Source organism: Pseudomonas sp. PWP3-1b2 (genome assembly GCF_049896045.1).
Taxonomy (GTDB): Bacteria; Pseudomonadota; Gammaproteobacteria; order Pseudomonadales; family Pseudomonadaceae; genus Aquipseudomonas; species Aquipseudomonas antarctica_B.
The window spans coordinates 42,119-99,789 of the sequence record NZ_JAFCTN010000008.1 but is presented as its reverse complement, the minus strand read 5'-3'; the positions used below and the strand labels follow the sequence as shown (position 1 = coordinate 99,789).

The 57,671-nt window shown below is 60.9% G+C and carries 48 protein-coding genes, 4 tRNA genes and 1 pseudogene (1 of these 53 cut by a window edge); 30 read left to right on the top strand and 23 right to left on the bottom strand.

Going from position 1 to position 57,671, the window contains the following annotated elements; all coding sequences use genetic code 11:
* From clpX to ACP7A2_RS07990, 7 genes are all read right to left on the bottom strand, one after another.
* Positions 1–797 carry the 5' portion of an ATP-dependent Clp protease ATP-binding subunit ClpX gene (gene clpX, locus ACP7A2_RS08020; RefSeq protein ID WP_017136464.1) on the bottom strand. It extends 487 nt beyond the left edge of the window, so only the first 797 of its 1,284 coding nucleotides appear in the window; the start codon lies at positions 795–797; its stop codon lies off the left edge, out of view.
* A gap of 111 nt (positions 798–908) precedes the next feature.
* A complete protein-coding gene (clpP, locus tag ACP7A2_RS08015) occupies positions 909–1,544 on the bottom strand; it encodes an ATP-dependent Clp endopeptidase proteolytic subunit ClpP (RefSeq protein WP_426133781.1) in 636 nt (211 codons plus the stop codon).
* Between the two features lie 91 nt (positions 1,545–1,635).
* Positions 1,636–2,946: a trigger factor gene (tig, locus tag ACP7A2_RS08010; RefSeq protein WP_375066636.1), complete on the bottom strand. Its 1,311-nt coding sequence runs from the start codon at positions 2,944–2,946 to the stop codon at positions 1,636–1,638.
* Positions 2,947–3,509: 563 nt separating this feature from the next.
* A tRNA-His gene (locus tag ACP7A2_RS08005) sits at positions 3,510–3,585 on the bottom strand.
* Positions 3,586–3,661: 76 nt separating this feature from the next.
* A tRNA-Leu gene (locus ACP7A2_RS08000) sits at positions 3,662–3,746 on the bottom strand.
* A 56-nt stretch (positions 3,747–3,802) separates the two neighbouring features.
* Positions 3,803–3,878, bottom strand: a tRNA-His gene (locus ACP7A2_RS07995).
* A gap of 32 nt (positions 3,879–3,910) precedes the next feature.
* Positions 3,911–3,987, bottom strand: a tRNA-Arg gene (locus ACP7A2_RS07990).
* A 279-nt stretch (positions 3,988–4,266) separates the two neighbouring features.
* Here ACP7A2_RS07990 and folD point away from each other — a divergent pair.
* Both folD and pbpG read left to right on the top strand, forming a co-directional pair.
* Positions 4,267–5,121, top strand: coding sequence for a bifunctional methylenetetrahydrofolate dehydrogenase/methenyltetrahydrofolate cyclohydrolase FolD (gene folD, locus ACP7A2_RS07985; RefSeq protein WP_375067671.1), 855 nt, complete (start codon positions 4,267–4,269; stop codon positions 5,119–5,121).
* 210 nt (positions 5,122–5,331) lie between these two features.
* A complete protein-coding gene (gene pbpG, locus ACP7A2_RS07980; protein ID WP_426133780.1) occupies positions 5,332–6,255 on the top strand; it encodes a D-alanyl-D-alanine endopeptidase in 924 nt (307 codons plus the stop codon).
* Between the two features lie 153 nt (positions 6,256–6,408).
* Here the strand turns inward: pbpG and ACP7A2_RS07975 are convergent, their stop codons facing one another.
* Complete coding sequence (locus tag ACP7A2_RS07975) at positions 6,409–7,071, bottom strand: peptidase C39 family protein (RefSeq protein WP_426133779.1); 663 nt, start codon at positions 7,069–7,071, stop codon at positions 6,409–6,411.
* A 211-nt stretch (positions 7,072–7,282) separates the two neighbouring features.
* Here ACP7A2_RS07975 and ACP7A2_RS07970 point away from each other — a divergent pair, with 211 nt between their 5' ends.
* Entirely contained in the window at positions 7,283–7,444 is a 162-nt protein-coding gene (locus tag ACP7A2_RS07970) for a hypothetical protein (protein WP_375067665.1), read from the top strand.
* Here the strand turns inward: ACP7A2_RS07970 and ACP7A2_RS07965 are convergent.
* Positions 7,441–7,851 (bottom strand): hypothetical protein, encoded by a 411-nt coding sequence (locus ACP7A2_RS07965; RefSeq protein WP_348062261.1) that lies wholly within the window; start codon positions 7,849–7,851, stop codon positions 7,441–7,443. The two genes, ACP7A2_RS07970 and ACP7A2_RS07965, sit on opposite strands and share 4 nt — an antisense overlap.
* Positions 7,852–8,092: 241 nt before the next feature.
* Between ACP7A2_RS07965 and ACP7A2_RS07960 the strand changes: the two genes are divergently transcribed.
* Genes ACP7A2_RS07960 through ACP7A2_RS07950 form a run of 3 tightly spaced genes read left to right on the top strand, consistent with a single transcriptional unit; the run spans position 8,093 to position 13,872 of the window.
* Positions 8,093–11,314, top strand: coding sequence for an efflux RND transporter permease subunit (locus ACP7A2_RS07960; RefSeq protein ID WP_426133778.1), 3,222 nt, complete (start codon positions 8,093–8,095; stop codon positions 11,312–11,314).
* On the top strand, positions 11,304–12,470 hold the full coding sequence (locus tag ACP7A2_RS07955; protein WP_426133777.1) for an efflux RND transporter periplasmic adaptor subunit: 1,167 nt from the start codon (positions 11,304–11,306) through the stop codon (positions 12,468–12,470). The genes ACP7A2_RS07960 and ACP7A2_RS07955 overlap by 11 nt, the downstream gene beginning before the upstream one ends.
* Complete coding sequence (locus ACP7A2_RS07950) at positions 12,454–13,872, top strand: efflux transporter outer membrane subunit (RefSeq protein ID WP_426133776.1); 1,419 nt, start codon at positions 12,454–12,456, stop codon at positions 13,870–13,872. The genes ACP7A2_RS07955 and ACP7A2_RS07950 overlap by 17 nt, the downstream gene beginning before the upstream one ends.
* A 90-nt stretch (positions 13,873–13,962) precedes the next feature.
* Here ACP7A2_RS07950 and ACP7A2_RS07945 read toward each other — a convergent pair whose 3' ends face one another.
* Both ACP7A2_RS07945 and ACP7A2_RS07940 read right to left on the bottom strand, forming a co-directional pair.
* On the bottom strand, positions 13,963–15,246 hold the full coding sequence (locus ACP7A2_RS07945) for a Zn-dependent hydrolase (RefSeq protein ID WP_426133775.1): 1,284 nt from the start codon (positions 15,244–15,246) through the stop codon (positions 13,963–13,965).
* 155 nt (positions 15,247–15,401) lie between these two features.
* Positions 15,402–16,889, bottom strand: coding sequence for an NCS1 family nucleobase:cation symporter-1 (locus tag ACP7A2_RS07940; protein ID WP_426133774.1), 1,488 nt, complete (start codon positions 16,887–16,889; stop codon positions 15,402–15,404).
* A gap of 591 nt (positions 16,890–17,480) precedes the next feature.
* Here ACP7A2_RS07940 and hydA point away from each other — a divergent pair.
* From hydA to preA, 3 genes are all read left to right on the top strand, one after another.
* Positions 17,481–18,920 carry a dihydropyrimidinase gene (gene hydA, locus ACP7A2_RS07935; RefSeq protein ID WP_426133773.1) on the top strand — a complete coding sequence of 480 codons (1,440 nt, stop codon included), beginning with the start codon at positions 17,481–17,483 and terminating at the stop codon, positions 18,918–18,920.
* A gap of 153 nt (positions 18,921–19,073) precedes the next feature.
* Positions 19,074–20,441, top strand: a complete 1,368-nt coding sequence (locus ACP7A2_RS07930; protein ID WP_348060451.1) for an NAD(P)-dependent oxidoreductase — start codon at positions 19,074–19,076, stop codon at positions 20,439–20,441.
* A complete protein-coding gene (gene preA, locus ACP7A2_RS07925; RefSeq protein ID WP_426133772.1) occupies positions 20,441–21,715 on the top strand; it encodes an NAD-dependent dihydropyrimidine dehydrogenase subunit PreA in 1,275 nt (424 codons plus the stop codon). Before ACP7A2_RS07930 ends, preA begins: the two co-directional genes overlap by 1 nt.
* Before the next feature lie 109 nt (positions 21,716–21,824).
* Here the strand turns inward: preA and ACP7A2_RS07920 are convergent, their stop codons facing one another.
* Positions 21,825–22,445 carry a TetR/AcrR family transcriptional regulator gene (locus tag ACP7A2_RS07920; protein WP_426133771.1) on the bottom strand — a complete coding sequence of 207 codons (621 nt, stop codon included), beginning with the start codon at positions 22,443–22,445 and terminating at the stop codon, positions 21,825–21,827.
* Positions 22,446–22,648: 203 nt separating this feature from the next.
* On the opposite strand from ACP7A2_RS07920, the gene copC reads away from it, so the two are divergent.
* The 9 genes from copC to ACP7A2_RS07875 all read left to right on the top strand — a co-directional run bounded on the left by copC (position 22,649) and on the right by ACP7A2_RS07875 (position 31,353).
* Entirely contained in the window at positions 22,649–23,014 is a 366-nt protein-coding gene (gene copC, locus ACP7A2_RS07915) for a copper homeostasis periplasmic binding protein CopC (RefSeq protein WP_375067649.1), read from the top strand.
* A gap of 3 nt (positions 23,015–23,017) precedes the next feature.
* Complete coding sequence (gene copD / locus ACP7A2_RS07910; protein WP_426133770.1) at positions 23,018–23,875, top strand: copper homeostasis membrane protein CopD; 858 nt, start codon at positions 23,018–23,020, stop codon at positions 23,873–23,875.
* A 261-nt stretch (positions 23,876–24,136) separates the two neighbouring features.
* Positions 24,137–25,399, top strand: a complete 1,263-nt coding sequence (locus tag ACP7A2_RS07905; protein WP_426133769.1) for an OprD family porin — start codon at positions 24,137–24,139, stop codon at positions 25,397–25,399.
* A gap of 269 nt (positions 25,400–25,668) precedes the next feature.
* Complete coding sequence (locus ACP7A2_RS07900; protein ID WP_426133768.1) at positions 25,669–26,493, top strand: NAD-dependent epimerase/dehydratase family protein; 825 nt, start codon at positions 25,669–25,671, stop codon at positions 26,491–26,493.
* A 30-nt stretch (positions 26,494–26,523) separates the two neighbouring features.
* The gene (locus tag ACP7A2_RS07895) at positions 26,524–27,399 is read left to right on the top strand and encodes an SMP-30/gluconolactonase/LRE family protein (RefSeq protein ID WP_426133767.1); all 876 of its coding nucleotides are present in this window, start codon (positions 26,524–26,526) and stop codon (positions 27,397–27,399) included.
* A 51-nt stretch (positions 27,400–27,450) separates the two neighbouring features.
* Positions 27,451–28,413 (top strand): TRAP transporter substrate-binding protein, encoded by a 963-nt coding sequence (locus ACP7A2_RS07890; protein WP_426133766.1) that lies wholly within the window; start codon positions 27,451–27,453, stop codon positions 28,411–28,413.
* Between the two features lie 64 nt (positions 28,414–28,477).
* Positions 28,478–29,005, top strand: coding sequence for a TRAP transporter small permease (locus ACP7A2_RS07885; RefSeq protein ID WP_426133765.1), 528 nt, complete (start codon positions 28,478–28,480; stop codon positions 29,003–29,005).
* A gap of 1 nt (position 29,006) precedes the next feature.
* Positions 29,007–30,287, top strand: a complete 1,281-nt coding sequence (locus ACP7A2_RS07880; protein ID WP_348058067.1) for a TRAP transporter large permease — start codon at positions 29,007–29,009, stop codon at positions 30,285–30,287.
* A gap of 160 nt (positions 30,288–30,447) precedes the next feature.
* On the top strand, positions 30,448–31,353 hold the full coding sequence (locus ACP7A2_RS07875) for an aldose 1-epimerase (RefSeq protein WP_426133764.1): 906 nt from the start codon (positions 30,448–30,450) through the stop codon (positions 31,351–31,353).
* A 63-nt stretch (positions 31,354–31,416) separates the two neighbouring features.
* Here the strand turns inward: ACP7A2_RS07875 and ACP7A2_RS07870 are convergent, their stop codons facing one another.
* The 5 genes from ACP7A2_RS07870 to ACP7A2_RS07850 form a co-directional block, all read right to left on the bottom strand.
* Positions 31,417–32,559 carry an HlyD family secretion protein gene (locus ACP7A2_RS07870; RefSeq protein WP_426133763.1) on the bottom strand — a complete coding sequence of 381 codons (1,143 nt, stop codon included), beginning with the start codon at positions 32,557–32,559 and terminating at the stop codon, positions 31,417–31,419.
* Complete coding sequence (locus tag ACP7A2_RS07865) at positions 32,556–34,202, bottom strand: MFS transporter (RefSeq protein WP_426133762.1); 1,647 nt, start codon at positions 34,200–34,202, stop codon at positions 32,556–32,558. The genes ACP7A2_RS07870 and ACP7A2_RS07865 overlap by 4 nt, the downstream gene beginning before the upstream one ends.
* A gap of 151 nt (positions 34,203–34,353) precedes the next feature.
* A complete protein-coding gene (locus ACP7A2_RS07860; protein WP_426133761.1) occupies positions 34,354–35,166 on the bottom strand; it encodes a sulfite exporter TauE/SafE family protein in 813 nt (270 codons plus the stop codon).
* Positions 35,167–36,411 (bottom strand): FAD/NAD(P)-binding oxidoreductase, encoded by a 1,245-nt coding sequence (locus ACP7A2_RS07855; protein ID WP_426133760.1) that lies wholly within the window; start codon positions 36,409–36,411, stop codon positions 35,167–35,169.
* A 49-nt stretch (positions 36,412–36,460) separates the two neighbouring features.
* A complete protein-coding gene (locus ACP7A2_RS07850) occupies positions 36,461–36,796 on the bottom strand; it encodes an ArsR/SmtB family transcription factor (protein ID WP_005789341.1) in 336 nt (111 codons plus the stop codon).
* 94 nt (positions 36,797–36,890) lie between these two features.
* Between ACP7A2_RS07850 and ACP7A2_RS07845 the strand changes: the two genes are divergently transcribed.
* Positions 36,891–37,754, top strand: a complete 864-nt coding sequence (locus tag ACP7A2_RS07845) for an MBL fold metallo-hydrolase (RefSeq protein ID WP_426133759.1) — start codon at positions 36,891–36,893, stop codon at positions 37,752–37,754.
* Between the two features lie 148 nt (positions 37,755–37,902).
* Here ACP7A2_RS07845 and bkdR read toward each other — a convergent pair whose 3' ends face one another.
* Positions 37,903–38,391, bottom strand: a complete 489-nt coding sequence (gene bkdR, locus ACP7A2_RS07840) for a Bkd operon transcriptional regulator BkdR (RefSeq protein WP_078743488.1) — start codon at positions 38,389–38,391, stop codon at positions 37,903–37,905.
* A 195-nt stretch (positions 38,392–38,586) separates the two neighbouring features.
* Between bkdR and ACP7A2_RS07835 the strand changes: the two genes are divergently transcribed.
* The 5 genes from ACP7A2_RS07835 to ACP7A2_RS07815 all read left to right on the top strand — a co-directional run bounded on the left by ACP7A2_RS07835 (position 38,587) and on the right by ACP7A2_RS07815 (position 44,767).
* Positions 38,587–39,822, top strand: coding sequence for a 3-methyl-2-oxobutanoate dehydrogenase (2-methylpropanoyl-transferring) subunit alpha (locus tag ACP7A2_RS07835; RefSeq protein ID WP_426133758.1), 1,236 nt, complete (start codon positions 38,587–38,589; stop codon positions 39,820–39,822).
* A gap of 1 nt (position 39,823) precedes the next feature.
* Positions 39,824–40,882 (top strand): alpha-ketoacid dehydrogenase subunit beta, encoded by a 1,059-nt coding sequence (locus tag ACP7A2_RS07830; protein ID WP_426133757.1) that lies wholly within the window; start codon positions 39,824–39,826, stop codon positions 40,880–40,882.
* Positions 40,883–42,142: a dihydrolipoamide acetyltransferase family protein gene (locus tag ACP7A2_RS07825; protein WP_426133756.1), complete on the top strand. Its 1,260-nt coding sequence runs from the start codon at positions 40,883–40,885 to the stop codon at positions 42,140–42,142. It begins immediately after the preceding gene.
* 3 nt (positions 42,143–42,145) lie between these two features.
* The gene (lpdA, locus tag ACP7A2_RS07820) at positions 42,146–43,522 is read left to right on the top strand and encodes a dihydrolipoyl dehydrogenase (RefSeq protein WP_426133755.1); all 1,377 of its coding nucleotides are present in this window, start codon (positions 42,146–42,148) and stop codon (positions 43,520–43,522) included.
* Positions 43,523–43,747: 225 nt separating this feature from the next.
* Positions 43,748–44,767, top strand: coding sequence for a branched-chain amino acid aminotransferase (locus tag ACP7A2_RS07815; protein WP_426133754.1), 1,020 nt, complete (start codon positions 43,748–43,750; stop codon positions 44,765–44,767).
* 151 nt (positions 44,768–44,918) lie between these two features.
* Here ACP7A2_RS07815 and ACP7A2_RS07810 read toward each other — a convergent pair whose 3' ends face one another.
* From ACP7A2_RS07810 to ACP7A2_RS07790, 5 genes are all read right to left on the bottom strand, one after another.
* Positions 44,919–45,812 carry a GNAT family acetyltransferase gene (locus tag ACP7A2_RS07810; protein WP_426133753.1) on the bottom strand — a complete coding sequence of 298 codons (894 nt, stop codon included), beginning with the start codon at positions 45,810–45,812 and terminating at the stop codon, positions 44,919–44,921.
* Between the two features lie 90 nt (positions 45,813–45,902).
* Positions 45,903–46,778, bottom strand: coding sequence for a TIGR03915 family putative DNA repair protein (locus tag ACP7A2_RS07805; protein WP_426133752.1), 876 nt, complete (start codon positions 46,776–46,778; stop codon positions 45,903–45,905).
* Positions 46,775–47,995, bottom strand: a complete 1,221-nt coding sequence (locus ACP7A2_RS07800) for a putative DNA modification/repair radical SAM protein (RefSeq protein WP_426133751.1) — start codon at positions 47,993–47,995, stop codon at positions 46,775–46,777. The genes ACP7A2_RS07805 and ACP7A2_RS07800 overlap by 4 nt, the downstream gene beginning before the upstream one ends.
* Before the next feature lie 66 nt (positions 47,996–48,061).
* Complete coding sequence (locus ACP7A2_RS07795; protein ID WP_426133750.1) at positions 48,062–49,399, bottom strand: lysine N(6)-hydroxylase/L-ornithine N(5)-oxygenase family protein; 1,338 nt, start codon at positions 49,397–49,399, stop codon at positions 48,062–48,064.
* A 327-nt stretch (positions 49,400–49,726) separates the two neighbouring features.
* Positions 49,727–50,209, bottom strand: coding sequence for a sigma-70 family RNA polymerase sigma factor (locus ACP7A2_RS07790; RefSeq protein WP_426133749.1), 483 nt, complete (start codon positions 50,207–50,209; stop codon positions 49,727–49,729).
* A gap of 257 nt (positions 50,210–50,466) precedes the next feature.
* Between ACP7A2_RS07790 and ACP7A2_RS07785 the strand changes: the two genes are divergently transcribed.
* The 6 genes and pseudogenes from ACP7A2_RS07785 to ACP7A2_RS07760 form a co-directional block, all read left to right on the top strand.
* A complete protein-coding gene (locus ACP7A2_RS07785; protein ID WP_426133748.1) occupies positions 50,467–51,639 on the top strand; it encodes an efflux RND transporter periplasmic adaptor subunit in 1,173 nt (390 codons plus the stop codon).
* Positions 51,623–53,614 (top strand): MacB family efflux pump subunit, encoded by a 1,992-nt coding sequence (locus ACP7A2_RS07780; RefSeq protein WP_426133747.1) that lies wholly within the window; start codon positions 51,623–51,625, stop codon positions 53,612–53,614. The genes ACP7A2_RS07785 and ACP7A2_RS07780 overlap by 17 nt, the downstream gene beginning before the upstream one ends.
* A complete protein-coding gene (locus ACP7A2_RS07775) occupies positions 53,607–55,007 on the top strand; it encodes an efflux transporter outer membrane subunit (RefSeq protein WP_426133746.1) in 1,401 nt (466 codons plus the stop codon). Before ACP7A2_RS07780 ends, ACP7A2_RS07775 begins: the two co-directional genes overlap by 8 nt.
* Before the next feature lie 101 nt (positions 55,008–55,108).
* The gene (locus ACP7A2_RS07770; RefSeq protein ID WP_426133745.1) at positions 55,109–55,870 is read left to right on the top strand and encodes an alpha/beta hydrolase; all 762 of its coding nucleotides are present in this window, start codon (positions 55,109–55,111) and stop codon (positions 55,868–55,870) included.
* 202 nt (positions 55,871–56,072) lie between these two features.
* Complete coding sequence (locus tag ACP7A2_RS07765; RefSeq protein ID WP_426133744.1) at positions 56,073–56,936, top strand: LysR family transcriptional regulator; 864 nt, start codon at positions 56,073–56,075, stop codon at positions 56,934–56,936.
* Between the two features lie 4 nt (positions 56,937–56,940).
* Positions 56,941–57,306, top strand: a pseudogene (locus ACP7A2_RS07760) (LacI family transcriptional regulator); the annotation flags it as partial.
* Between the last annotated feature and the right edge of the window lie 365 nt (positions 57,307–57,671).

Genomic DNA, 57,671 nt, shown 5'->3' with positions numbered 1-57,671 from the left:
CGCGTGGAACGCTGCTGAATAACTTTTTCCAGCCCGGAGAACGCACCACCACAGATGAACAGGATGTTGCGCGTATCAACCTGAAGGAATTCCTGCTGCGGGTGCTTGCGGCCGCCTTGTGGCGGTACGGAAGCGACCGTGCCTTCGATCAGTTTCAACAGGGCCTGCTGTACGCCTTCACCGGAGACATCACGGGTGATCGACGGGTTGTCGGACTTGCGCGAAATCTTGTCGATTTCGTCGATGTAGACAATACCCATCTGGGCCTTTTCTACGTCGTAGTCGCACTTCTGCAGCAATTTCTGAATGATGTTCTCGACGTCCTCACCCACGTAACCAGCCTCGGTGAGGGTGGTGGCGTCGGCGATGGTGAACGGAACGTTGAGCAGGCGAGCGAGGGTTTCTGCCAGCAGGGTTTTACCCGAGCCGGTAGGACCGATCAGCAGGATGTTGCTCTTGCCGAGTTCAACTTCGTCGCCTTTCTTGTCACGCTGGTTCAAGCGCTTGTAGTGGTTGTACACCGCTACGGCCAAAACCTTTTTTGCACGCTCTTGACCAATGACGTACTGGTCAAGGATGCCGCTGATTTCTTTAGGCGAAGGCAATTTATGCGCGCTGCTTTCGGCCTGGGCTTCCTGCACCTCCTCGCGGATGATGTCATTGCACAGGTCGACGCACTCGTCGCAGATAAACACCGAGGGACCGGCGATCAATTTGCGTACTTCATGCTGGCTCTTGCCGCAGAAGGAGCAATAAAGCAGCTTGCCGTTGTCCTCGCCGTTGCGGGTGTCAGTCATTCGTTCGATCCAAATCCGATAGGCTTGCAACACAAGATGAAGGCTTATGCGGGCTTTTTCAAGCCCGCCGGTGGTCGGATACGCCGACCAGCCTTATTTTGAGCAGCTTAATTAAGCGGGGCGTCTTTCAATCACGGCGTCGATCAACCCGTAATCACGTGCTGCTTCTGCGCTCATGAAGTTGTCGCGGTTGGTGTCGCGCTCGATCTCTTCCAGGGTGTGCCCGCTGTGCTTGGCCATCAAGGTATTGAGGCGTTCGCGAATAAACAGTATTTCCTTGGCGTGAATCTCGATGTCCGACGCCTGGCCCTGGAAACCGCCCAGTGGCTGGTGAATCATCACACGCGAGTTAGGCAGGCAGAAACGCTTGCCTTCAGCACCGGCCGTCAACAGGAAAGCGCCCATACTGCACGCCTGACCGATACACGTGGTCGATACGTTCGGCTTGATGAACTGCATGGTGTCGTAGATCGACATACCTGCCGTCACCGAACCGCCCGGGGAGTTGATGTAGAGATGGATGTCCTTGTCCGGGTTTTCCGCTTCAAGGAACAGCAGCTGCGCGCAGATCAGGTTGGCCATGTAGTCTTCTACAGGGCCGACCAAAAAGATGACTCGTTCCTTGAGCAGGCGCGAGTAGATGTCATAGGCGCGTTCGCCACGAGCAGATTGCTCGACAACCATCGGGACCAGGCCGCCAGCGGCCTGGATATCAGAGTTCTGCTGAATATAGGAATTACGGAACATGCTCTGCAGTTACTCCCAAATAGTCATGTCTTGAAAACGCATAAGCCAGCGCGAGGCTGGCTTATGGTTGTATTTCCAACGAGTTGGACAATCAGTCGGCTTGTGCTGCTTCCGCCGGTTTGACTGCTTCTTCGTAAGAGACCGCTTTGTCGGTCACCTTAGCCTTCTGCAGAACAGTATCCACAACTTGTTCTTCCAGCACAACCGAACGTACTTCGTTCAGCTGCTGGTCGTTCTTGTAGTACCAGGACACAACCTGCTCAGGCTCCTGGTAGGCCGAAGCCATTTCCTGGATCATTTCACGAACGCGATCTTCGTCAGGCTTGAGGTCGAACTGGTTGACCACTTCGGCCACGACCAGACCCAGCACAACGCGGCGCTTGGCTTGTTCTTCGAACAGCTCGGCAGGCAGTTGATCAGGCTTGATGTTGCCACCGAACTGCTGAACCGCTTGAACGCGCAGGCGATCCACTTCGTTGGACAGCAGAGCCTTGGGCACTTCGATCGGGTTGGCGGCCAGCAGACCGTCCATTACCTGATTCTTGACCTTGGACTTGATGGCCTGGCGCAGCTCGCGCTCCATGTTCTTGCGAACTTCGGTGCGGAAGCCTTCGATGCCGGTTTCCTTGATGCCGAACTGGTTGAAGAACTCTTCGTTCAGCTCTGGCAGTTTAGGCTCGGAAACGCTGTTGACGGTCACGGTGAACTCGGCGGCTTTGCCAGCCAGGTCCAGGTTCTGGTAGTCAGCAGGGAACGTCAGGCTCAGCACGCGCTCTTCGCCGGCTTTGGCGCCAACCAGGCCGTCTTCGAAACCCGGGATCATGCGGTTGGAACCCAGTACCAGCTGAGTGCCCTTGGCGGAGCCGCCAGCGAAGACTTCGCCGTCAACCTTGCCAACGAAATCGATGTTCAGCTGGTCTTCGTTCTGGGCAGCACGGTCGGCCACTTCGAAACGAGTGTTCTGCTTGCGCAGGATTTCCAGCATGTTGTCCAGGTCGCTGTCAGCCACGTCAGCGCTCAGGCGCTCAACGGCGATCGAATCGAAACCGGCAACTTCGAACTCTGGGAACACTTCGAATACGGCAACGTATTCCAGGTCTTTGCCAGCTTCCAGGGACTTTGGCTCGATCGAAGGCTGACCGGCAGGCTTCAGGTTTTGTGCTTCAACGGCTTCGTAGAAGGAAGCCTGGATCACGTCGCCAACTGCGTCCTGACGCGCATCGGCGCCAAAACGACGCTTGATTTCGCTCATTGGCACTTTGCCTGGACGGAAGCCAGCAATCTTGGCCTTTTGGGCAGTCTGCTGCAGACGCTTGTTGACCGCAGTCTCAATACGCTCTGCCGGCACGGTGATGCTCAGGCGGCGCTCGATAGCAGTAGTATTTTCAACAGAAACTTGCATGGATATTCCTCGTTGCACAGACGTTAGCCGGCCGTTTCCGACCCCAGAATCAAGGGCATGCATTCTAGTGGGTCAAACTCAAGAAGTCACCCTACTGAAAACGGGTAGAAAAACAGCAGGTCATTTATGGGTTCAAGTGCACGCATGCACCTCATCCCGTTAGCAAATACAGCTCATCACGCCAAGGCTCTGAATCAACCCTTCTATATATAGAAGAGCCTGACACGCGCTCCTGGCTACCGCCCCAGAAAACAGGACCGGAGGTCACGGCAGCAGCATCGAGAAACACAAATACGATGAAACGCCCTGCCCTGAAAATTCAAAACGCTTAAACAAAAACGGCACAGCCCTTGTTCAGGTACTGCGCCGCAATTCGCTAATAAATAGCTGCACTGAACCGGATATCGCTTCGGATCAGTTCCACACGCTCAAAACCGGCAACGATTCTAACGCCAAGGCATTGAGAATGCTTGTTTTTTCTTGGCGTCAACCAGCCACATCCCCCATGCATTTTTCGGGTGCAAAAAAAAGCGCCAGATCAATGATCTGGCGCTTTTTGAATATGGGGTGGACGAAGGGGATCGAACCCTCGACAACGGGAGTCACAATCCCGTGCTCTACCAACTGAGCTACGCCCACCATTTTGCGTCGACAAAGAACTCAACCATCTTCCTTGCCTGGCCTCAATCCGCCCGAAGGCCGAATGATGCTTGATTGGTGCGGATGAAGAGACTCGAACTCTTACGCCTCGCGGCGCTGGAACCTAAATCCAGTGTGTCTACCAATTCCACCACATCCGCGCGTAAAGCTTTTAAAACAAAGGCGCCAGACAATTAATCTGGCGCCTTTTAAAATATGGGGTGGACGAAGGGGATCGAACCCTCGACAACGGGAGTCACAATCCCGTGCTCTACCAACTGAGCTACGCCCACCATCTAACGCTACTTGTGCCAAAGCTGCCTAATGGCGCACCCGGCAGGACTCGAACCTGCGACCATCCGCTTAGAAGGCGGATGCTCTATCCAGCTGAGCTACGGGCGCCTTATTAATCTGTACTCTTGGAGGATTACAAACTAAGTGCTTCCAGCCTTGCAGAACAACCATCAATTCTGCTCGACCTTCTTAACCAGTGCTAGGCTGTGCCCGACAAGTGCGACGAATAGTATAGAGGCCCCCGAAACCCGTCAAATCTTTTTTGAAAAAAATTCATTTTATTTAAGGGGTTAGGGCAATTTGCGGACAGAGCGCCTTTGCCCTCACGCCTTGGCGTGCGAGAATGCGCGCACTTTTCTTCCCCCTCTCGATGGTTAATCACGCGTAATGACTGCACAACTTATCGACGGCAAATCAATCGCCGCCAGCCTGCGCCAGCAGATCGCCAAACGCGTCACCGAGCGTCGCCTGCAAGGCCTGCGCACGCCGGGCCTCGCGGTGATCCTGGTCGGCAGCGATCCTGCCTCTCAGGTTTATGTCTCGCACAAGCGTAAAGACTGTGAAGAGGTCGGCTTTGTTTCCAAGGCCTACGACTTGCCTTCCGAGACCACCCAACAGGCCCTGACCGACCTGATCGACGGCCTTAACGACGACCCGAACATCGATGGCATCCTGCTGCAATTGCCGCTGCCTGAACACTTGGACGCATCCTTGTTGCTGGAGCGCATCCGCCCGGACAAAGACGTCGACGGTTTCCACCCTTATAACGTCGGTCGCCTGGCCCAGCGTATTCCGCTGCTGCGCCCGTGCACGCCGAAAGGCATCATGACCCTGCTGGAAAGCACCGGTGTCGACCTGTACGGCCTCGACGCCGTGGTCGTTGGCGCCTCCAACATCGTGGGCCGTCCGATGGCCATGGAACTGCTGCTGGCTGGCTGCACCGTGACCGTCACCCATCGTTTCACCAAGGACCTCGCCGGCCACGTCGGCCGCGCTGACCTGGTCGTCGTCGCCGCCGGCAAGCCGGGCCTGGTCAAAGGCGAGTGGATCAAGGAAGGCGCCATCGTTATCGATGTGGGCATCAACCGTCAGGATGACGGCAAACTGGTTGGCGACGTGGTGTACGAAACCGCCCTGCCCCGCGCCGGCTGGATTACGCCAGTGCCGGGTGGCGTTGGCCCGATGACCCGCGCGTGCCTGCTGGAAAACACGCTGTATGCAGCCGAGACGCTGCACAGCTAATAACCAGCTGTAATGAAAAAGCCCTGCCTTATCGCAGGGCTTTTTATTGCCCGAAGAAAAACCTGTTTTTTCTTAGTTTTTAATAACTTTCATCGGGTTCTAGAAGAACATTCGACAGTTTCTGATCCATACTTCTAGAATGTAACGTAATTTTTCAAATCACCCGTTTCCAGAACGGTATTTCCTTACTTTTTTAGCGAGTTCATCCGCGTGAAAATTCGTCTCTCTATTATCAGCCTGTTTTTTGCACTCACAGGCACCCTCGCGCACGCCGCCGACTCCATCCAGGCACCGCGTGACACTTCCAAACTGCAAATTGCCTCCGGCAGCGCCATCCTGGTAGACCTGCAGACCAACAAAGTCATTTATTCCAGTAACCCTGACGTGGTGGTACCCATCGCCTCGGTGAGCAAGTTGATGACCGGTTTGATTGTGCTCGAAGCCAAGCAGAACATGGACGAGTACATCGACATCAACATCAAGGACACGCCAGAGATGAAGGGCGTGTTCTCCCGCGTGAAGATCGGCAGCGAAATGCCGCGTAAGGAAATGCTGCTGATCGCGCTGATGTCGTCGGAAAACCGCGCCGCTGCCAGCCTGGCCCATCACTACCCGGGCGGTTACCCGGCCTTTATCGCGGCCATGAACGCCAAGGCCAGGGCGCTCGGCATGACCAGCACGCACTATGTGGAGCCCACCGGCCTGTCGATTCATAACGTGTCGACAGCCCGCGACCTGAGCAAGCTGCTGGCTGCGGCGCGCAAATACCCGATGCTGAGCCAACTGAGCACAACCAAGGAGAAGACTGTGGCGTTCCGCAAGCCCAACTACACCTTGGGTTTCTCCAACACCGACCACCTGATCAACCGCGCCAACTGGGATATCAAGCTGACCAAGACCGGCTTTACCAACCAGGCCGGTCACTGCCTGGTATTGGTGACGACCATGGGTAACCGTCCGGTGTCGCTGGTGATTCTTGATGCCTTCGGCAAATTCACCCACTTTGCCGATGCCACACGCATTCGTAACTGGGTCGAAACGGGCCGCAGCGGGTCGGTGCCGGACGTAGCGTTGCGCTACAAGGCTGACAAGAATTTGAAGAACCGCCCGAATGCAGCCGAAGTGCGTCGCTAACACAGTTCCAATGTGGGAGCTGGCTTGTGTGGGAGCTGGCTTGCCTGCGATAGCATCAACTCGGTCCCACTGAAAAACCGAGTTGCCTGCATCGCGGGCAAGCCCGGCTCCCACACAAACCCGCCCCTCACAGATTCATGATATTCACTACTGCTACTTTCTTTCCGCCAACACCTTAAGCGCCTGCGCCGCCGCCTGCTCCTGCCCGGCCCGCGCCGTGGCATTCGCCGAATCACGCCAGCGCTGCGCATCCACCTTCGCCGGCAACTGGCTTGGGCGCTGGGTCAGAATCGCCCAGTTACCGGCACTCTTCCACGCCGACTCAAAGTCACTGAAGCTCATCAGCAACCGGCGGTCCAACCCCGAACGCAGCAGCACCGTACTCTTTTGCTGGTTAAACCCGACCACCACGACATAACGCGTCCCCGACCACAGGCTCGGGTTAATCCGCGCCATCACCGGGTAACCCGCGGCCACCTGCGCCAGCACCGCCGTCAGCTCAGCATCCAGCGGGTACACCATCAGCCCGTACTCACGCGCCAGCGCCTGCATGTTGCGCTCCAGGTCCGCCTCGCCACCCGGCAAGTGCAGCGGCTTATCGAGCAAGCCGGGTGTCATGACAATGCCTTGTTGCGACAGCATGCTGGCTAAAGCACTGGGACCACTCAGATAAGCCTCGCTGCGAAACGTCGGCACGCCAGTGAGTTCGACTCGCTCTGGCAGGCCGGCAAGCTTCGACGGGTGGCTGGAACAGGCCGCAAGCCCCAGGGCGCACGCCAACAGCAACGAGGTTTTAACGTTCGACCGTAACCGCAATTTTTTACTCTCTTGATCAACTGCCGGTAAGGGCCCTGATCATAGGGCGCCCGGCCACGCGGGTATAGCCTTGAACGTTAGTAAAAGGCCCGGGATAGAGCAAACGAGTTGGACGGACACGACCATTGGTCAATACCAGGCAACCGGCAGGTAGCTAGACTGTCCATTGAGAAGACTGTGTGTGCCCCGAGCGGGGCGAAAGGAGGCCCAGATGAGCCTTGCAACAACGATTTTCATGTTGGTCTGCGGTTGGCTGGCGGTTGCCGCCGCCATGTTGTGGGGGGTGATGCGCGTAACGCGTCGGCATCACCACCCCCACGTTAAACCCGTTGCACCCGCCAAGCCCCGCAGGGCGGCGGCGCATCACGCCTAGCCAGGCATGCAGCTGAAGTCCTGAGTCGCTGCGACTTCCTTGCCGTGACCATCCTTGAGGGATGCGCGCACGGTGGTGCCCAGGCTGGATTCCACCAGCGTGTAGTGCTCACCCGCCTTGAAGTTCTTGTACTCGACCCGGCCCTGGCAGTCCTGCTGGTTGTCATCGCCTGGCTCTTCCTCAAACAAGGTCACATCCAGTTGATGGTCGCCTGGGCTCACTTCAAAGAAGCGGCCGTCGTCCACGCGCTTGCCATCTACCCGCTCGGCCATCAAGTCATTCGGCGCTTCTTCCTTCAGGCCGATCCAGGCTTCACTGGGGTCGGCTTTCGGGATTGGCCCGGCACAGGCCGACAACAGCAGCACGGCGCCAAGTGCAGGAATCAACAAAAGTGGTTTAAGTGACAGGTTTTTCAGTGACATGGCAGGGCTCCAAAGGGCATCAGTAAAAGCGTTGGACTCGATGTAAATGTGTCGTGTCCGATGGGCTACAAGCTTGGAGAGCCACCCTGTGCAGAACAAATGAATACATATGAAACGATCTTCAGCCGTTACCTAAATGTTCCTTCACCTGGCTGAAAGGTGCGTGTTAGGTGGGTCGGGCAAGACTGCCGGGGTTTGCAATTTTGCTCCCCTCGGAGGTTCACGCATGCTCGGGCTGGTAAAGACCGCACTGCAAAAGCCGTACACGTTTATCGTGTTGGCCATATTTATCTGCATCATCGGGCCGATGGCGGCCCTGCGAACCCCCACGGATGTTTTTCCCGATATTGGCATCCCCGTCGTCGCGGTAGTGTGGCAATACAACGGCCTGTCGCCGGACGCCATGGCCGGTCGGGTGATCTACACCTATGAACGCTCCCTGAGCACCACCGTCAACGACATCGAACATATCGAATCGCAATCGCTGCCCGGCATGGGCATCGTGAAAATCTTCTTTCAACCCGGTGTGGACATCCGCACCGCCAACGCCCAAGTGACGGCGGTTTCACAAACCGTGCTCAAGCAGATGCCGCCGGGCATCACGCCACCGCTGATCCTCAACTACAGCGCCTCGACGGTGCCGATCCTGCAAATGGCGTTTTCCAGCCCGAGCCTCTCGGAAGCGAAAATCCGCGACCTGGTGCAAAACAACATCCGGCTGCCCCTGAGCGCCCTGCCCGGCCTGGCCATGCCCACGCCAATGGGCGGCAAGCAACGTCAGATCACCCTCGACCTCGACCCGCAGGCGCTGGCCGCCAAAGGTTTGTCAGCGCAAGACGTGGGCAATGCCCTGGCATTGCAGAACCAGATCATCCCGGTGGGCACCGCCAAACTCGGCCCCAACGAATACACGATTCTGCTCAACAACAGCCCCAAGGCGATTGATGAGCTGAACGACCTGCCGATCAAGACCGTCGACGGTGCAATTATCACCATCGGCCAGGTGGCCCACGTGCGTGACGGCTCACCACCGCAGACCAACATCGTGCGCGTCGACGGCCACCGCGCCGTGCTGATGCCGGCGCTGAAAAACGGCAGCATTTCTACCCTGTCGATCATCGACGGCATTCGCCAGATGCTGCCGCGCATCAACGAAACCCTGCCGCCGTCGCTGAAAACCTCGCTGCTGGGTGACGCGTCGGTGTTCGTGAAACAGTCGGTGGGCAGCGTGGCCCAGGAAGGCATCATCGCCGCCCTGCTGACCAGTGCGATGATCCTGCTGTTCCTCGGCAGCTGGCGTTCGACCCTGATCATTGCCGCCTCGATTCCCCTGGCCGTGCTCTCGGCCATCGCGCTGTTGGCCGCCACCGGGCAAACCCTCAACGTGATGACCCTCGGCGGGCTGGCGTTGGCGGTGGGGATTCTGGTGGACGACGCCACGGTGACCATCGAAAACATCAACTGGCACCTGGAACAAGGCAAGGCGGTGAAGACCGCGATCCTCGACGGCGCCGCGCAAATCGTCGGCCCGGCCTTCGTTTCGCTGCTGTGCATCTGCATCGTGTTCGTGCCGATGTTCCTGCTGCAAGGCATTGCCGGTTACCTGTTCCGGCCGATGGCCCTGGCGGTGATCTTTGCCATGGCCAGCTCGTTCATCCTCTCGCGCACCCTGGTGCCGACCCTGGCGATGTTCCTGCTCAAACCGCATACACCAGAGCAAGGCGCGGGGCATCACCCGGAAGATGAATTCATCAACCACCACGAAGGTGAGCAGCACAAGAAGCCACGCAACCGCGTGCTGCAATCGGTGCTGAATTTCCAGCAGGGTTTCGAGCGTCACTTCTCGAATATCCGCGACACCTACCACGGCCTGCTGGTGCTCGCGCTGGGCGCGCGCAAGCGTTTTATCGTCGGTTTCCTGGGTTGCGTGCTCTTGTCGTTCCTGCTGTTGCCAAGCCTGGGCCAGGACTTCTTCCCGGCCACCGACGCCGGCGCCCTCGCCCTTCACGTGCGCTTGCCACTGGGCACGCGCATTGAAGAAAGCGCCGCAGCGTTTGACCGCATTGAAGCGCGGATTCGCGAAGTGATTCCGGCGGCAGAGCTGGACACCATCGTCGATAACATCGGCATCCCGCTCAGCGGCATCGACATGGCCTACAGCAGCAGCGGCACCATTGGCCCGCAGGACGGCGACATTCAGGTCACCCTGAAAAAGCACCACGCGCCGACCGCCGATTACGTGAAAAAACTGCGTGAAGCCCTGCCGGAAAGCTTCCCCGGCAGCCACTTCGCCTTCCTGCCTGCCGACATCAGCAGCCAGATCCTCAACTTCGGCGCACCGGCCCCGCTGGACGTGAAAATCTCCGGGCGCAATGACGCAGAAAACCGCGCCTACGCCGTGGAGCTGGAACGTCGCCTGCAACACGTGCCGGGCATCGCCGACCTGCGTATCCAGCAGTCCACCGGGTACCCGTCGCTGCAAGTCAACGTTGACCGCATGCGCGCCAATGGCCTGGGCATTACCGAGCGCGACGTGACCAACAGCATGGTCGCCTCCCTCGCCGGCAGCTCCCAGGTGGCGCCGACCTTCTGGCTCAACCCGGCCAACGGCGTGTCGTATTCGATCGTTGCGGCCACTCCGCAATACCGCCTCGACAGTTTGCCGTCACTGGAAGCCTTGCCGGTCACCGGTGCCGACGGCCAGTCGCAGATCCTCGGCGGTTTGGCGACCATCTCGCGGGTGCAGAGCCCGGCGGTGGTGACCCACTACAACATCGAACCGACCCTGGACCTCTACGCCAACGTGCAAGGCCGCGACCTCGGCGGCGTAGCGCGCGACGTGCAGAAAGTGCTGGATGACACCGCCTCCATGCGCCCCAAAGGCGCGGTGATCAGCCTGCACGGGCAGATCGATGCGCTGCACGAAGCCTTCAGCGGTTTGAGCTTCGGCTTGCTCGGCGCCGTGGTGCTGATCTACCTGCTGATCGTGGTCAACTTTCAATCGTGGGCCGACCCGTTCGTGATCATCACCGCCTTGCCGGCAGCGCTCGCGGGCATCGTCTGGATGCTGTTCCTGAGTGGCACCTCGCTGTCGGTGCCGGCACTGACGGGGGCCATCCTCTGCATGGGCGTGGCCACTGCCAACTCGATCCTGGTGGTGAGCTTCTGCCGAGAGCGCCTCGCCGAACATGGCGACGCGTTGAAGGCGGCGATGGAAGCTGGCTACACACGCTTTCGCCCGGTGTGCATGACCGCCCTGGCGATGATCATCGGCATGTTGCCGCTGGCCATTTCCGAGGAGCAAAACGCCCCGCTGGGCCGCGCCGTCATCGGCGGTTTGATCTTCGCCACCGTCGCCACTTTGTTGTTTGTTCCCGTGGTCTTCAGCATGGTCCACGGTCGTCACCCTACTCGCGCAACTGCTGGAGAAACGCCACATGTCGTCTGATCACAAACCCTCGCGCAAGCGTCTGATGCTCATGGGTGTCGGCGGCCTGACACTGGCCGCCCTGTTGGTCGCCAACGGCCTGCACGCCCGCACGATGCACGAACAATCGGTCACCGCCTGGACGGAAACAGCCGCCATCCCGCAAGTGATGGTGTTCCAGCCCAAACAGAACGTGGCCGGCGACACCCTGCGCCTCCCTGCGCACCTGGAAGCCTGGAGCAAGGCACCGATTCACGCGCGGGTCAGCGGCTACCTGAAGGACTGGAAAGTCGACATCGGCACCCAGGTCAAAGCCGGGCAAGTGCTCGCCGAAATCGACAGCCCGGACCTCGACCAGCAAATGGCGCAAACCCACGCCCGCCTGATCCAGGAACAGGCCAACGCGCGCCTGGCGCAAACCACCGCCACGCGCTGGCAAAACCTGCTGGCAAGCCATTCGGTGTCGCGTCAGGAAGCCGATGAAAAAACCTCCAACGCCGCCGCAGCCAAGGCTAACGCCGAAGCTGCCGCTGCCGACTACGCGCGGCTGTCGGCGCTGGAAAGCTACAAGACCATCCGCGCGCCGTTCGCCGGCACCATCACCGCGCGCAACACCGACATCGGCCAGTTGATCAAGGCCGATACCGACAGCGACCCGGAGCTGTTCAACATCGCCGACACCCACCAGCTGCGCCTCTACGTACCGGTGCCGCAGAACTACGCGGCCGTTATCCACCCAGGCCTGGAGGCCGAGCTGACCGTGCCCGAGCACCCCGGCGAGCACTTCAAGGCGCGTTTGATTGGCGATTCCACCGCCATCGACCGGCGCTCCGGCACCTTGCTTGCGCAGTTCGTCGCCGACAACCCCAACGGCGAATTGCTGCCCGGCGATTACGCCGAAGCCACCCTGCCGATTCCGGCAGACACCCACGGCGTGAGCATCCCCGCCAGCGCGCTGATCTTCCGCGCCCAAGGCACTCAGGTTGCGGTGCTGGACGCGCAGAACCACGTGCACCTGCAAGACATTCACATCGGTCTCGACCTGGGCGAACGCCTGGTGATCGACCAAGGCCTGAAACCCGCCGACCGCGTGGTCGATAACCCGCCGGATGCGCTGCGCGAAGGTGACCCCGTGCAACTGGCTGAAGCCGGAGGTGCGCATGCGCCCAAGGCTTAAACCCCTCGCGGCGTTGATGCTGCTCGCGTTGCAAGGCTGCTCGATGGCGCCCACCTACAAGGTGCCGACGGTCAACCTGCCGGCGGGCTATCGCGAACAGACCCGCGATGGCCCGTGGCACAGCGCGCAACCGTCGGACCAGTTGGCGCCCGACTGGTGGAAGCTCTACAACGACTCGCGCCTGAATGACCTGCAACAGCAACTGCTCAAGGCCAACCCGGATTTGGCGGCGGCGCTGGCGCACTTCGATGCGTCCCAGGCGTATGCCAGCCAACTGCACGCCGGGTTGTTCCCGCAGATTACTGCCAGCGCACAGCCGTTACGCCAACGGCAATCGGATTCACGGCCGTTGCGCGGTGATACGCAGCCCTCCGTGTACAACAGCAACACGGCTGAGTTTTCGTTGAGTTACGACCTGGACCTGTGGGGCAAAATCCGCAATCAGGTGGCAGCTGGAGATGCCCAGGCGCAAGCGTCCGGGGATGATCTGGCGGTGGCGCGCTTGAGCCTACAGCACCAGTTGGCAACGTTGTATGTGCAGCTCAACGGGCTGGATGCGCAGAGCCGCATTCTCAACAGCTCGCTGGATGACTTCAGCCAGGCCCTGCAACTCACGCGCAGCCGGTATGAAGGCCAGATTGCTTCGGAACTGGACCTGACCCGCGCGCAAAATCAACTCGCCGAAGCCAAGGCGCAACTGGATGAAGTGCGCGCGCAACGCAACCTGACCGAGCACGCAATTGGCGAGTTGGTGGGTGTAGCGGCCAGCGATTTCTCCGTGCCGCCAAGCCAGCATTTGATCGCGCTGCCCGGCATTCCGTCGCAGTTGCCAAGTCACCTGCTGCAACGTCGACCCGACATCGCGGCGGCGGAACGGCGAGTGTTTGCCGCCAACGCAAACATCGGCGTGGCCAAGGCGGCGTGGTACCCGGACTTCAGTCTGACCGGCTTGATTGGCGGGCAAACGCAGGGCGTCGGCAATCTGCTGTCGGCCGGCAATCGGTATTGGGCGCTGGGGCCGTTAGTCAATCTGCCGATCTTCGATGGCGGCCGCTTGAGCGCCAATGAACGCCAGGCCAAAGCCGAGTTTGAAGAAGCGTCGGCGCAATACCGCAGCCATGTGCTCAAAGCCATCCGCGAAGTCGAAGACAACCTGGCGCAACTGCGCGACTTGCAGCAGGAAGCACAGGATGAACAAGCGGCGGCGGATGCGGCGCAACATACGCAGTCATTGGCGATGAACAGCTATCAGGCGGGGGCAGTGAGCTATCTGGATGTGGTGACCGCGCAGACAGCGGCGTTACAGGCGCAGAGGACACTGCAGGCGGTGCAGACGCGGCAGTTGCAGGCGAGTGTGGGGTTGGTCACGGCATTGGGTGGTGGTTGGGAACCGGGTGCCTGACCTGACGCCATCGCGGGCAAGCCCGCTCCCACATTTGATCGGGTTCACACCGTTCAATGTGGGAGCTGGCTTGCCTGCGATGGCGGCCTCTCAAGCGGCTAGTTTCCCACTGGCAATCGCCGCCGAAGCCGCCACCATCGCCCGCAACAACACCGCACACCCGGCAGCCAGGTCATCCGGCGCGGCATTCTCGATTTCGTTATGGCTGATGCCGCCTTCACAGGGTACGAAGATCATCCCCGCCGGGCCCAGCTCGGCGACGAAGATTGCGTCGTGCCCTGCCCCGCTGACGATGTCCATGTTCGACAGGCCCAACCCATTCGCCGCATCGCGCACGGCGTCCACGCAGCCTTTGTCGAAATACAGCGGCGGGAAGTCTGCCGTCGGTTCCATCTCAAAACTCAACCCGTGTTTGGCACAGGCGTTGTCGATGACGTTGCGCACCTCGGCAATCATCGAGTCCAGCCGCGCCGGTTCCAGATGGCGGAAATCCAGAGTCATGCGCACTTCGCCGGGAATGACATTGCGTGAGCCGGGATAGGCTTGCAGGCAACCAACTGTGCCACACGCATGGGGCTGATGACCGAGCGCCGCCGCATTCACGGCCGCCACAACCGCTGCCGCACCCACCAGGGCGTCCTTGCGCAGATGCATGGGCGTCGGCCCCGCATGCGCCTCGACACCGCGTAATTTCAAGTCAAACCACTTTTGCCCAAGGGCGCCCAACACCACACCGATGGTTTTTTTCTCGTCCTCAAGAATCGGGCCTTGTTCGATATGCGCTTCAAAGTAGGCGCCCACCTTGTGCCCACTCTCGGCCCGCGTGCCCGCGTAGCCAATGGCATTCAGCGCATCGCCCACCGAGACGCCGTCGGCGTCCACCTTGGCGAGTGTCTCCGCCAGTGTGAATTTCTCGGCAAACACCCCCGAGCCCATCATGCACGGCGGAAAGCGCGAGCCTTCTTCGTTGGTCCACACCACCACTTCCAGCGGCGCCTCGGTCTGGAGGTTGAGGTCATTGAGGGTGCGCAGCACTTCCACACCGGCCAACACGCCAAAGCAACCGTCAAATTTGCCGCCGGTGGGCTGGGTATCGATGTGGCTGCCGGTCATCACCGGTGGCAGGTCGGGATTGCGCCCAGGGCGGCGGGCGAAGATGTTGCCGATGCCGTCGATGGTGACGGTGCAACCGGCTTCTTCGCACCACTTCACAAACAGGTCACGCGCCTTGCGGTCGAGGTCGGTGAGGGCCAGGCGACACACGCCACCCTTGGGCGTGGCGCCGAGTTTGGCCAGGTCCATGAGTGACTGCCAGAGGCGGTCGCGGTTGATGTGCTGATCGGTGGATTGCAGAACGTCAAGGGCAGCGTTCATGGGGATCTCCTCAGGCTACATTTTTATAAAGTGCCCCAATCAAAGGGGGGCTGGCTTGTGTGGGAGCTGGCTTGCCTGCGATCCAGGCGACTCGGTGTTTCTGCCGAACCGAGGTGATGCTATCGCAGGCAAGCCAGCTCCCACATTGACCGGGTTTACAACGAAGTTTTAACGGCGATTGGGCGGGCGCCGCGCTTGGCATTCAGGCCGTAATACAACAACCCGCCCAACGCCGAACCGGTAAACCAGCCATAGCTGTAGAACCAGCTGAACGCATCACTGCCCAGGGACAGCAAGGTCAGCACCACCGGTACGCCGAAGGCGATAAACCCGCTCCAGTTCCACGCCGGGTACACGTCGTCGCGGTACAAACCGGCCAGGTCGAGTTGCTGTTTGCGGGTGACGAAGTAGTCCACCACCATGATCCCGGCGATCGGCCCCAGCAGGCTTGAGTAGCCCAGCAACCAATTGGAATAGACGGTTTCCAGGCTCACATCGGAAACGATCAGCCCGAGTTTTTTCAGCAGTTCATGGCCCATCAGCACCAACCCCACCACGCCGGTGAGAATCACCGCGGTGGTGCGGTTGATCAACTTGGGCGCGATGTTCTGGAAGTCGTTGGTCGGCGAAACAATGTTTGCTGCGGTGTTGGTGGACAAGGTGGCGATGATGATCAGCGCCATGGCGATGGCCACCCATACCGGGCTCTGGATATGCCCGATCAGGGTGACCGGGTCGGAGACGCTGACGCCCACCAGTTTCACCGACGCGGCGGTCATGATCACGCCGAGTGCAGCGAACAGGAACATGGTCAGCGGCAGGCCGAAAATCTGCCCGAGTATCTGGTCTTTCTGGCTTTTGGCGTAGCGACTGAAGTCCGGAATATTCAGCGACAAGGTGGCCCAGAAACCCACCATCGCGGTCAGGCCGGCCATGAAATAACCGGTCAGGCTCGCGCCTTCGGGGCGTTTGGGTGGGATCGCCATCAACTCGCTGATCGACACGTTGGGCATCGCCCACACCAGCAAGCCGATGCCGACGGCCACCAGCAATGGCGCCGAGAGGGTTTCCAGGCGCTTGATCGACTCGGCGCCACGCAGTACCACCCACAAGTTCAGGCACCAGAAAATCATGAAGCCGATCACTTCACCGGTGCCGCCGAGGGATTTCCACCCGTCGAAAATCGAGCCAAGGAACAGGTGAATCGCCAGCCCGCCAAACATCGTTTGGATACCGAACCAGCCGCAGGCCACCAGCGCCCGAATCAAACACGGCACATTGGAACCGAGGATGCCGAACGAGGAGCGCAGCAACACCGGAAACGGTATGCCGTACTTGGTGCCGGGGAACGCGTTGAGGGTCAGCGGAATCAGCACGACGATGTTGGCGAGCAGGATCGCCATCAGCGCCTCGCCCACCGACAGCCCGAAGTACGCGGTAAGCACGCCGCCCAAAGTGTAGGTGGGCACGCAGATCGACATGCCGATCCACAACGCGGTGATGTGCCATTTGTTCCAGGTTCGTTCGTGCACCCTGGTCGGTGCCATGTCGTGGTTGTAGCGAGGGCTGTCGAGGACGTCGGGGCCGGCGTCGAGTTCGTACAGGCCGTTGCGCTCAATGACTTGCGATCTGTTCTGTTGCATGGCCGCTCCACGGTTTTTTCGAATTATTGTTGCTCATCCAGCACGATGCGCTGGATGGCCGGAGTACCTCGTAAACAACATAACATCACGGGCCCGGCCAGCCGCCACTGCACTCAATAACCGTGCCGACAACCTGGCTTGAACCCTCACCGCTTAACTAAGGTGCTGATGTTAATCAGCTTTCCGATTACGCCTGCGGTACTTGCCACGTTAATCAGGCTAATTAACGTGGAAGTTATACGAACCGTCAGGACTCAATCTGGTGCAACACAATTATTTTTATTTCCCGCCCCCGTCAAGAGGCACGTCTCAAGCGTCTGATTTGCAATAAGAAATGTTGCTCAGTTTAGAAACCTGTCAAGTGCGTCAAAATGGTGAGGCGCCGCTACATTTTGGGGATTTACAATAATTATCTTTATTTATCAGTAACTTAATCACGCCATAAGCTTATAAAAAATCTGCTTGCTCAATCTAAAAACTCGGGCTAGTTTCTATTCCTGTCACCGATGACAGGTTTTAATCCATCATCGGCAAGAGGCATTACAACACTTAGAACTGGCACAAGCCGGTCAAGCCTGTGAGGAATTCGACATGTCGCTGTTGATCCGTGGCGCCACCGTTATTACCCATGATGAAAGTTACCGCGCCGATGTTTTATGCGCAGGCGGTCTAATTCGCGCTATTGGCACGAATCTGGATGTTCCCGCCGGCACACAACTACTCGACGGCAGTGACCAATACTTGATGCCCGGCGGCATCGACCCCCACACCCACATGCAACTGCCCTTCATGGGCACCGTGGCCAGTGATGACTTTTTCAGCGGCACGGCGGCAGGTTTGGCGGGGGGCACCACCTCGATCATCGACTTTGTGATTCCCAACCCGCAGCAGTCCTTGATGGAAGCGTTTCACCAGTGGCGCGGCTGGGCGGAAAAATCCGCATCCGACTACGGTTTTCACGTGGCGATCACCTGGTGGAGCGAGCAGGTACGCGAGGAAATGGCCGAGCTGGTCAGCCATCACGGCATCAACAGCTTCAAGCATTTCATGGCCTACAAGAACGCGATCATGGCAGCGGATGACACGCTGGTCGCCAGTTTTGAACGCTGCCTTGAGTTGGGCGCGGTGCCCACAGTGCACGCGGAGAACGGCGAGCTGGTGTATCACCTGCAACGCAAGTTGATGGCCCAGGGCATTACCGGGCCGGAGGCGCACCCGCTGTCGCGGCCTTCCCAGGTGGAAGGCGAAGCCGCCAGCCGCGCGATCCGGATCGCCGAGACCATTGGTACGCCGCTGTACCTGGTCCACGTGTCGACCAGGGAAGCCCTCGACGAAATTACCTACGCCCGGTCCAAGGGCCAGCCGGTATACGGCGAAGTGCTTGCCGGCCACCTGTTGCTGGATGACAGCGTATACCGACACCCCGACTGGCAAACCGCTGCCGGCTACGTCATGAGCCCGCCCTTCCGCCCGCGCGGGCACCAGGAAGCGCTGTGGCATGGCCTGCAATCGGGCAACCTGCACACCACCGCCACGGATCACTGCTGCTTCTGCGCCGAACAAAAAGCCGCTGGGCGTGACGACTTCAGCAAGATCCCCAACGGCACCGCCGGTATCGAGGACCGCATGGCGCTGCTGTGGGATGAAGGCGTGAATACCGGGCGCCTGTCGATGCAGGAATTCGTCGCGCTGACCTCCACCAACACCGCGAAGATCTTCAATATTTACCCACGCAAAGGCGCGATTCGCGTGGGCGCGGATGCCGACCTGGTGCTGTGGGACCCCGAGGGTACACGGACCATTTCCGCCAAGACCCACCATCAAAACGTCGACTTCAATATCTTCGAAGGCAAGACCGTACGCGGCGTGCCGAGCCACACCATCAGCCAGGGCAAAGTGGTTTGGGCGGACGGCGACCTGCGCGCCGAGCGCGGTGCCGGGCGGTACGTGGAGCGGCCGGCGTATCCAGCGGTGTTTGAGCAGTTGAGCAAGCGGGCGGAGCATTCCAGGCCTACTGCTGTGAAACGCTGATACCGCTATCGCGGGCAAGCCCGGCTCCCACACTTGATCGGATTCACACAGTTCAAATGTGGGAGCTGGCTAGCCTGCGATGAGGCCCGAACAGACCACACAAAAACCAGTGCCCATCAGAGGCAGCACCTCAACCACCGTGAGGCCAACACCGTGATCCAGACCCTGACCCACCTCCCCCATCCCACCGAGGACGGGGCCACGCTCGCCAGCCATTTCACCGACCTGGCGCCGCCCCTCAACGCTCGCCAGGCCCAACTGGAAGCCTCGCGCTGCCTGTATTGCTACGACGCGCCGTGCGTGAACGCGTGCCCCAGCGAAATCGACATCCCCTCGTTTATTCGCAACATTCACACCGACAACGTACAAGGCGCCGCGCAGAAAATCCTCTCGGCCAACATCCTCGGCGGCAGCTGTGCTCGGGTCTGCCCCACCGAGATCCTGTGCCAGCAAGCGTGCGTGCGCAATAACAGCGAAGAATGCGCCCCGGTGCTGATCGGCCTGTTGCAACGCTACGCCATCGACAACGCCCACTTCAGCGAACACCCTTTCCAGCGCGCCGCGCCTACCGGCAAGCGCATCGCCGTGGTCGGCGCTGGCCCAGCCGGGTTGGCCTGCGCGCACCGCAGCGCGCTGCATGGCCACGACGTGGTGATTTTTGAAGCGCGGGAAAAAGCCGGCGGCCTGAATGAATACGGGATCGCCAAGTACAAACTGGTCGACGACTTTGCCCAGAAGGAACTGGATTTCCTCCTGCAAATCGGCGGCATCGATATACGTCACGGCCAACGCCTGGGCGACAACCTGACCCTGAGCGAACTGCACCAGCAATTCGATGCCGTGTTCCTCGGCCTGGGCCTTGCCGCCAGCAAACAGCTCGGCCTGCCCCACGAAGACGCCCCCGGTTTGCTCGCCGCCACCGACTACATCCGCGAACTGCGCCAGGCCGATGACCTGACCCAACTGCCTCTGGCCGACCGCTGCATCGTGCTCGGCGCGGGCAATACCGCCATCGACATGGCCGTGCAAATGGCTCGCCTCGGCGCGCGCGACGTGAACCTCGTCTACCGCCGTGGCTTGGCGGACATGGGCGCCACTCACCATGAACAGGATATTGCCAAGGCCAATCAGGTGCGCCTGCTGACTTGGGCCCAGCCCGAAGAGGTCTTGCTCGACGACAAAGGCCACGTACGCGGCATGCGCTTCTTGCGCACGCGCATGGAAAACGGCCGTCTGCACCCCACCGGTGAAACCTTCGAACTCGCCGCCGATGCCATTTTCAAGGCCATCGGGCAAGGCTTCGATAACGAGGCGTTACACGACCCGTTGGCCCAGCAACTGCACCGCGTGGGCGAGCGGATTTTCGTCGATGAGCAACTGCGCACCAGCATTCCCGGCGTGTATGCCGGCGGCGATTGCGTCAGCCTCGGCCAGGACCTCACCGTGCAAGCGGTGCAACACGGCAAGCTCGCCGCTGAGGCCATGCACGCCCAACTCATGCTGAATGTGGAGGCCGCGTAATGGCCGATCTCTCGATTGTATTTGCCGGTATCAAAGCCCCCAACCCGTTCTGGCTGGCTTCCGCGCCGCCCACCGACAAGGCCTACAACGTGGTCCGCGCCTTTGAAGCAGGCTGGGGCGGTGTGGTGTGGAAAACCCTGGGAGAAGACCCGGCGGCGGTCAATGTGTCATCGCGCTACTCGGCCCATTACGGCGCCAACCGTGAAGTGCTGGGTATCAACAACATCGAGTTGATCACCGACCGTTCCCTGGAGATCAACCTGCGGGAAATCACCCAGGTGAAAAAGGACTGGCCGGACCGCGCACTGATCGTGTCGCTGATGGTGCCGTGCGTTGAAGAATCCTGGAAAAACATCCTGCCGCTGGTGGAAGCCACGGGCTGCGATGGCATCGAGCTGAACTTCGGCTGCCCCCACGGCATGCCCGAGCGTGGCATGGGCGCGGCGGTCGGTCAGGTGCCGGAATACGTGGAACAGGTGACGCGCTGGTGCAAGACGTACAGCTCGCTGCCGGTGATCGTCAAGCTCACGCCCAACATCACCGACATCCGCGTGGCCGCGCGTGCGGCCTATCGCGGTGGCGCAGACGCGGTGTCGCTGATCAACACCATCAACTCCATCACCAGCGTGGACCTGGAGCGCATGGTCGCCCTGCCGATGGTCGGCACGCAAAGCACCCACGGCGGCTATTGTGGCTCGGCGGTCAAACCGATTGCGCTGAACATGGTCGCCGAGATCGCCCGCGACCCACAGACTCAAGGGCTGCCGATCTGCGGGATTGGCGGCATCGGCAACTGGCGGGATGCGGCGGAATTCGTCGCGTTGGGCTGCGGCGCGGTGCAAGTGTGCACGGCGGCCATGTTGCACGGGTTTCGAATTGTGGAGGAGATGAAGGACGGCCTGTCGCGCTGGATGGACAGCCAGGGCTACACAAGCCTGCAGGAATTTTCCGGGCGGGCGGTGGGCAATACCACAGACTGGAAGTACCTGGACATCAACTATCAGGTAATCGCCAAGATCGATCAGCAAGCGTGCATTGGTTGTGGGCGTTGCCATATTGCCTGTGAGGACACGTCGCACCAGGCGATTGCGAGTGTGAAACAGCCAGACGGGACGCACGTTTACGAAGTGATTGATGATGAGTGTGTGGGGTGCAATTTATGCCAGATCACCTGCCCGGTGGCGGATTGCATTGAGATGGTGCCGGTGGACACGGGCAAGCCGTTTTTGAACTGGACACAGGATCCGAGGAATCCTTATCGGGAGGCTGTGTAGCCTTCCAGATTGCAATCGCTGGCAAGCCAGCTCCCACAGTTGATTTGTGAACACATTCAACTGTGGGAGCTGGCTTGCCTGCGATGAGGCCATAAGCCCCACCAAAAAATCAGGGCTCCAACCCAATCCCGCGCAAAATCACCCCCGTCACCGTTTGAATCGCCTTCTCGAACTGCATGTCCGACAACGGCTGGTGATCATTCAAAATCTTCACTTGGTGATCAAAGTCGGCGTAGTGCTGGGTCGACGCCCAAATCATGTACAGCAGGCTCGACGCTTCCACCGGCAGGATGCGTTTGTCCTCCACCCACTGGCGAATTTTCGCTTCCTTCATCTTGGCCCAGTCGTACAGGCTTGCATCCAGCGCCTCACCGAGCGTCGGCGCGCCGTGGATGATTTCATTCGCCCACACCTTGGACCCATACGGCCGCGTGCGCGAGCGCTGCATCTTGGCGCGGATGTAGCTGCTCAGCACCACACGCGGGTCATCGAAGGTTTCGAAGCTCAGGGCATCCTGCTTCCACACCTCCAGCAGGTCGAACAGCACCGCGCTGTACAGCTCGCTTTTGGTGGTGAAGTAGTAATGCAGGTTGGAGCGCGGCAGTTGCACTTCTTCAGCGATGTCGGCCATGGCGGTGCTGCCATAGCCCTTTTCAGCGAAGACTTTCTCCGCCGCCAGCAGGATTTTCTCGACGTTGGTGCGACGAATTCCGATCTTGTGATTGCCCATGAGGGCTCCCTGACAACAACTTGGGTAAGAGACTACCATCGGCTCCAGATCGCGGCGACAGGCCATAATGAAACTTCCTGCGCGAACCTTCCCCACGCAAATCGGATTGGTTAGGATCGCGCGATCACCGTTGGAGGGCGAAGGCCAAACCTTTGCCGTGCTGCACGAGACGCTACCACTCCCTAACCTGAAGGTATTGAACCATGCGGATCAAGAACACCCTGACCACCGTCGCCCTGCTCGCGTCCCTGTTCGGCGCTTCGGCGGCGTTTGCCCATGCTCATCTCAAAAGTTCGACGCCTGCGGCTGACAGCACCGTGGCTGCGCCCGCCGACTTGCGCCTGACCTTCAGCGAGGGCGTCGAGGCCACTTTCACCAAGGTCTCCCTGAGCAAGGACGGCACCGAAATCGCAATCAAGGGCCTGGAAACCCCGGACGCCGACAAAAAGGTGTTGGTCGTCACCCCCGCCGCGCCACTGGCCGCCGGTAACTATAAGGTGGTGTGGAACGCGGTGTCGGTCGACACTCACAAGAGCAACGGTGAATACAGCTTCAAGGTCGGCCAATAACCCATGGCGACCCTGCTGGTGCTGTGCCGCTTCCTGCATTTCATCGTCGTGCTGCTGATGTTCGGGGCCTGCGTGTTCAGGCCCCTGCTGCTCGGCGCTGAAGTGCAACCGGCGCTGGACCGGCTCCTGCTGCGCGTCACTCGCGGCCTGGCCTGGGTTGGGCTGGGTTCCGGCGTGGCGTGGTTGCTGTTGATCACCGCCAGCATGGCAGGCAGTTGGGATGCGGCGCTGCAACCGGCCACCGTGCAGTTGGTACTGGGCAAAACCTTTTTTGGGCACGTGTGGGTCTGGCACCTGGTGCTGAACCTGTTGTTGGTGATCGCACTGATCAAACCCTGGCCGGCCCTGCGTCTGCCATTGATCGCAATGTTGCTGGCCACACTCGCGCCGGTGGGGCATGGCGCCATGCTCAACGGGTTGAGCGGGCAACTGCTGATCCTCAATCAAGTGGTGCATCTGGTCTGCGTCGGCGCCTGGCTGGGCGGGTTGTTGTTGCTGGTGTTGATCCTGCGCGAGCCCGCAAGGTATGCGCTGGAGCCGGTGTTGCGGCGTTTCAGTGGCGTCGGTTATGGGCTGGTGGTTGGGTTATTGGTAACCGGGTTGATCAATGTGCGCGTACTCACCGGGCAGCTGTGGCCCACGCCGTTGTTTGACGGTTTTGCGTTGATCCTGCTGATCAAGGTGATGCTGGTGCTGGGCATGTTGGCGTTGGCACTGCTTAACCGGTTGCGGATTGATCACTGCGAAGAGCGCCGTGGCAGTTTGAAGGCCAGCGTGATGCTGGAATGGTTACTCGGTGTTTGCGCAGTGGCGGCTGTTTCCTTGCTTGGCACCCTGCCACCGATGCTCATGGCCAATTAAACCCCTCCGTTTAAACACGCTCAACTGTGGGAGCTGGCTTGCCTGCGATGACGGTGAATCAAGTACTGACAGGCTGACTGACCCACCGCCATCGCAGGCAAGCCAGCTCCCACATTGAGCGTGCCTGCTTTTGAATGATGACGAGCAAGTCATCGTATAACTTCTGCTTGACACCCCGCCAAAACCCCGCAAATATCCCCTCAATGTTGTACGACGACGTACGACAAATAATAAAAACAACAAACGAAAGGGAGCTTCACTGTGAGTCAATTCGCCCGCAATTCCTCCTCGCGTCTGGGTCTTATCGGCCTCGGCAGCCTGGCGTTCACCCTTCCCCTCAGCGCCCAGGCCGACGGTTTTGTCGAAGACGCCACCGCCACGCTCAACCTGCGCAACGCCTACTTCAACCGCAACTTCACCAACCCGACCTTTGCCCAGGGCAAGGCTGAAGAGTGGACGCAAAACTTCATCCTTGATGCCAAGTCCGGTTTCACTCAGGGCACCGTGGGTTTCGGGCTGGATGTGCTGGGGCTGTATTCGCAAAAGCTGGATGGCGGCAAAGGCACCGGTGGCACGCAGTTACTGCCTATCCACAGCGACGGCCGCCCTGCCGACAATTTCGGCCGTTTGGGCGTGGCGCTGAAAACCAGGCTGTCGAAGACCGAGTTGAAGGTCGGCGAGTGGATGCCGGTGCTGCCGATCCTGCGCTCCGACGACGGTCGCTCGCTGCCACAGACCTTCCGTGGCGGCCAGGTGACCTCGAAGGAACTCGACGGCTTAACCCTCTACGGCGGCCAGTTCCGTGGCAACAGCCCACGCAACGACGCGAGCATGGAAGACATGTTCATGAACGGCAAAGCCGCGTTCACCTCCAACCGTTTCAACTTCGGCGGCGGCGAATACACCTTCAATGACAAACGCACCCAAGTGGGCGTGTGGTACGCCGAGTTGAGCGACATCTACCAGCAACAGTATTTCAACCTGACCCACAGCCAACCCGTCGGTGACTGGACCCTGGGCGCCAACCTCGGCTACTTCACCGGCAAGGAAGACGGCAGCGCACTGGCCGGCGACCTCGACAACAAGACCGCCTTCGCCCTGCTCTCGGCCAAATACAAGGGCAACGCTTTCTACGTGGGCCTGCAAAAGCTGACCGGCGACAGCGTGTGGATGAGGGTCAACGGCACCAGCGGCGGCACCCTGGCCAACGACAGTTACAACGCCAGCTACGACAACGCCAGGGAAAAATCCTGGCAGGTGCGGCATGACTTCAACTTCGTGGTGCTGGGTATTCCGGGGCTGACCATGATGAACCGCTATATCAGCGGCAATAACGTGCACACCGGTGCGATTACCGACGGCAAGGAATGGGGCCGCGAGTCGGAATTGGCCTACACCGTGCAGAGCGGCGCGCTGAAGGATTTGAACGTGCGGTGGCGCAACGCGACCATCCGTCGAGATTTCAGCAATAACGAATTTGACGAGAACCGGATCTTTGTCAGCTACCCGATTTCGTTGTTGTAACCCGACCATTGTGGGAGCTGGCTGCCCGGGGTCCAGCTTATGGGGGAACTGGCTTGTGGGAGGCTTGTGTGGGAGCTGGCTTGCCTGCGATGCAAGCACCTCGGTATGCCAGTCACACTGCGGTGATGCCATCGCAGGCAAGCCAGCTCCCACACCAGCCAGCTCCCACAATTGATCTCATTCGTCTGAAGTAGCGTTGACAACCTGGGGAATCAATAACGATACTTCGAACAAGTCATACGACAACTTACAACAACAATGGAACCCTCATGACCACCACCACCGCCACGCCTGTTCCATTCACTCGCCTGCTGCTCACCGGTGCCGCCGGCGGCCTGGGCAAAGTCTTGCGTGAACGCCTGCGCCCTTACGCCCAGGTGTTGCGCCTGTCGGACATCGCCAACATGGCGCCAGCTGTCGATGAATCCGAAGAAGTGCAGGTCTGCGACCTCGCCGATAAGCAAGCCGTGCACCACCTGGTAGAAGGCGTCGACGCCATCCTGCATTTCGGCGGCGTGTCGGTTGAGCGCTCTTTCGAAGAAGTGCTCGGCGCCAATATCAGTGGCACCTTCCATATCTACGAAGCCGCGCGCCGTCATGGCGTGAAGCGCGTGATCTTCGCCAGTTCCAACCATGTCATCGGCTTCTACAAACAGGGCGAAATCATCGACGCCCACTCCCCGCGCCGCCCGGACAGCTACTACGGCCTGTCCAAATCCTACGGCGAAGACATGGCCAGTTTCTACTTCGACCGCTACGGCATCGAGACCGTGAGTATCCGCATCGGCTCCTCGTTCCCGGAACCGCAAAACCGCCGGATGATGCACACCTGGTTGAGCTTCGATGACCTGACCCAACTGCTCGAACGCGCGCTGTACACCCCGAACGTCGGCCACACCGTGGTCTACGGCATGTCGGATAACCTCGATACCTGGTGGGACAACCGCTACGCCGCGCACCTGGGTTTCGTGCCCAAAGACAGCTCCGAAGTGTTCCGCGCTCAAGTCGAAACCCAGCCACCTGTGGCCGCCGATGACCCGGCCAAGGTCTACCAGGGCGGCGCGTTCTGCGCAGCGGGCCCGTTCGGTGACTGAGCGCCCATCAACCCAAGGGAATGAGTTGCCATGACCGCAGAATTGATCGTTGACGCCCGCAATGCCGTGGGCGAGTGCCCGGTGTGGGTGCCCGAGGAAAACGCACTGTATTGGGTGGATATCCCTAACGGCGGCCTGCAACGCTGGAGCGCCGCCAGCGGGCATATCGCCGCCTGGAAAGCCCCGCAGATGCTCGCCTGCATTGCCCGCACCGACGCGGGCAACTGGGTCGCCGGCATGGAAAGCGGTTTTTTCCAGCTCACCCCGCACAACGACGGCAGCCTCGACACCACGCCGCTGGCCGGTGTCGAGCACCCCCGTGCGGACATGCGCTTGAACGATGGTCGCTGCGATCGCCGGGGCCGTTTCTGGGCTGGCAGCATGGTCTTGAACATGGGCTTGAACGCGGCCGAGGGCACGCTTTACCGCTACGCCTCAGGGTCGGCACCTCACGCAGCACTGGGTGGTTTTATCACCCTCAACGGCCTGGCCTTCAGCCCTGACGGCCGCACAATGTACGCCTCGGATTCGCACCCGCTGGTGCAGCAGATCTGGGCCTTCGATTACGACATCGACACCGGCACACCGACCCGTCGCCGCGTGTTTGTAGACATGCACAACTTCCTCGGCCGCCCCGACGGCGCGGCGGTGGACGCCGACGGCTGCTACTGGATCTGCGCCAACGACGCCGGCTTGATCCACCGCTTCACCCCCGACGGGCGCCTCGACCGCTCCCTCACCGTACCGGTAAAAAAACCCACCATGTGCGCCTTTGGCGGCAGTCGCCTGGACACCCTGTTTGTCACCTCGATTCGCGATGACAACAGCGCACAGTCGCTGTCCGGCGGCGTATTCGCCCTCAACCCCGGCGTACAAGGAATGGCCGAACCCCGCTTCACCCTTTAGCTGCATCGCTGTGCCTTGAATACAACAATAAAAATACAGGAGAGACACCCCATGGACTTCAAACGCACCTTGCTGGCCGCTGCATGCTTTACCCTCTGCGGCGCCGCTCACGCGCTGGAAATCAAATTTGCCGACATCCACCCCGCCGGCTACCCCACCGTCGTCGCTGAAGAAAACATGGGCAAGGCCCTGACCAAGGAAAGCAATGGTGAGCTGACCTTCAAGTATTTCCCGGGAGGTGTGCTCGGGTCAGAGAAAGAAGTCGTTGAGCAGGCTCAGGTCGGCGCGATCCAGATGACCCGCGTCAGCCTCGGCATCGTCGGCCCGGTGGTGCCGGACGTAAACGTGTTCAATTTGCCGTTCGTGTTCCGTGACCAGGCGCACATGCGCAAAGTCATCGACGGCGAGATTGGCGATGAGATCCTCGCCAAAATCACTAACTCCGAGTTCGGCCTGGTCGCGCTGGGCTGGATGGACGGCGGCACGCGCAACCTCTATACCAAAAAACCGGTACGCAAAATCGAAGACCTCAAGGGCATGAAGATTCGCGTGCAAGGCAACCCGCTGTTCATTGAAGCCTTCAATGAAATGGGCGCCAACGGCATCGCGATGGACACCGGCGAGATCTTCAGCGCCCTGCAAACCGGCGTGATCGACGGCGCGGAAAACAACCCGCCCACCCTGCTTGAACACAACCACTTCCAGAACGCCAAGTTCTACACCCTCACCGAACACCTGATTCTGCCCGAGCCCATCGTGATGTCGAAAATCACTTGGAACAAGCTCACCCCTGCGCAGCAAGTCATGGTGAAAAACGCCGCCAAGGCGGCCCAGGCTGACGAGCGCGTGCTGTGGGACGCCAAGTCCGCCAGCAGTGAAACCAAGCTGAAGGCGGCGGGCGTCGAGTTCATCACCGTCGACAAAAAACCCTTCTATGACGCGACGGCGCCCGTTCGCGCGAAATACGGTGCGGCCTACGCCGACATCATCAAGCGCATCGACGCCGTCGAGTAATCACCCTTCCCTCCAGTAAGGCCCGGCGCGGTCGGCATCGACGCGCCGGGTTACGGTGAACGCCATGAAGAATTTAGTGTTGCGCATCAACGACCGCATCTACATGACCTGCATCTGGGTCGCCGGCCTTTCAGTTTTGGGGGTCGCGCTGATCATCCCCTGGGGCATCTTCGCCCGCTACATCCTCGGCACCGGCTCCAGCTGGCCGGAGCCCACTGCCATCCTGTTGATGCTGGTGTTCACCTTTATCGGCGCAGCGGCCAGTTACCGTGCCGGGGCGCACATGTCGGTGGCGATGATCACCGACCGCCTGCCCGACCAACAGCGGCGTATCGTCGGGATTTTTTCCCAATTGCTGATGGCAACCATCTGCCTGTTCATGACGATTTGGGGCAGCAAGCTGTGCCTGTCGACCTGGAACCAGTTCATGAGCGCCATCCCCACCCTGCGCGTAGGCATCACCTATATGCCGATCCCGGTTGGCGGCTTGCTGACGCTGATCTTCGTGGTGGAAAAACTCTTGCTGGGAGACCAGAGCAACCGGCGCGTGGTGCGCTTCGATCTGGTAGAAGAAAGCGAAGGGGCTGCCTGATATGGACGCATTGATTCTGTTGGGCAGCTTTATCGCCTTGATCCTGATCGGCATGCCGGTGGCGTATGCACTCGGGTTATCGGCGCTGATTGGCGCGTGGTGGATCGACATTCCATTCCAGGCCTTGATGATTCAGGTCGCGGGCGGCGTGAACAAGTTTTCGTTGATGGCGATTCCGTTCTTCGTACTGGCCGGGGCGATCATGGCCGAGGGCGGCATGTCGCGGCGGTTGGTGGCGTTTGCCGGAGTGCTGGTGGGTTTTGTACGCGGCGGCTTGTCGTTGGTCAACATCATGGCCTCGACGTTTTTCGGGGCGATTTCCGGCTCATCGGTGGCCGACACCGCTTCGGTGGGCTCGGTGCTGATCCCGGAAATGGAACGCCGCGGCTATCCCCGCGAATTCGCCACGGCCGTGACGATCAGCGGCTCGGTGCAGGCACTGCTGACCCCGCCCAGCCATAACTCGGTGCTCTACTCACTGGCGGCCGGCGGCACGGTGTCCATCGCCTCGCTGTTCATGGCCGGCGTGGTGCCGGGCTTGCTGATGAGCGCGTGCCTGATGGTGCTGTGCCTGATCTTCGCCAAGAAGCGCGACTACCCCAAAGGCGAAGTCATCCCGCTCAAGCAAGCGCTGAAAATCTGCGCCGACGCGTTGTGGGGCCTGATGGCCATGGTGATCATCCTCGGCGGCATTCTCTCGGGTATTTTCACCGCCACCGAATCCGCCGCGATTGCCGTGCTGTGGGCGTTTTTCGTGACCATGTTCATCTACCGCGACTACAAATGGAGCGAGCTGCCCAAGCTGATGCACCGCACGGTGCGCACCATTTCCATCGTAATGATCCTGATCGCCTTCGCCGCCAGCTTCGGCTACATCATGACGCTGATGCAGATCCCGGCGAAGATCACCACGATGTTCCTGACCCTGTCGGACAACCGTTACGTGATCCTGATGTGCATCAACGCCATGCTGCTGTTGCTCGGCACGGTGATGGACATGGCGCCGCTGATTTTGATCCTCACGCCGATTCTGCTGCCCGTGGTGCTGGGCATCGGCGTGGACCCGGTGCATTTTGGCATGATCATGCTGGTGAACCTGGGGATTGGCCTGATTACCCCGCCGGTGGGCGCCGTGTTGTTTGTGGGCGCAGCGGTGGGCAAGGTCAGCATCGAGAAAACCGTGAAGGCATTGCTGCCGTTTTACGCGGTGTTGTTTCTGGTGCTGATGGCGGTGACCTACATTCCCGCACTGTCGCTGTGGCTGCCGGGCGTGGTGCTTTAAACACAATTATCAAGAACAAACGAGATCAACTGTGGGAGCTGGCTTGCCTGCGATGGCGGTGTATCAGTCACACGTGCATCAGCTGATAGATAGCCATCGCAGGCAAGCCAGCTCCCACATTAAACCTCTGTGTTTGCTCCACTTCACACGGCGGGACACCATGCCTTCTGAATTCATCGAACTCAATGATCAACTCACGCGCCTCACCCTGGCTCCAGCCGTGGGCGGCAGCATCGTCAACTGGACGGTCATCGCCACCGGCCAGCCGCTGTTACGCCACAGCGACGAGCACGCCGTGAACACCGGCTTGCCGGGCAAACTCGGCTGTTATCCGCTGGCGCCCTGGTCCAACCGGATTGCCGAAGGCGGTTTCGACAACCCTGACGGTTGGCTGGCACTGGCGCCGAACAGCCTTACAGACCCGCTGCCCATTCATGGTTCGGCGTGGCAACAGGCGTGGCAGGTGGTCAGCCAGGCGGCGGACGAGGTGGTACTGGCGGTGGAGTGTGAGACGCCGTTTGCCTATCGCGCCGAACAGCGGTTTCGGTTGAGCAATGGCCAGTTGAGTATTGCCTTGTGCGTGACTCATCTGGCTGAACACCCGGCGTGGCATGGAGTGGGATTGCATCCGTATTTGCCGCGTCGGCCAGGTACACGGCTGCAGGCGAAAGCCGCGCAGGTGTGGATGAGTGATGCGTCGAAGCTGCCGACGGGCCTGGCGCCGCTGCCGATGGAATGGGACTTCCAGCAACTCAAAGGCCTGCCGGAGGGGTTGGTGGACAACGGGTTTTGCCAGTGGGACGGGCATTGCCGAATTGAACAGCCGGAGCTGGGGTATGCGCTGGAGTGTCAGGCCAGCGGTGCCGATTACTTTCTGTTGTACTGCCCGCCAGGGTTGGGGTTCTTTTGTATTGAACCGGTGAGTCATCCGGTGAATGCCCACCACTTGCCGGGAAGACCCGGCCTGAAGCTGTTGAAGCAAGGCCAGTCGACTCAGCTGGAGTTCAGCCTGAAATACAGGCCAACTGTGGGAGCGGGCTTGCCTGCGATGGCGGTACATCCGTAAAAGATGCATCAACTGACAGCTTGCTATCGCAGGCAAGCCAGCTCCCACATTGACCGGGTCTATTCAGGGAGGGCTGTTTTTGAGGCGCCCGGCGGTGTCGATGCTTACCACCACCGACAACCCCGGACGCAGCCGCTCGCTCTCGGCCTGGTCCGGGTCCACCGTGATCCTCACCGGCACGCGCTGGGCAATCTTCACAAAGTTGCCCGTGGCGTTGTCCGCCTGCAACAGGCTGAACTCCGAGCCGGTCGCCGGGGATATATGCTGCACCGTGCCATGAAATTTTCGGTGGTTCAGTGCATCAACGGTAAAGGTCACCGGTTGGCCGACCTGCACATTGTCCATCTGGGTTTCTTTCATGTTCGCGATCACCCACAGCTGATGCGGCACCAGCGCCATCAACTGCGCGCCGGAATTGACGTAAGCGCCGAGGCGCACGCCAATCTGGCCCAGCTGCCCGTCACGCGGCGCGGTGATGCGGGTGTTGGAGAGGTCAATGCGCGCCAACTCAACGGCCGCATCGGCGCTTGCGACGGAAGCTTCCAGTGAACCGCGATTGACGATCACCGTTTGCAGGTCCTGCCGTGCGATGTCCAGATTGGCTTGAGCCTGGGCAACCGCCGCGATCGTCTGCGCGTTGGCGGCGCGGGTCACGTCCAGCTCGCGCCTGGACACCGAACCGTCGCTGATCAGTTCTTCATTGCGACGCAAATCTGCGGTGCTCTTGCGTGCCTGAGCCTCGCTGTCCGCCAACGCCGCCTGACGCAACTTGATGGTGGCTTCGGCACTGTTGCGCTGCTGCACCACATTGGCCAACCCGGCCTTCTGCACGGCCAATTGCGCCAGCGCCTGATCAAGGCGCTGCTTGTAAATGCGGTCATCCAGACGCACCAGCAAGTCGCCGGCCTTCACGTACTGGAAGTCCTGCACCGGCACCTCAAACACATAGCCGCTGAGTTGCGGGCCGATGATCGTCACCTGGCCGCGCACCAGGGCGTTTTCGGTGGTTTCAACCGCACTGCTGAACGGCGGCAATTGCCAGGCATACAGCACGATCAGCACGCCGACGATGGCAATCGCGGCAAAGCCCATCGAGGAAATAACGCGCACCCGCAGCGAGCGTGGCTCAGTCACGGTTGACCCTGCAGGTGTCGTGCCTTCAGGGGTGGAGGCGACGGCATTCGTGGTAGTGGTAGTTTCAGTCATTGAGTTACGCCGCTGGGTTGAACGGGAGTGGCTGCTGCTTTGGTGGTACTCATCAGCCACAGGCTGCGGATAAAGATCCAGATCATGGTGAGGATCGCGATGATCGCGATCAGCATGAAAACATCGTTGTAAGCCATCACATTCGCCTCTCGGGTTGCCGCCGTGGCAAGGCTGCGGATGCCCATCAGGTTGCGCAGTTCCGGGTCGGCGATGATGCTGCCATAAGCCGAACCGCCGCTTTGCACGCGCGCCGCCACCCGTGGGTCGAGCAAGGTCAGGTGTTCGACGATCATGCTCGAATGGTACTTCTCGCGCACGATCTGGAACGTGCCGAGCAAGGCCGCGCCGATCAGGCCGCCAAGGTTCTGGCAAATCCCGAACATCACCGAAAAACTCACCAGGTTGCGCGGGTTGGTCAGCACGTTTCGCGTGCCCAGCACCATGGTTGGCCCGAGGAAAAAGGTGCCGCCAAAGCCCAGCAGAAACTGGCTGATGTAGAGGTTTTGCGGCCGGGTCAGGTTGCTGGAGAAACTGTCCATCACCGAACCCGTCGCCATCAGCGCCAGGGAGATGATCAACGGCATCAGCAAGTGCGCCGGGTTGATCGTCAGCGCACTGACCACCAGCCCGGCAATCGCCCCGGCCAGCATCACCACGTACAGGGTGTGCATCTGCTGGTAACTCATGTTCAGCATTTGCATGAACCCCACGGCGCCAGTGGATTGCTCCGACAGCACCATGCGAATCAGCACCACCGCCAGCGCCAGGCGAATCATCACGCCGCTGCCGAGCCAGCGCGTCATCAACATCGGGTTGGCGCGGTTATGCTCGATCGCCAGGCCGGCCATGATCAGCACCAGCGAGAGCGCCGACGCCACGCCGATCCACGGAGCTTCCAGCCACCAGTCGATACGCCCCAGAGACAGCACCGCGCACAACAGCGCGACCCCGCTGGCGAGGATGGCGAAGGTCAGGAAGTCGAGCTTTTCGAAGGTTTTGAAGCGGTCGCCGGGCGGCAGCTTGAGCAGGAACACGCAGCCCAGACAGATCAGCGCCATGCCCAATTCGAACAGATAGAGGCCGCGCCATTCGGCGATTTGCAGCAAGTCCTCGGAGAACAGCCGCGCCAGCGGTAACGCGAGTTGCGCCGTGCCCAGGCCCAATACCAACGCCTTCAAGCGCCACTTGGCCGGAAATGCCTGGATCATGTAGTACAAGCCCAGCGAACTCAGCGCCGCGCCGACCATGCCGTGGGCCGCGCGTACCGCAATCGCTGAGCTGAGGTCGTTGACGAATAAATGGCCGAAGGTCACCAGTGCATACAGCACCAGAAACACCTCGGTAAACGCGCGCAGGCCGAACTGCTGACGAAACTTCACCAGCAGCAGGTTCATGCACACATTGGTCATTACGTAGGCGGCGGGCAGCCAGGCCATTTCGGCGGTGGTGGCACCGAGTGCGCCTTGCAGGTATTGCAGGTTGGCGATAACCAGCGCGTTGCCCAGGCCCCCGGTAATCGCCACCAACACGCCCACCAGCGCAAACAGCCAGCGCTTGGGCGTGGAATGCAGCGGCGTCGACGGCGAGCCGGGCAGGCTCGGTCGCTCGTGGGGCTGCCAGGTGTGGGGGGTGTATTTATCCATTTGGGAGTAGTAGACCTGAGCGGCGTTCAACTTGCCAAGCCTAAGGCGGGCACTTTCAACACTGTGGGAGCTGGCTTGCCTGCGATGGCGGTATGACTGATCCACCGCTATCGCAGGCAAGCCAGCTCCCACATTTGAACTGTATTTCAAGTCAGGATGAGAGGGCAGCCTTGAACAGCATGCCGGCGGCCACCAGTACGCACAGGCTGGCGAAACCCACTTGCAGGACCCGCGCCTTGATCACCGTACACAGGCGGCGCCCAAGCAACATGCCGAGGATGCTCGCGCCGATAAACACCCAGCCCATGGGCTCGATGCTGATACCGGCACGAAACGCGCCGACCACGCCCACCAACGAGATCAGACTGATCACCATCAGTGAGGTGGCGACGATGCCGCGCATCTGCACGTCGGTGAGTTGCTTGAACGCCGGTACGATCAAAAAGCCGCCGCCCACGCCAAGCAGGCCCGACACCGCGCCGGTCACCGCGCCCAACGCCGCGAGGGTGGCGCTGCATTTGGCGGTCCAGTCGAAGCGACCGGTCTGCTGGTCCAGCATGCAGTTCTTTTGGCCCCAGGACGCAGTGCCGTGATCACTCGGCCCGGCTTCAACCTTTTCGCGCTGCAACATGCGCCAGGCCACCAGCACCATCAGCGCGCTGAACAGGCCCATCAGCAGTTTTTCCGGCAACTGATGGGCGACATACACCCCCAGCGGTGAAAACAACGCGCCCAGCAGCGCGATCAACAACGCCGCGCGGTAACGCACCAGGCCATGGCGCAAGCCGTCGATCGCTCCGACCGCCGCCGCCGCGCCCACCGCGAGCAATGACACCGGCGCGGCCTGGGTCATGCTCAAGCCCAGCCCCAGCACCAGCGCCGGCACCCCGAGGATGCCACCGCCCGCACCGGTCAGGCCCATGACCAGCCCCATCAATAATCCCAACACACCTGCCAGCAGCATTTAATCCACCTTGCTCAGGCGCGTCAGCCACTCGCGGCCCTTGAGCATGCCGTTCCAGTAGAACCACGGCAGCAGCGTGGCCTTGAGGAACCACATCGAGCGTCGCGCTTTAGTCGGGTCAAGGGGAAAGGTCGGCAGCAGCTTGCCGCCGTAGCCGAACTCGGCCAGCACCACCTTGCCCTTCTCTACCGTCAGCGGGCAGGAACCGTAGCCGTCGTATTTGAGCGGCAGTGGCGCCTGTTTACGCAGGGCCAGCAGGTTTTCGGCAACCACCACAATTTGCTTGCGCACCGCCGCAGCGGTTTTCGCGTTGGTGGTGCCGCACACATCACCCAGGCCAAAGATGTGCGGGTAGCGCAGGTGTTGCAGGCTCTGCGGGTTCACTTCACACCAGCCGGCAGCATCGGCCAGCGGGCTCTGGCGGATGAAATCCGGGGAGACTTGCGGCGGGACCACGTGCAGCAGGTCGAAGGATTTTTCTTCGACGGCAACGTTGCCCTCGGCATCCTTCACCTCGAACCAGGCCTTGCGCGCCGGGCCGTCAACCTTGATCAGGTTGGAATTGAACGCCAGGTGCGCGTTGTATTTCTCGACGTATTTCATCAAGGGCGGCACAAAGGTCGGCACGCCGAACAGTGCCGCGCCGGCCAGGTTGAATTCCACATTGATGTCTTTCAGAACGCCCCTTTTGAGCCAGTGATCGCAGGAGAGGTACATCGCTTTTTGCGGTGCGCCCGCGCATTTGATCGGCATGGCTGGCTGGGTGAAAATCGCCTTGCCGCCCTTGAGTTGTTGCACCAACTGCCAGGTGTACGCCGCATGCTGGTAGCTGTAGTTGGACGTGACGCCGTTTTGGCCGAGGGTGTTTTCCAGGCCTTCGACCTTCTCCCAGGCCAGGCGAAGGCCGGGGCACACGATCAGGTTTTTCCAGCTGACCCGCTGGCCGCTGTCGAGTACCAGGCTCTGTTCGTCGGGCAATAACTCGCTGACAACGGCCTGCACCCAGGTCACGCCATTGGGCAACACATCCGCCAAGGCGCGTCGGGTCTTTTTCAGGTCGTAGGCGCCGCCACCCACCAGCGTCCAGGCCGGCTGGTAATAATGAAATTCGTTCGGTTCGATCAGGATGATGTTGAGGTGAGCGTCGCGCTTGAGCAGGCTGGCCAGCAGGCCGATGCCCGCCGAGCCGCCGCCGATGACTACGATATCGCCACTGATGGTCGGTCCACAGTGTTGCTCATTCATGGTCAGTCGCCTTTCTTATCGTGCACACAAGGGTCGCTGCCGGATGGCGTCACGCCCAACTTTTAATAACCGCGCCGCAGTACAGCCCGGACAGGGTTTTCATTACTTGAATTACTTCGTGGCTGGCCAGCCCGTAAAAAATGTATTTGCCTTCCCGACGGGTGGCGACCAACCCTTCATCCCGCAAGATGCCCAACTGTTGCGACAGCGTGGGCTGACGTACGCCGGTGAGGGCTTCGAGCTCGCCAACGTTGCGCTCGCCCTGCGTCAACTGGCAGAGGATCAGCAAACGGTCTTCATTGGCCAGCGCCTTGAGCAGGGAACAGGCCTTGGACGCCGACGCCCGCAACTGGGCGACTTCGCCTTCACTCAGAGTAGATTCCATTTGCTTCGGGTCCTTTGTGTCACTTAAGCTCAAAACATTATGTGTAAACGTAAACTGATTGTAACCACTTTTTTCGCTATCGGGGACAGCCGCCATGCCAGCGTTGATTCAAGCTTTTCTGGACGAGGCATCGTCGACCTATACCTACGTTATTTATGAACACGACAGCGGCCCGTGCGCCATTGTTGATTCAGTGCTCAATTACGACCCGGCCTCCGGGCGCACCGAGACGACCGGCGCAGATAAAGTCATCGCGTTTGTGCATGAGCACGGTTTGCAGGTGCAGTGGCTGCTGGAAACCCATGCCCACGCCGATCACCTGTCGGCGGCGCCGTACTTGCGCCGCGCGTTGGGCGGCAAGATTGCGATTGGTCAGTCGATCAGCAAGGTGCAGGGTGTGTTCAAGAGGTTGTTCAATCTGGAGCCGGAGTTTTGCGTGGACGGCTCGCAGTTTGATCACCTGTTTGCGCCGGATGAGGTCTTTCACATCGGCAATTTGAAAGCTCAGGCGCTGCATGTGCCGGGGCATACGCCGGCGGACATGGCCTATCTGATTGAGGATCGGTTGATTCTGGTGGGCGACACGCTGTTTATGCCCGATGTGGGAACGGCGCGTTGCGATTTCCCCGGCGGCGATGCGCGGCAGTTGTATGCGTCGATGCGCAAGCTGTTGGCGTTCCCGTTGGAAACCGAGCTGTACGTGTGCCACGACTATCCGCCGGAAGGCCGCGAGGCTAAATGCCTGACGACGGTGGCTGAGCAGCGGGCGGGGAATATTCATGTGCATGACGGTGTGGATGAGGCGGCGTTTGTCGAGATGCGCACCACCCGTGATGCCGGGCTGGGAATGCCGACATTGTTGTTGCCGGCGATTCAGGTGAATGTGCGGGCGGGGAATATGCCGCCGGCGGAAGACAACGGCGTTGTTTACCTGAAGATCCCTCTTAACCAACTGTGAAATGCCGAGACCAACTCTGAAAGACTGGACCCTGTGGGAGCTGGCTTGCCTTCGATGGCGGTGCATCAGTAACAAATGTGCCAGCTGACCCACCGCCATCGCAGGCAAGCCAGCTCCCACAGTTGAATTGGGTTGATTCTGGTGGATATCAGGTGCCCAGGTTGATGCCATTCGCCGGCAGTGGCAGCGCGGTTTTGTAGCGCACTTGCTTAAGCGCAAAGCTGGAGCGGATGTTGGCCACGCCGGGCACCTTGGTTAAAAAATCCATCATGAAGCGTTCCAGCGACTGGATCGTCGGCACCAGCACCCGGATCAAATAATCCGGGTCGCCCGCCATCAGGTAGCACTCCATCACTTCCGGCCGGTCCGAGATCGCGCCTTCGAATTGCTGCAACGCCAGTTCATTCTGCTTTTCCAGGCTCACATGGATGAACACGTTGACGTGCAACCCCAGCAAATCGGCGTCGAGCAGCGTGACCTGGTCGCGAATCAGGCCCAATTCCTCCATCGCCTTCACCCGGTTGAAACACGGCGTGGGCGACAGGTTGACCGAGCGGGCCAGGTCGGCGTTGGTGATGCGCGCGTTCTCCTGCAAGGCGTTGAGAATGCCGATATCGGTACGGTCCAGTTTGCGCATGAGACAAAATCACCTGTTTATTATGTTTATGCAGTTTTTTTATCCGCAAATGATCCACAGCGCAATGAAACAGAGATAAATATTCTTCTACGCCACGCCTATGATTGTTGTAGGACAAGATTTCTTCTACCCGAAGACGGACTGTCAGCTAGCGCGCCCACTACAAGAAATTCACAAGATAGAGCGTAGAAAGCCATGACTCAGCAGTACGAACCACTGCACCTGCACGTCCCCGAACCCTCGGGCCGCCCAGGCTGCAAAACCGACTTTACCTACCTGCGCCTGACTGACGCAGGTACGGTGCGCAAACCCGCCATCGACGTAGAACCCGCCGATACCGCCGACCTGGCCAAGGGCCTGATTCGCGTGCTCGACGACAAGGGCCAGGCCCTCGGCCCGTGGGCTGAAGGCGTCAGCGTCGACATCATGCGCCGTGGCATGCGCGCCATGCTCAAGACGCGGATCTTCGACAACCGCATGGTGGTCGCCCAGCGTCAGAAAAAAATGTCGTTCTACATGCAAAGCCTTGGCGAAGAAGCCATCGGCAGCGCCCAGGCCCTGGCCTTGAACATTGACGACATGTGCTTCCCGACCTACCGCCAGCAAAGCATCCTGATGGCACGCGAAGTGCCGTTGGTGGACCTGATCTGCCAACTGCTGTCCAACGAGCGCGACCCGCTCAAGGGCCGCCAGTTGCCGATCATGTACTCGGTCAAGGACGCTGGCTTCTTCACCATTTCCGGCAACCTTGCCACCCAATTCGTACAAGGTGTGGGCTGGGGCATGGCCTCGGCAATCAAGGGCGATACCAAAATTGCCTCGGCCTGGATCGGCGACGGTGCCACGGCTGAATCCGACTTCCACACCGCCCTCACCTTCGCCCACGTCTACCGCGCGCCAGTCATCCTCAACGTGGTGAACAACCAGTGGGCGATTTCGACGTTCCAGGCCATCGCCGGTGGTGAAGCCACCACCTTCGCCGGACGCGGCGTCGGGTGCGGCATTGCTTCCTTGCGGGTGGACGGCAACGACTTTATCGCGGTGTACGCCGCTTCCGCCTGGGCGGCCGAGCGTGCGCGCCGCAACCTGGGGCCGACCCTGATTGAGTGGGTCACCTACCGCGCCGGCCCGCACTCCACCTCGGATGATCCTTCCAAGTACCGCCCTGCCGATGACTGGAGCCACTTTCCCCTCGGCGACCCGATTGCCCGTCTCAAACAGCACCTGATCCAGATTGGCCAGTGGTCCGAAGAGGAACACGTGGCGGTCAGTGCCGAACTTGAAGCCGAAGTGGTCAAGGCGCAAAAAGAAGCCGAAACCTACGGCACCCTCGCCGGCGGGCAGATTCCAAGCGCCGCCACCATGTTCGAAGACGTCTATAAAGAGATGCCGGAGCACTTGAAGCGCCAGCGTCAAGAGTTGGGGATCTGACATGAACGATCACAACAACAGCATTGATGCGGAAACTGCCATGACCACCACGACCATGACCATGATTCAGGCCCTGCGCTCGGCCATGGATGTGATGCTCGACCGCGATGACAACGTGGTGGTGTTCGGCCAGGACGTGGGTTACTTCGGCGGCGTGTTCCGTTGCACCGAAGGCTTGCAGACCAAATACGGCAGCTCGCGGGTCTTCGATGCGCCGATCTCCGAAAGCGGCATCGTCGGCGTCGCGGTAGGCATGGGTGCCTACGGTTTGCGCCCGGTCGCCGAGATTCAATTCGCCGACTACGTGTACCCCGCCACCGACCAGATCATCTCCGAAGCAGCTCGCCTGCGTTACCGCTCGGCGGGCCAGTTCACGGCGCCCTTGACCATGCGCATGCCGTGCGGCGGCGGCATCTACGGTGGCCAGACCCACAGCCAGAGCATCGAAGCGGTGTTCACTCAGGTCTGCGGCCTGCGCACGGTGATGCCGTCCAACCCCTACGACGCCAAGGGTTTGCTGATTGCCTCCATCGAAAACGATGACCCGGTGATCTTCCTTGAGCCAAAACGCCTGTACAACGGCCCGTTCGACGGCCATCACGACCGCCCCGTTACGTCGTGGGCAAAACACCCGCAAGCGCAAGTGCCGGACGGCTATTACACCGTGCCGCTGGATGTGGCCGCCATCGTGCGTCCGGGCTCGGCCGTGACCGTGCTGACCTACGGCACCACCGTGTACGTGTCACAAGTCGCCGCTGAAGAAACCGGCATCGACGCCGAGGTCATCGACCTGCGCAGCCTGTGGCCGCTGGACCTGGAAACCATCGTCAAATCGGTGAAAAAGACCGGCCGTTGCGTGGTGGTGCACGAAGCCACGCGTACCTGCGGCTTCGGCGCCGAACTGGTAGCGCTGGTGCAAGAGCATTGCTTCCATCACCTGGAAGCGCCGATCGAACGCGTCACCGGTTGGGACACCCCCTACCCGCACGCGCAGGAGTGGGCGTATTTCCCAGGGCCGACCCGAGTGGGCGCGGCGTTGAAACGGGTTATGGAGGTCTGAATGGGCACGCACGTTATCAAGATGCCGGACATTGGCGAAGGCATCGCAGAAGTTGAGCTGTCGGTATGGCACGTAAAAGTCGGCGACCTGGTGGTTGAAGACCAGGTACTGGCGGATGTGATGACTGACAAGGCGATGGTCGACATTCCCTCGCCGGTGCACGGCAAAGTGATTTCCCTGGGCGGCGTGCCGGGCGAAGTCATGGCCGTGGGCAGTATTTTGATCAGCATTGAAGTGGAAGGCGCGGGCAACGCCAAGCAAGCGCCGGTGGTGGCTGAGCCCGTCGAGGCCGCGCCTGCACCGGTTGTTGAAGCCAAGCCAGCGCCCGTGGTTGAGGCTAAACCAGCGCCCAAACCTGCTGCTGCACCTGTCGCCCGTGAAGCTGACGAACGCCCACTGGCCTCGCCTGCCGTGCGTAAACACGCACTGGATGCTGGCATCCAACTGCGTCTGGTGCAGGGCTCCGGCCCGGCGGGCCGGATTTTGCACGAAGATTTGGAGGCGTTCCTGCTTCAGGGGCCGGCGAAACATTCCGCTACGGCCAACCCCTACGCTGAACGCAACACCGAAGAACAGATCCCGGTGATCGGCATGCGCCGCAAGATTGCCCAGCGCATGCAGGACGCCACCCGCCGAGCCGCGCATTTCAGCTACGTGGAAGAGATCGACGTCACCGCCCTCGACGAGCTGCGCGTGCACCTCAACGAGAAACACGGCGCCACACGCGGCAAGCTGACCCTGTTGCCATTTATCGTGCGCGCCATGGTTGTGGCGTTGCGCGACTTCCCGCAGATCAACGCGCGTTACGACGATGAAGCTCAGCTCATCACCCGCCTGGGCGCCGTGCATGTGGGCGTCGCCACCCAAAGCGATATCGGTTTGATGGTACCGGTGGTGCGTCACGCCGAAGCCCGCAGCCTGTGGGGCAATGCCGAGGAAATCGCGCGGTTGGCGACTGCCGCGCGCACGGGCAAGGCCAGCCGTGACGAGTTGTCGGGCTCCACGATTACCCTGACCAGCCTGGGCGCCTTGGGCGGTATCGTCAGTACGCCAGTGCTGAACCTGCCGGAAGTGGCCATCGTCGGGGTCAACCGCATTGTGGAACGGCCAATGGTGATCAAGGGCCAGATCGTGATCCGCAAGATGATGAACCTCTCCAGCTCCTTCGATCACCGCGTGGTCGATGGCATGGACGCGGCGCAATTCATCCAGGCCATTCGCGGCCTGCTCGAACAACCCGCCAGCCTGTTCCTGGAGTAAGTCATGCACACCTTGAATACCAAACTGCTGATTATCGGCGGCGGCCCTGGCGGCTATGTGGCAGCCATTCGTGCCGGCCAGCTGGGCATTCCGACCATTTTGGTCGAAGGTCAGGCACTGGGTGGTACCTGCCTGAATATCGGCTGCATTCCCTCCAAAGCCTTGATCCACGTGGCCGAGCAGTTCCAGCAAACCCTCCACCACAGCCAGAATTCTCAACTGGGCATTAAGGTGGATGTTCCGACGCTGGATATCGGCAAAAGCGTGGCATGGAAAGACGGTATCGTCGATCGCCTGACCACAGGCGTTGCCGCATTGCTGAAAAAACACAAAGTCCAGGTGATACACGGTTGGGCCAAGGTCGTGGACGGCAAGACTGTTGATGTCGGCGACCAGCGCATTCAGTGCGAACACCTGTTGCTCGCCACCGGCTCGAAAAGCGTCAACCTGCCGATGCTGCCGATTGGCGGGCCGATCATCTCCTCCACTGAGGCCTTGGCGCCAAAAAGCGTGCCCAAACGCCTGATTGTAGTGGGCGGCGGTTATATCGGCCTGGAACTGGGCATCGCCTACCGCAAGCTGGGCGCCGAGGTCAGTGTGGTCGAGGCGCAGGATCGCGTTCTGCCCGCCTACGACGCCGAGCTGACTCAGCCGGTCAACGAATCCCTCAAGCACTTGGGCGTGAAGCTGTACCTCAAGCACAGCGTGACTGGCTTCGAGAACAACTGCCTGCAGGTGCGTGACCCGAATGGCGACACCCTGACCCTGGAAACCGACCAGGTACTGGTAGCCGTCGGCCGCACACCCAACACCCAGGGCTGGAACCTCGAAGCCCTGAACCTGGACATGAACGGTTCGGCCATCAAGATCGACAGCCACTGCCAGACCAGCATGCGCAATGTGTACGCGATTGGTGACCTGAGCGGCGAACCGATGCTGGCGCACCGGGCCATGGCCCAGGGTGAAATGGTGGCCGAACTGATCAGCGGTGAAGCCCGTGAATTCAACCCGGCCGCCATCCCGGCGGTGTGTTTCACCGACCCGGAACTGGTGGTGGTCGGCAAGACGCCGGACGACGCCAAGGCGGCCGGCCTGGATTGCATCGTCTCCAGTTTTCCGTTTGCGGCAAATGGCCGGGCGATGACCCTGGAGTCGAAAACCGGCTTCGTGCGCGTTGTCGCGCGGCGTGACAACCACCTGATCGTCGGCTGGCAAGCCGTGGGCGCTGGCGTCTCGGAACTCTCCACCGCGTTCGGCCTGAGCCTGGAAATGGGCGCACGCCTGGAAGACGTGGCCGGCACCATACACGCCCACCCGACCCTCGGCGAAGCCGTGCAGGAAGCCGCCCTCAGGGCATTGGGCCACGCGTTGCATATGTAAAACCAGGGTGAGGCCATCGCAGGCAAGCCAGCTCCCACAGGGGAATGCATTCCAAATGTGGGAGCTGGCTTGCCTGCGATAGCGGTGGACCGACCAATACCAGTGGCTGAATGGTCCACCCTCGCGCTCCCACATAAAGCAAGAATGAAGTATTGTTGCGCCCATCCAGTAAAAAACCGACAAGCCTGCCTTCGACCAGGCGGTTGACCAGAGATAGAGGGTGTCATGGGTAACGAAAGCATCAATTGGGACAAGCTGGGTTTTGACTACATCAAGACCGACAAGCGGTTTCTCCAGGTTTGGAAAAACGGCGAGTGGCAAGAAGGCACCCTGACCGACGACAACGTGCTGCACATCAGCGAGGGCTCCACCGCCCTGCATTATGGTCAGCAATGCTTCGAAGGCCTCAAGGCCTACCGCTGCAAGGACGGCTCGATCAACCTGTTCCGCCCGGACCAGAACGCCGCCCGCATGCAACGCAGCTGCGCACGCCTGCTGATGCCGCATGTGCCGACCGACGTGTTCATCGACGCCTGCAAACAAGTGGTCGCGGCCAACGAGCGGTTCATTCCGCCCTACGGCAGCGGCGGCGCGCTGTACCTGCGCCCGTTCGTGATCGGCACCGGTGACAACATCGGCGTGCGCACTGCGCCGGAATTCATCTTCTCGGTATTCGCCATCCCGGTCGGCGCCTACTTCAAGGGCGGCCTGGTGCCCCACAACTTCCAGATCTCCACCTTCGACCGCGCCGCGCCACAAGGCACCGGTGCCGCCAAGGTCGGTGGCAACTACGCCGCCAGCCTGATGCCGGGTTCGGAAGCGAAGAAAGCCGGTTTCGCCGACGCGATCTACCTGGACCCGATGACCCATTCGAAAATCGAAGAAGTCGGCTCGGCCAACTTCTTCGGGATCACCCACGACAACCAGTTCATCACGCCGAAGTCGCCTTCGGTGCTGCCAGGCATCACTCGCCTGTCGCTGATCGAACTGGCTAAGTCCCGCCTGGGCCTGACCGTTGTCGAAGGCGAAGTGTTCATCGACAAACTGGACCAGTTCAAGGAAGCCGGTGCCTGCGGCACTGCTGCCGTGATTTCGCCAATCGGCGGCATCCAGTACAACGGCAAACTGCACGTGTTCCACAGCGAGACCGAAGTCGGCCCGATCACCCAGCAGCTCTACAAAGAGCTGACCGGCGTGCAGACCGGTGAAGTTGAAGCGCCGGAAGGCTGGATCGTTAAGGTCTAAACCACAGCGCAACACCGGCAACACCACAAAACCCCTGTGGGAGCTGGCTCGCCTGCGATGGCGGTGTATCAGTCACTGAATACGTTGACTGAGATACCGCCATCGCAGGCAAGCCAGCTCCCACAGTTGCTTGAGGTGTGCTCAAGTGTGTTCAGGGTTGTTCGGGGATATTCACCGCAACCTTCTTCCCCATACTGATCCTCGGCTCCACCCCATACCCCAACGCCTCATAAAACCCCACCACCGCATCATTGCCGCCGGTGATCTGCAGGTTGATCTTCATGCAGCCCAGCGCACTCAACGCTCCCTCCGCATGCCGCACCAATGACGCGCCCAAGCCCCTGCGGCGATAATCAGCCCGCACCGCCACCGAATACAGCCAGCCACGATGCCCGTCGTACCCCGCAAGGATGGTGCCGATTACGGCTTTCTTGTCCGTCGCCACAAAGAACAGCCCGTCGTTGACGGCCAACTTCTTGTCAATCGCCAGGGTCGGCACATTGTGCGCAGTCTCGTAGCCGAAAGCCTCCTGCCACAAGGCAACCACCTGCGCCCGGTGCTGCCGGTCGCGGTACGGCCCAATCGGGTGCCGGGATGACAAGGGTTTCTCCATCACCAACGTACGCTCGTTGCCGTGATACACATCGCGCACGGTGTTAAACCCCAGCTTCGTATAGAACGGCTCGGCGGTCAGCGAAGACGGCACACTCAACACCGTGACGCCCGCCTCACGGGCACGCAGCTCGATTTCGATCATCAACAGCCGCCCTATCCCCTGCCCTTGCAACGCCGGGTTGACGAACACCGAGCGCACCACATTGCCATCCAGCGCCGCCGTGGCAACCACCTGCTGATCCTGAACCGCCACCAGCACCACACGGCGCGTCAACAAGCCCAGCACCGCCTGCGGGGTGAAATTGCTCGCCACCCGGGCAATCACATCCGCCGGGTAATCCCGCGCATTGCTGCTGTACAACGCCGCGAGGATGACCTGACTGATGCCCTCGGCATCGGCGGTTTGAGCGAGACGAACGGCGGTAGACATGAATCCTCCTGAGCTGAAAACAGCTATCAAAACCACCCCCATACTAATGTGGGAGCTGGCTTGCCTGCGATAGCGGTGTATCAGTCAATTCTATTCAATCCGCCCCTGCGCCATCGCAGGCAAGCCAGCTCCCACATTGACCGGGTTCGCAATTTTCTTCCCAGGCCGGGCACCCACTAGCTTCGCCTGCCCATCCTTCTGCTTGCCCGTGCGCGCCTCGCTGATCAACCCAGGGATCAACTTGCCCTCGGGCAAATTCTTCCAGAATCGGCTCGGCAAGTGCCCTTCCATCACCTTGGGGTTCAACCGCGCCGGGTTGAAGATGTGGCTGTAGTAGGTCAACCACATGGCACTGTGCGGGTCTTCAACATTCTGCGCCAGTTGCCGCCACGCCTCGGGGCACTCACGCTGATGAATCAACTGCTCGCCGTCGTAATACACCCCGTCCAGCGGCGTGGCGATCATCCAGCGATGACGCCCCATGCGCCCTACAAAATGCTGGCTGGCCGACTTTAAAATATCGTGGGCCGGCTCATGCCAGGCCACGTACTCCGGCAACTCCGGGCCCGCCTCGGCCGGCAAGGCGATAAACCGCACGAACGCATGCAAATGGTGAGCTTCACGGCTCACCTGCTTGATCCGCCGCTGCAACTCGCTGCCCAACTTGTCGCCGGCCAGCATCGCGGTGCGGTCGCCGTGGCTGACGCGCCACAACACTTCATACAACAGGCTCCAGCGCTGATGGCCGTGATAACACGCGGCCGACTCCAGCAACTCCAGCAGCGCCTTGGGAATCCGTGCCTGGAACGGGCCAAGCCCCTCGGGAACAGACTCGTCGGTAGCGAACAGGTCGGCCACTTCGGCCTCGCCCCAGCTCACCTGGCTGGGGTCGACCTGATGGCTGAGCAGCCAGCGCGCTTGTTCGCGCCAGGTAGTGAACAGGTTGTCGCATTCAAGACTGATCATCCCCAAAGGCCCATTTGCTGCGGCGCCGGGCGATCGCGCAGTTGCTCACGCAGCAACACGCTGGTGCTTTCCGCCTGTTGCGGGTGGTAGTCGCTGGTGATGAAAAACGGTTTGGCCTTGGCCAGTACGCACCGCATGCGCGCCAGGTCTTCGAAGCGGATCTTGCGCTCACGGCGCAGGTCGACCAGGCGCTGGGTGGTGCGCAGGCCAATGCCGGGAATACGCGCGATCAGCGTGGGTTCGGCGCGGTTCAGGTCGAGCGGGAACACCTCGCGATTTTCCAGCGCCCAGGCAAGCTTGGGGTCGATATCCAGCGCCAGATGGCCTGGGCCTTCAAACAGCTCGTTGGCACTGAAGCCGTAGCTGCGCAGCAGGAAGTCCGCTTGATACAGGCGGTGTTCGCGCATCAGCGGCGGCGCGGCCAGGGGCACGCTTTTCGGGCTGTTGGGAATGGGGCTGAACGCGGAGTAATACACCCGACGCAGCTTGAAATTGCCATACAACGCTTCGGCACCATGGAGAATGGTGCTGTCATCGGTGTCGTCGGCGCCAACGATCAGTTGGGTGCTCTGCCCGGCCGGGGCAAAGCGCGGCGCGCGCGGTTCATTGAGCACCGTCTGCTCGCCGGTGTAGATGGTTTGCATGGCCTGCTTGATGGACACGATGGTTTTTTCCGGGGCAAGGGTTTGCAGGCTGGCCTCGGTTGGCAGTTCGATGTTCACGCTCAACCGGTCGGCATAACGCCCTGCCTCGGCGATCAGCGCCGGGTCGGCATCGGGAATGGTCTTGAGGTGGATATAACCGCGAAAGTCGTGCTCTTCGCGCAGCAGCCTGGCCACACGAACCAACTGCTCCATGGTGTAGTCGGACGAGCGAATGATGCCGGAACTGAGAAACAGCCCGCTGACGCAATTGCGCCGGTAGAAATCCAGGGTCAGGGTGACCACCTCCTCCGGGCTGAACCGTGCGCGGGGCACGTCGCTGGAGCGGCGGTTGACGCAGTATTGGCAGTCGTAAAGACAGAAATTGGTGAGCAACACCTTGAGCAACGACACGCAACGCCCGTCAGGCGTGTAGCTGTGGCAGATGCCCATGCCGTCGGTCGACCCCAGCCCGGCCTTGCCCTCGGAGCTGCGCTTGGGCGCACCACTGCTGGCGCAGGAAGCGTCGTACTTGGCGGCGTCGGCGAGGATGCTGAGTTTTTCGATCAACTGCATGGGGTTCTACCGATACTGGTTTTTTGTACAGTATCAGTCGAACCCTCTGGTCACAAGTGCAGCCTGTCAGCTGGCCGTGGCCAGCAGCAGGTCTTGCACCGAACGCGCCTGGCCACGGTGGCGGTCGTGTTCATAGAGTGACGCGGCGATCTCATCGGCGCGAATCGGCAGAATCGACAGCAAGGTATCGCTCAAACCATGGCTGGCCTGGCTGAAACCCTGAATGTAAATACCGGCCTTGCAGCGCTCGTCGGTGACGATGCGGTAGTCACGGCTGACCTCGAAGTCGCCCATGTACGCGTCCAGCGGCGCGAGCAGTTCGCGGTGCATCTGGCGCTCATAACCGGTGGCCAGCACCACGGCGTCGTAATGCCCCAGCGTGGTTTCGCCGGTTGCGTTGTTGCGCAGGGTGAGTTCGATGCCCAGCGAGCCGGCGACGGCTTTCTCGACCACGGTCATGGTGCGGAACCCGTGACGGGCGATGCCGGAAACTTTCTGGCGATAGAAAATCCCGTAGATGCGCTCGATGAGGTCCAGGTCCACCACCGAATAGTTGGTGTTCTGGTACTCGGCCACCAGGCGCTCACGCTCGGCACCGACTTGCTGGAAGACCAGGTCGGTAAACGCCGGCGAAAACACTTCATTGACGAACGGGCTGTCATCGGCGGGCTTTAGTGCCGAACCGCGCAGGATCATGTCGACCTGCACCGACGGGAAGCTGTCGTTCAGGTCGATAAAAGCTTCGGCCGCGCTCTGGCCACCGCCGATGATCGCGACGCGCATCGGCTTGCCCTCAACACAAGGCTGCTGGGCCATGCGCGCCAGGTACTGGGAATGGTGGAACACCCGGGCGTCATCCTTGAGGCCCTTGAACGCCAGCGGCACACGCGGCGTGCCGCCGGCGCTGACCACCACCGAGCGGGTGGTGCGCACATGCTGCTCGCCCTGCGCGTCACGGGAAATCACCCGCAGCGCCTCGACCTGTTGCTGATGCAGGATCGGCTCGATGGCCAGCACTTCCTCGCCATAGCGGCCCTGAGCCTGGAACTGGCCGGCCACCCAGCGCAGGTAGTCGTTGTACTCCATGCGGCACGGGTAGAAGGTGCCCAGGTTGATGAAATCCACCAAACGGTCGTGGGCTTTCAGGTAATTGACGAAGGAGTACGGGCTGGTGGGGTTGCGCAGGGTCACCAGGTCCTTGAGGAAGGAAATCTGCAGTTCGCTCTGGGTCACCAGGGTATTGCCGTGCCAGCGGTAGTCGGCCTGCTTGTCGAGAAACAGCACGTCCAGTTTGCCCTGGGCCTTCTCGCGCTCTTGCAGCGCGATGGCCAGCGCCAGGTTCGACGGGCCGAAACCGATGCCGATCAGGTCATGAACGGCGGGCGAAGCAATTGCCTGTGTCATTCCAGTGTCCTCTGGATAAGCCCCGTGGCGGTGGGGCGGGAATACCTTCGAGACCTGAAGGCTGATCAACAGGTCATGTGTTGATAGGAAACGAGGACAATGAAATAAAATTTAATCAATGAGCGCTCATCGTGGCGAGCGGGCTTGCCCCGCGTTGGGTTGCGGAGCAGCCCTAAACCATTCGCCACGGAATTTCTGACACCCCGCGCACATCTCTTTTGGGGCTGCTTCGCAGCCCAACGCGGGGCAAGCCCGCTCGCCACAGGCTGTGTGTTACCTGGGTCAGCTCTAGGGCTCGGCACAAAGACCTTGAAAAACGGCGCACGCTCAATGCGCATCCCACTCGCGCAGGCGTACCCGGCAATGCTTCATGGCGTTGACGATGTGTTTCTCCACCAGGCTGCGGGAAATGCTCAAGCGCTCGGCGATTTGCAGGTGGCTCAAGCCGTCGAGTTTGCGCAGCAGAAAACTGTCGCGGCACACCGCCGGCAATTCTGCCAACGCGCGCTCGAGCATTTCCAGGCGCTGACCCTGGTCGTGACTGGCGTGGGGCGAACCGTTGGAGAAACGCCCTTCGCTGTCGAGCACTTCCAGGGGCTCGAACTGGCGCAAGGCGTTGCGCCGATGGCCGTCGATCACCAGGTTCAGCGCAGTGCGGTACAAAAATGCGCGGGGTTGTTCGATCGGCGTTTCGCTGGAACGCTCCAGCACCCGCACATAGGCGTCATGCACCACATCCTCGGCAACCTGGCGGTTGCCCAGCTTGGCGTTGATGAAACACACCAGCTCGCGATAGTAGTTTTCCAACATGACTCCCGACCGTCTGGAGAAACGGTATCCAATCCCTGAGTGCTAAAAAAGACAGCCCATCGATGATGGCAGTTTGAGTGTGTGCAATTTATAGTAATTCTCATCTAGTTTTAAAGAAGTCTTGCATCAACCGTCGATTTTTTTATTCCACGCAGCTGTTACCGATTGTGTAATGGCCTAAATCCCCGGGCAATTTCCTCGTTTACCTGTCAGCTCTGCGCAACTGCGCTCCGAACTTTCCCCGCTGGAACCTAAGCATGAAACGCCCTCGACCTGCCCGACGCGCCCTGCTTGTGGTGGCGTGCCTGATGCCTGTGATAGCCATCGCCGCCTGGCAAGTGCTGCCTCAGGGCCGCGACACCCTGGCGACCGTCACTGTCACGCGCGGCAATATTGAAAGCAGCGTCACCGCCCTCGGCACCCTGCAACCACGGCGCTATGTCGACGTGGGTGCGCAAGCGTCGGGGCAAATCCAGAAGATTCACGTCGAGGCCGGCGACCAGGTCAAGGCAGGCCAATTACTGGTGGAGATCGACCCGTCCACGCAAAAGGCCAAGCTCGACGCCAGCCGCTACGCCATCGAAAACCTCCAGGCCCAGTTGCAGGAGCAAAAGGCCCAACACGAATTGGCCCGCCAGCAATACACACGCCAGCAACGCCTGGTGGCCGGCAATGCGACCCGCGAAGAAGACGTACAAACCGCCAAGGCGCAGTTGAGCGCCACCCAGGCGCGGGTTGATATGTTCCAGGCGCAGATCCGCCAGGCTCAGGCCAGCCTGCGCAGCGACGAAGCCGAATTGGGCTACACACGCATCTTCGCGCCGATGGACGGCACGGTGGTCGCGGTGGACGCACGCGTCGGCCAGACCCTCAACGCCCAGCAACAAACGCCCTTGATTCTGCGTATCGCCAAGTTGTCGCCGATGACCGTGTGGGCCGAAGTCTCTGAAGCCGACATCGGCCACGTCAAACCCGGCATGAGCGCGTATTTCACCACCCTCAGCGGCGGCAGCCGGCGCTGGACCAGCACTGTGCGGCAGATTCTGCCCATCCCGCCCAAGCCGCTGAACGAAACCGCCCAGGGTGGCGGCAGCCCCAACAGTTCCAGTAAAAGCGGCAGCGGCCGCGTGGTGCTGTACACCGTGCTGCTGGACGTGGACAACACCGACCACGCGCTGATGGCAGAAATGACCACTCAGGTATTTTTTGTCGCGAGCCAAGTCAAGGACGCCCTCACCGCCCCGGTCGCCGCGCTGTTGAACAGCCATGGCGCGGGTAAGCCAATCGCTCGCGTGGTGGCCAAAAACGGTGCCATTGAGGAACGCGAAGTGCGCCTGGGCATCAGCGACCGCCTGCGCGTCGAAGTGCTCGGCGGCCTCAACGAAGGCGATCACCTGCTGATCGGCCCGGTCGATGGCAGTGGAGGTTGAGTTGACCACGCCGCTGATCGAACTCAAGCACATCCGCAAATCCTACGGCGGCGGCGACAGCCCGCAGGTCGATGTATTGCGCGGCATCGACCTGTCGATACATGCCGGGGAATTCGTCGCCATCGTCGGTGCTTCCGGCTCCGGCAAGTCCACCCTGATGAACATTCTGGGTTGCCTGGACCGCCCCACCGAGGGCGACTATCTGTTCGCCGGTGAAAACGTCGCGCACCTGGGCAGCGACGAGCTGGCATGGCTGCGCCGTGAAGCCTTTGGGTTTGTGTTTCAGGGCTACCACCTGATCCCCTCCGGCTCGGCCCAGGAAAACGTCGAAATGCCGGCGATTTATGCCGGTATCAGCGCCGCCGAGCGCCACGCCCGCGCCAACGCCTTGTTGACCCGCCTGGGCCTGGCCGAGCGCACCGGCAACCGTCCGCACCAACTCTCCGGCGGCCAACAACAGCGCGTCTCGATTGCCCGGGCGCTGATGAACGGCGGCCATATCATTCTCGCCGATGAACCCACTGGCGCCCTCGATAGCAGCAGCGGCGCCGAAGTCATGACGTTGCTGGACGAGTTGGCAAGCCGGGGCCACGTGGTGATCCTGATCACCCACGACCGCGACGTGGCGGCGCGGGCCAACCGCATCATCGAAATTCGCGACGGTGCCATCGTCAGCGATTCGGCAGAGGGTGACGCCCATGTGCCGGCAGTTGCCGGCAGCACGGCCTTGCAAGCCGTCGACTTGCGCCAGCGCCTGGCCGACGGCGCCGAGCACAACGGTGCGTGGAAGGCCGAGCTGGTGGACGCCGTGCACGCCGCCTGGCGCGTAATGTGGATCAACCGCTTCCGCACGGCGCTGACGCTGCTGGGGATCATCATTGGCGTGGCGTCGGTGGTGGTGATGCTCGCAGTGGGCGAAGGCAGCAAGCGCCAGGTGATGGCGCAGATGGGCGCGTTCGGGTCCAACATCATCTACCTGAGCGGCTCCTCACCGAACCCGCGTACGCCGCTTGGCATCATCACGCTCAACGACGTCGCAGCGCTCGCGGGCCTGCCCCAGGTCAAGCGCATCATGCCGGTCAACGGTGCGGATGCCGGCGTGCGCTTCGGTAATGTCGACCACATGGCCTACGTCGGCGGCAATGACACTAACTTCCCGGCGATTTTCAACTGGCCGGTGGTCCAGGGCAGCTATTTCACCGAGGCGGACGAGCGCGCCGGGGCCACGGTGGCCGTGATCGGCCATCGCATCCGCGAGAAACTGTTCAAGGACGTGGCCAGCCCGATCGGCGAGTACATCCTGATCGAAAATGTGCCGTTTCAGGTCATTGGCGTGCTGGCGGAAAAAGGCTCCAGCTCCGGCAGTGAAGACAGCGACGACCGTGTCGCCATCCCCTACACCGCCGCCAGCGTGCGCCTGTTCGGCACCTACAACCCCGAATACGTGGTGATTGCTGCCGCAGATGCACGCAAGGTGCATGAAACCGAACAGGCAATTGATCAGCTCATGCTTAACCTGCACAACGGCAAGCGCGACTACAGGCTGACCAACAGCGCCGCCATGATCCAGGCCGAAGCGCGCACGCAGAACACGCTGTCGTTGATGCTCGGTTCGATTGCCGCGATTTCCCTGCTGGTGGGCGGCATCGGCGTGATGAACATCATGCTGATGACCGTGCGCGAACGCACCCGCGAAATCGGGATCCGCATGGCCACAGGCGCTCGCCAGCGCGACATCCTGCGCCAGTTTCTCACCGAGGCGGTGATGCTCTCGGTGGTCGGCGGCCTGTGTGGCATCGCCCTCGCCCTGCTGGTGGGCGGCGTGCTGGTGCTGGCAGACATCGCTGTGCAGTTCTCGCTGGTGGCAGTGCTTGGCGCATTTGGCTGTGCGTTGGTCACCGGTGTCGTATTCGGCTTTATGCCGGCCCGCAAAGCTGCCCGGCTCGATCCGGTTAAGGCCCTCACCAGTGAATAAACGACTCACTTTGCTCAGCCTGTGCCTGCTGCTCAACGCCTGCGCCGGTAACCCACCCGCCCTCGACAGCGGCGTTGCGCCGCCTGCGGCCTGGCAATACGCCGAGCGGGACGCCACCCAGGCCATCAACAAGCGTTGGTGGACGCACTTTGGCAGCCCGCAACTGAACCGCCTGATCGATCAGGCACGCCGTGACAGTCAAGACGTGGCCGCCGCCATGGCGCGGGTGCGCCAGGCCCAGGCAAGCGCCGTGATCGCCGGTGCGCGGTTAAGGCCCGAGGTCAATTTCAACCTCACCGCCAGCCGTGAAAAGCTGCTGCGCGGCAGCGGTAATTCGGACCTGGACGCCACCGACAGCAACAAGACTGTCGACAGTTTTGGCGCCACCCTCAGCGCCAGCTACGAGCTGGACTTTTGGGGCGGTCGGGCCGCCTCCCGGGACAGCGCCCTGCACAGCCTGCGCGCCAGTGAGTTCGACCAGGCCACCGTGGAGCTGACCCTGCTCGGCAACGTGGCGGATCGCTACGCACAAACCCTTGCCGCCCGCCAACGCCAGCAGATCGCCGAACTGAACCTTGCCAATGCGCAAGACGTGCTCAACCTGGTACAGACCCGCTACGACGCCGGCTCAGCCACGGCGTTGGAGCTGGCCCAACAGAAAAGCCTGGTGGCAGGCCAGCAACGGCAGTTACCGCTGATCCAGCAACTGGCCGAAGAATCCCAAATCACCCTCGCCGCCCTCCTCGGCCAGCCGGTGCAGGCACTCGACCTGGGCCACGAACCTTTCCAGACGCTGTCCTGGCCGACCATTGGCCCCGGTGTACCGAGCCAGCTGCTGAGCCGACGCCCCGACCTCGCCAAGGCTGAAGCGCAGCTCTCTGCGGCCAGTGCCGACGTTACCGTGGCCCGTGCGGCGATGCTGCCCACCGTCACCCTGGGCGCTACATTCGGCTCGGGCGCGTACAAAGCCGAAGATATTCTGCGCAGCCCGTTCTACACCCTGACCTCGGGGCTGGTGGCGCCCATCTTCAACAGTGGCCGTTTGAGCGCCGAACGCGACAAGGCGCGCGCCCGCCAGGACGAGTTGCTGCACACCTATCGCGGCGCGATCATCAACGGCTTTGCCGATGTGGAAAAATCTCTGAGCAGCATCGCGCGCCTGGACGAGCAACGTCACTGGCAAACCGAGGAACTGCAACAGGCCCAGAGCGCGTTCCAGATCGCCGAAAGCCGCTACAAGGCAGGCGCCGAAGACTTGCTGAGCGTGTTGGAAACCCAGCGCACGCTGTACGCCGCCCAGGACGCGAATGTGCAACTGCGGTTATTGCGCTTGCAAGCCAGTATTGCCCTGTACAAAGCCCTGGGTGGCGGCTGGGAAATCGATATCCGATAACAAAACTCCATTTCCTTACACGGGACGTTTATTCGTCCTACATTCCTTGACGCGGGTCCTTGGTAAAAAGCCGTCCTCATACGGCTGCCCGGACCCTCATGATGAAAACCAGCGCTTTCGTGCAACGCCTGGCGTGCGGTTGCCTTTGGCTGATCGCACAGCTGAGCGATGCCAAGCCCCTGATCGCGCCCACGGCGATTGACTGGCTGCTGGACTGTCCGTTTCCCGCGGCTGCCCGACAAGACCCCGAGGTAGTCGACCGCACCCAATGCGGCACCGTGAGCGTGCCCCGCGACTATGCTGCGCCGGCGCGCGGCAAGGTGCGCCTGGCCGTAACCCGCGTCGGTGCGCGGGATCCGCTGAGCCGCGAGGGCGTGGTGTTTGTGCAGTCCGGCGAGCAGTCCAAAACCCAGGTCGCCACGTTCGCCCTTCACTTGGTCAGCCGCTGGGAGTCCTACGCCACCCCGGCCTATCGCACGCTGGCCAACCGATATGACGTGATCGAGCTGAGCCCCCGCGACCTCGATCAGGAGAACGGCATAGAGCAGGCCGCGCAGGACATGGAATTTGTGCGCGGGCAGTTGGGCGAGGCGCAACTCCACTACCTCGGCAACGCCGACGCCACACGCCTCGGCGGCCGTTATGCCGCGCTGTTTCCCGAGCGCGTGGCCCGCATGGTGCTGGTCAACACCGAGCACGGTGAACCGCCCGCCTCCGGCGTCGAACTGTTACTGCTTAAAGAGTCGACCCGGCCCAACGCAGTCGCCACCGGATGCATCAACCAATGGGTGGGGGATTTTCTGATCTACGGCAAGCAGCCGCCCGTCTCCACCCGCTGTCTTGATGTGGGCAGTTGGGAATAATCACCGCGTTTACGACCTGTTTGTTCGATCACAACCACTGAGCGCCAGGTGAAAACCCGATCACGGTGGGAGCGGGCTTGCCCGCGAAGGCGGAATATCAGTCACCGGATGCATCGCTGACCCAGCGCATTCGCGAGCAAGCCCGCTCCCACAGTTTGAACCGCATTCCATTACACTGTCCCCATTCATCCCAGGGGGCTTCATGGACATCGAACTGGCACGCACCTTCCTCGAAATCACCCGCTGCGGCAGCCTGGCCGCCGCTGCCGAGAAACTGCACGTGACCCAGACTGCCATCACCGCGCGGGTCAAAAACCTTGAGAGCCAACTGGGCAGCACGCTGTTTATCCGCAACCGCGCCGGTGCGCGGCTGACCGCCGACGGCGAGGCGTTTGTGGTGTACGCCAACCAGTTGCTGCAAACCTGGGAGGCCGCCAAGCGCGACCTGCCGCTGCCCGATGGCTACCGCAACGTGTTGCACATCGGCGGCGAGGTGAGCTTGTGCAACCCGTTGATGCTCGGCTGGGCCCAGGCGCTGCGCGAACACATCCCCGGCCATGCACTGCGTACCGAAGTGCGCGAAGGCGACTACCTGCTGCGCCAGTTGGAACTGGGTGTGCTGGACGCCGCGCTGGTGTTCCAGCCGCAGTATTGGCCGGGGTTGCAGGTGGAGCAGGTGCTGGAAGAAAAGCTGATTCTGGTGCAGTTGGTCAGCACACCCGACCCCTACGTCTACATCGATTGGGGCCCGGGCTTTCGCCAGCAGCACGACGCCGCCCTGCCCGACAAGGCCCGCGCCGCGGTGAGTTTCAACCTCGGCCCGCTGGCCTTGCAGTACATCCTCGAAAATGGCGGCGCTGGCTACTTCCGTACCCGCGTGGTGCAAAGCTACCTGGACAGCGGCGTGATGCAGCGCGTGCCCAAGGCGCCGGAGTTCAGCTTCCCGACGTATCTGGTGTATTCACGGGCGCGGGATTCGGCGGTATTGCAACACGCACTGGAACTGCTGCGCGGCGTGGTCAAGGCTGAAAGCGACTGGTCGCAACGCTGGGACCCGCTGATTTGAAGCCCCCAACGCCTTCGCGCGGGGGCTCAAGCGCAGTGAAAGCCTGATCATCGGCGTGATCACCGCCTCGGTAGACAACCCGTTCTACAGCGAGATGATCAAGGCGATTTCCCGCGAGGCAAAAAAACACGGCTACACCATCATGCTGGTGGACACCGATGAGCTGGAAGAGCTGGAAATCAAAGCCGTCGACACCCTGCTCGGCTACCGCGTGGCGGGCATCATTTTGTCGCCGGTCGCCGACGAACCGAGCTATCAGCCCGACTACCTGGAACGCGTGGGCAACGGCAAGACCCCGGTGGTGCTGCTCGACCGTACGATCCACGACAGCCCGTTCAGCCGCGTGGTGCTCGACAACTACCACAGCGGCCCCAACACTCGGCACCTCGCCTAGGCTCGGTGTGCCCGTAATCCGACCTGAGTGGTGTGAAGCAAAAGCGGTCTGGTGTAGAAGCTGGCTTGTGTGGGAGCTGGCTTGTGTGGGAGCTGGCTTGTGTGGGAGCTGGCTTGTGTGGGAGCTGGCTTGCCTGCGATGGCATCAACTCGGTGTGTCTGATGTACCGAGGTGTCTGCATCGCAGGCAAGCCAGCTCCCACAGAGAAGCTCAACAGTGTGTGAAAGTATTGAAGTCTTACTCGGTCAAAACTGTGGGAGCGGGGGGGGGGGGGGGGGGGGGGGGGGGGGGGGGGGGGGGGGGGGGGGGGGGGGGGCAAAGGGGGGCGCCACCCCCCCCCC

Bases quoted from the DNA above. Each gene is read 5' to 3' on its own strand.
- clpP (WP_426133781.1), bottom strand. From the start codon at position 1,544: ATGTTCCGTAATTCCTATATTCAGCAGAACTCTGATATCCAGGCCGCT.
- tig (WP_375066636.1), bottom strand. From the start codon at position 2,946: ATGCAAGTTTCTGTTGAAAATACTACTGCTATCGAGCGCCGCCTGAGC.
- folD (WP_375067671.1), top strand. From the start codon at position 4,267: ATGACTGCACAACTTATCGACGGCAAATCAATCGCCGCCAGCCTGCGC.
- ACP7A2_RS07970 (WP_375067665.1), top strand. From the start codon at position 7,283: ATGAGCCTTGCAACAACGATTTTCATGTTGGTCTGCGGTTGGCTGGCG.
- ACP7A2_RS07960 (WP_426133778.1), top strand. From the start codon at position 8,093: ATGCTCGGGCTGGTAAAGACCGCACTGCAAAAGCCGTACACGTTTATC.
- ACP7A2_RS07955 (WP_426133777.1), top strand. From the start codon at position 11,304: ATGTCGTCTGATCACAAACCCTCGCGCAAGCGTCTGATGCTCATGGGT.
- ACP7A2_RS07950 (WP_426133776.1), top strand. From the start codon at position 12,454: ATGCGCCCAAGGCTTAAACCCCTCGCGGCGTTGATGCTGCTCGCGTTG.
- ACP7A2_RS07945 (WP_426133775.1), bottom strand. From the start codon at position 15,246: ATGAACGCTGCCCTTGACGTTCTGCAATCCACCGATCAGCACATCAAC.
- ACP7A2_RS07940 (WP_426133774.1), bottom strand. From the start codon at position 16,889: ATGCAACAGAACAGATCGCAAGTCATTGAGCGCAACGGCCTGTACGAA.
- hydA (WP_426133773.1), top strand. From the start codon at position 17,481: ATGTCGCTGTTGATCCGTGGCGCCACCGTTATTACCCATGATGAAAGT.
- preA (WP_426133772.1), top strand. From the start codon at position 20,441: ATGGCCGATCTCTCGATTGTATTTGCCGGTATCAAAGCCCCCAACCCG.
- ACP7A2_RS07920 (WP_426133771.1), bottom strand. From the start codon at position 22,445: ATGGGCAATCACAAGATCGGAATTCGTCGCACCAACGTCGAGAAAATC.
- copC (WP_375067649.1), top strand. From the start codon at position 22,649: ATGCGGATCAAGAACACCCTGACCACCGTCGCCCTGCTCGCGTCCCTG.
- copD (WP_426133770.1), top strand. From the start codon at position 23,018: ATGGCGACCCTGCTGGTGCTGTGCCGCTTCCTGCATTTCATCGTCGTG.
- ACP7A2_RS07900 (WP_426133768.1), top strand. From the start codon at position 25,669: ATGACCACCACCACCGCCACGCCTGTTCCATTCACTCGCCTGCTGCTC.
- ACP7A2_RS07895 (WP_426133767.1), top strand. From the start codon at position 26,524: ATGACCGCAGAATTGATCGTTGACGCCCGCAATGCCGTGGGCGAGTGC.
- ACP7A2_RS07890 (WP_426133766.1), top strand. From the start codon at position 27,451: ATGGACTTCAAACGCACCTTGCTGGCCGCTGCATGCTTTACCCTCTGC.
- ACP7A2_RS07885 (WP_426133765.1), top strand. From the start codon at position 28,478: ATGAAGAATTTAGTGTTGCGCATCAACGACCGCATCTACATGACCTGC.
- ACP7A2_RS07880 (WP_348058067.1), top strand. From the start codon at position 29,007: ATGGACGCATTGATTCTGTTGGGCAGCTTTATCGCCTTGATCCTGATC.
- ACP7A2_RS07875 (WP_426133764.1), top strand. From the start codon at position 30,448: ATGCCTTCTGAATTCATCGAACTCAATGATCAACTCACGCGCCTCACC.
- ACP7A2_RS07870 (WP_426133763.1), bottom strand. From the start codon at position 32,559: ATGACTGAAACTACCACTACCACGAATGCCGTCGCCTCCACCCCTGAA.
- ACP7A2_RS07865 (WP_426133762.1), bottom strand. From the start codon at position 34,202: ATGGATAAATACACCCCCCACACCTGGCAGCCCCACGAGCGACCGAGC.
- ACP7A2_RS07860 (WP_426133761.1), bottom strand. From the start codon at position 35,166: ATGCTGCTGGCAGGTGTGTTGGGATTATTGATGGGGCTGGTCATGGGC.
- ACP7A2_RS07855 (WP_426133760.1), bottom strand. From the start codon at position 36,411: ATGAATGAGCAACACTGTGGACCGACCATCAGTGGCGATATCGTAGTC.
- ACP7A2_RS07850 (WP_005789341.1), bottom strand. From the start codon at position 36,796: ATGGAATCTACTCTGAGTGAAGGCGAAGTCGCCCAGTTGCGGGCGTCG.
- ACP7A2_RS07845 (WP_426133759.1), top strand. From the start codon at position 36,891: ATGCCAGCGTTGATTCAAGCTTTTCTGGACGAGGCATCGTCGACCTAT.
- bkdR (WP_078743488.1), bottom strand. From the start codon at position 38,391: ATGCGCAAACTGGACCGTACCGATATCGGCATTCTCAACGCCTTGCAG.
- ACP7A2_RS07835 (WP_426133758.1), top strand. From the start codon at position 38,587: ATGACTCAGCAGTACGAACCACTGCACCTGCACGTCCCCGAACCCTCG.
- ACP7A2_RS07830 (WP_426133757.1), top strand. From the start codon at position 39,824: ATGAACGATCACAACAACAGCATTGATGCGGAAACTGCCATGACCACC.
- ACP7A2_RS07825 (WP_426133756.1), top strand. From the start codon at position 40,883: ATGGGCACGCACGTTATCAAGATGCCGGACATTGGCGAAGGCATCGCA.
- lpdA (WP_426133755.1), top strand. From the start codon at position 42,146: ATGCACACCTTGAATACCAAACTGCTGATTATCGGCGGCGGCCCTGGC.
- ACP7A2_RS07815 (WP_426133754.1), top strand. From the start codon at position 43,748: ATGGGTAACGAAAGCATCAATTGGGACAAGCTGGGTTTTGACTACATC.
- ACP7A2_RS07810 (WP_426133753.1), bottom strand. From the start codon at position 45,812: ATGTCTACCGCCGTTCGTCTCGCTCAAACCGCCGATGCCGAGGGCATC.
- ACP7A2_RS07805 (WP_426133752.1), bottom strand. From the start codon at position 46,778: ATGATCAGTCTTGAATGCGACAACCTGTTCACTACCTGGCGCGAACAA.
- ACP7A2_RS07800 (WP_426133751.1), bottom strand. From the start codon at position 47,995: ATGCAGTTGATCGAAAAACTCAGCATCCTCGCCGACGCCGCCAAGTAC.
- ACP7A2_RS07795 (WP_426133750.1), bottom strand. From the start codon at position 49,399: ATGACACAGGCAATTGCTTCGCCCGCCGTTCATGACCTGATCGGCATC.
- ACP7A2_RS07790 (WP_426133749.1), bottom strand. From the start codon at position 50,209: ATGTTGGAAAACTACTATCGCGAGCTGGTGTGTTTCATCAACGCCAAG.
- ACP7A2_RS07785 (WP_426133748.1), top strand. From the start codon at position 50,467: ATGAAACGCCCTCGACCTGCCCGACGCGCCCTGCTTGTGGTGGCGTGC.
- ACP7A2_RS07780 (WP_426133747.1), top strand. From the start codon at position 51,623: ATGGCAGTGGAGGTTGAGTTGACCACGCCGCTGATCGAACTCAAGCAC.
- ACP7A2_RS07770 (WP_426133745.1), top strand. From the start codon at position 55,109: ATGAAAACCAGCGCTTTCGTGCAACGCCTGGCGTGCGGTTGCCTTTGG.
- ACP7A2_RS07765 (WP_426133744.1), top strand. From the start codon at position 56,073: ATGGACATCGAACTGGCACGCACCTTCCTCGAAATCACCCGCTGCGGC.